General features: G+C 63.3%; 57 protein-coding genes (2 of these 57 cut by a window edge). 25 read left to right on the top strand and 32 right to left on the bottom strand.

Annotated features, from left to right (window positions below; all coding sequences use genetic code 11):
• Both FIU94_RS06395 and FIU94_RS06400 read right to left on the bottom strand, forming a co-directional pair.
• Positions 1-1,188 carry the 5' portion of a M17 family metallopeptidase gene (locus FIU94_RS06395; protein ID WP_152464990.1) on the bottom strand. Its footprint begins 195 nt before the window's first position, so 1,188 of the gene's 1,383 nt are visible here — the first part of the coding sequence; it begins with the start codon at positions 1,186-1,188; its stop codon lies off the left edge, out of view.
• A 66-nt stretch (positions 1,189-1,254) separates the two neighbouring features.
• Complete coding sequence (locus FIU94_RS06400; protein WP_254702628.1) at positions 1,255-1,632, bottom strand: hypothetical protein; 378 nt, start codon at positions 1,630-1,632, stop codon at positions 1,255-1,257.
• Between the two features lie 145 nt (positions 1,633-1,777).
• On the opposite strand from FIU94_RS06400, the gene FIU94_RS06405 reads away from it, so the two are divergent.
• The gene (locus tag FIU94_RS06405; RefSeq protein WP_152464991.1) at positions 1,778-2,428 is read left to right on the top strand and encodes a carbonic anhydrase; all 651 of its coding nucleotides are present in this window, start codon (positions 1,778-1,780) and stop codon (positions 2,426-2,428) included.
• A gap of 37 nt (positions 2,429-2,465) precedes the next feature.
• Here FIU94_RS06405 and FIU94_RS06410 read toward each other — a convergent pair whose 3' ends face one another.
• Positions 2,466-4,088, bottom strand: coding sequence for a DUF4139 domain-containing protein (locus FIU94_RS06410; RefSeq protein ID WP_152464992.1), 1,623 nt, complete (start codon positions 4,086-4,088; stop codon positions 2,466-2,468).
• Positions 4,089-4,190: 102 nt separating this feature from the next.
• Positions 4,191-5,213 (bottom strand): aspartate-semialdehyde dehydrogenase, encoded by a 1,023-nt coding sequence (locus FIU94_RS06415; RefSeq protein WP_152464993.1) that lies wholly within the window; start codon positions 5,211-5,213, stop codon positions 4,191-4,193.
• 139 nt (positions 5,214-5,352) lie between these two features.
• On the opposite strand from FIU94_RS06415, the gene FIU94_RS06420 reads away from it, so the two are divergent.
• Positions 5,353-6,501 carry a DUF3095 domain-containing protein gene (locus FIU94_RS06420; RefSeq protein ID WP_152464994.1) on the top strand — a complete coding sequence of 383 codons (1,149 nt, stop codon included), beginning with the start codon at positions 5,353-5,355 and terminating at the stop codon, positions 6,499-6,501.
• Here the strand turns inward: FIU94_RS06420 and FIU94_RS06425 are convergent.
• From FIU94_RS06425 to FIU94_RS06440, 4 genes are all read right to left on the bottom strand, one after another.
• The gene (locus FIU94_RS06425) at positions 6,493-7,668 is read right to left on the bottom strand and encodes an MFS transporter (RefSeq protein ID WP_152464995.1); all 1,176 of its coding nucleotides are present in this window, start codon (positions 7,666-7,668) and stop codon (positions 6,493-6,495) included. The genes FIU94_RS06420 and FIU94_RS06425 overlap by 9 nt on opposite strands.
• The gene (locus tag FIU94_RS06430; protein ID WP_152464996.1) at positions 7,665-8,441 is read right to left on the bottom strand and encodes an HpcH/HpaI aldolase/citrate lyase family protein; all 777 of its coding nucleotides are present in this window, start codon (positions 8,439-8,441) and stop codon (positions 7,665-7,667) included. The genes FIU94_RS06425 and FIU94_RS06430 overlap by 4 nt, the downstream gene beginning before the upstream one ends.
• Positions 8,442-8,512: 71 nt before the next feature.
• Complete coding sequence (locus FIU94_RS06435; RefSeq protein WP_152466967.1) at positions 8,513-9,187, bottom strand: hypothetical protein; 675 nt, start codon at positions 9,185-9,187, stop codon at positions 8,513-8,515.
• A 1-nt stretch (position 9,188) separates the two neighbouring features.
• Positions 9,189-9,479: a hypothetical protein gene (locus FIU94_RS06440; protein WP_152464997.1), complete on the bottom strand. Its 291-nt coding sequence runs from the start codon at positions 9,477-9,479 to the stop codon at positions 9,189-9,191.
• A gap of 166 nt (positions 9,480-9,645) precedes the next feature.
• Here FIU94_RS06440 and FIU94_RS06445 point away from each other — a divergent pair, with 166 nt between their 5' ends.
• The 3 genes from FIU94_RS06445 to FIU94_RS06455 all read left to right on the top strand — a co-directional run bounded on the left by FIU94_RS06445 (position 9,646) and on the right by FIU94_RS06455 (position 12,140).
• Positions 9,646-10,170, top strand: coding sequence for a hypothetical protein (locus FIU94_RS06445; protein WP_152464998.1), 525 nt, complete (start codon positions 9,646-9,648; stop codon positions 10,168-10,170).
• A gap of 150 nt (positions 10,171-10,320) precedes the next feature.
• Positions 10,321-10,926 (top strand): ribonuclease HII, encoded by a 606-nt coding sequence (locus FIU94_RS06450; RefSeq protein ID WP_152466968.1) that lies wholly within the window; start codon positions 10,321-10,323, stop codon positions 10,924-10,926.
• Positions 10,927-11,039: 113 nt separating this feature from the next.
• The gene (locus tag FIU94_RS06455) at positions 11,040-12,140 is read left to right on the top strand and encodes a site-specific DNA-methyltransferase (protein ID WP_152464999.1); all 1,101 of its coding nucleotides are present in this window, start codon (positions 11,040-11,042) and stop codon (positions 12,138-12,140) included.
• 378 nt (positions 12,141-12,518) lie between these two features.
• On the opposite strand, the gene FIU94_RS06460 is transcribed toward FIU94_RS06455, so the two are convergent.
• The 3 genes from FIU94_RS06460 to mutY form a co-directional block, all read right to left on the bottom strand.
• Positions 12,519-13,337 carry a DUF1194 domain-containing protein gene (locus FIU94_RS06460; RefSeq protein WP_152465000.1) on the bottom strand — a complete coding sequence of 273 codons (819 nt, stop codon included), beginning with the start codon at positions 13,335-13,337 and terminating at the stop codon, positions 12,519-12,521.
• Positions 13,338-13,424: 87 nt separating this feature from the next.
• Positions 13,425-14,570 carry an alkane 1-monooxygenase gene (locus FIU94_RS06465; RefSeq protein WP_152466969.1) on the bottom strand — a complete coding sequence of 382 codons (1,146 nt, stop codon included), beginning with the start codon at positions 14,568-14,570 and terminating at the stop codon, positions 13,425-13,427.
• A gap of 58 nt (positions 14,571-14,628) precedes the next feature.
• Positions 14,629-15,714 carry an A/G-specific adenine glycosylase gene (gene mutY / locus FIU94_RS06470; protein ID WP_152465001.1) on the bottom strand — a complete coding sequence of 362 codons (1,086 nt, stop codon included), beginning with the start codon at positions 15,712-15,714 and terminating at the stop codon, positions 14,629-14,631.
• Positions 15,715-15,798: 84 nt separating this feature from the next.
• Between mutY and FIU94_RS06475 the strand changes: the two genes are divergently transcribed.
• From FIU94_RS06475 to FIU94_RS06485, 3 genes are read left to right on the top strand one after another with little or no spacing between them, the layout of a single operon-like run.
• Positions 15,799-16,305 carry a DUF721 domain-containing protein gene (locus FIU94_RS06475; RefSeq protein ID WP_152465002.1) on the top strand — a complete coding sequence of 169 codons (507 nt, stop codon included), beginning with the start codon at positions 15,799-15,801 and terminating at the stop codon, positions 16,303-16,305.
• A gap of 21 nt (positions 16,306-16,326) precedes the next feature.
• The gene (locus FIU94_RS06480; protein WP_152465003.1) at positions 16,327-16,998 is read left to right on the top strand and encodes a DsbA family protein; all 672 of its coding nucleotides are present in this window, start codon (positions 16,327-16,329) and stop codon (positions 16,996-16,998) included.
• Positions 16,998-18,110, top strand: coding sequence for a CaiB/BaiF CoA-transferase family protein (locus FIU94_RS06485; protein WP_152465004.1), 1,113 nt, complete (start codon positions 16,998-17,000; stop codon positions 18,108-18,110). Before FIU94_RS06480 ends, FIU94_RS06485 begins: the two co-directional genes overlap by 1 nt.
• Positions 18,111-18,118: 8 nt before the next feature.
• Here FIU94_RS06485 and lpxK read toward each other — a convergent pair whose 3' ends face one another.
• The 6 genes from lpxK to FIU94_RS06515 all read right to left on the bottom strand — a co-directional run bounded on the left by lpxK (position 18,119) and on the right by FIU94_RS06515 (position 24,435).
• Positions 18,119-19,108: a tetraacyldisaccharide 4'-kinase gene (lpxK, locus tag FIU94_RS06490; RefSeq protein ID WP_172975859.1), complete on the bottom strand. Its 990-nt coding sequence runs from the start codon at positions 19,106-19,108 to the stop codon at positions 18,119-18,121.
• Positions 19,108-20,337 (bottom strand): 3-deoxy-D-manno-octulosonic acid transferase, encoded by a 1,230-nt coding sequence (locus FIU94_RS06495; RefSeq protein WP_152465005.1) that lies wholly within the window; start codon positions 20,335-20,337, stop codon positions 19,108-19,110. Before FIU94_RS06495 ends, lpxK begins: the two co-directional genes overlap by 1 nt.
• A 7-nt stretch (positions 20,338-20,344) precedes the next feature.
• Positions 20,345-20,587 carry a DUF4170 domain-containing protein gene (locus FIU94_RS06500; protein ID WP_152465006.1) on the bottom strand — a complete coding sequence of 81 codons (243 nt, stop codon included), beginning with the start codon at positions 20,585-20,587 and terminating at the stop codon, positions 20,345-20,347.
• 51 nt (positions 20,588-20,638) lie between these two features.
• The gene (locus tag FIU94_RS06505; protein ID WP_152465007.1) at positions 20,639-21,415 is read right to left on the bottom strand and encodes a 3'(2'),5'-bisphosphate nucleotidase CysQ; all 777 of its coding nucleotides are present in this window, start codon (positions 21,413-21,415) and stop codon (positions 20,639-20,641) included.
• Positions 21,402-22,748, bottom strand: a complete 1,347-nt coding sequence (locus FIU94_RS06510; RefSeq protein WP_152465008.1) for a TldD/PmbA family protein — start codon at positions 22,746-22,748, stop codon at positions 21,402-21,404. Before FIU94_RS06510 ends, FIU94_RS06505 begins: the two co-directional genes overlap by 14 nt.
• A 160-nt stretch (positions 22,749-22,908) precedes the next feature.
• Positions 22,909-24,435, bottom strand: coding sequence for a DUF2125 domain-containing protein (locus tag FIU94_RS06515; protein WP_152465009.1), 1,527 nt, complete (start codon positions 24,433-24,435; stop codon positions 22,909-22,911).
• A 147-nt stretch (positions 24,436-24,582) separates the two neighbouring features.
• On the opposite strand from FIU94_RS06515, the gene FIU94_RS06520 reads away from it, so the two are divergent.
• Positions 24,583-25,332 (top strand): SDR family oxidoreductase, encoded by a 750-nt coding sequence (locus FIU94_RS06520; RefSeq protein ID WP_152465010.1) that lies wholly within the window; start codon positions 24,583-24,585, stop codon positions 25,330-25,332.
• Positions 25,329-25,940 carry an enoyl-CoA hydratase/isomerase family protein gene (locus FIU94_RS06525; protein WP_152465011.1) on the top strand — a complete coding sequence of 204 codons (612 nt, stop codon included), beginning with the start codon at positions 25,329-25,331 and terminating at the stop codon, positions 25,938-25,940. The genes FIU94_RS06520 and FIU94_RS06525 overlap by 4 nt, the downstream gene beginning before the upstream one ends.
• Before the next feature lie 124 nt (positions 25,941-26,064).
• Here the strand turns inward: FIU94_RS06525 and FIU94_RS06530 are convergent, their stop codons facing one another.
• Positions 26,065-26,370, bottom strand: coding sequence for an HNH endonuclease (locus FIU94_RS06530; protein ID WP_152465012.1), 306 nt, complete (start codon positions 26,368-26,370; stop codon positions 26,065-26,067).
• Between the two features lie 122 nt (positions 26,371-26,492).
• Between FIU94_RS06530 and FIU94_RS06535 the strand changes: the two genes are divergently transcribed.
• Positions 26,493-27,671 (top strand): TIGR03862 family flavoprotein, encoded by a 1,179-nt coding sequence (locus FIU94_RS06535; RefSeq protein ID WP_152465013.1) that lies wholly within the window; start codon positions 26,493-26,495, stop codon positions 27,669-27,671.
• Positions 27,672-27,879: 208 nt separating this feature from the next.
• On the opposite strand, the gene FIU94_RS06540 is transcribed toward FIU94_RS06535, so the two are convergent.
• The 5 genes from FIU94_RS06540 to FIU94_RS06560 all read right to left on the bottom strand — a co-directional run bounded on the left by FIU94_RS06540 (position 27,880) and on the right by FIU94_RS06560 (position 33,073).
• On the bottom strand, positions 27,880-28,473 hold the full coding sequence (locus FIU94_RS06540) for a glutathione S-transferase family protein (protein ID WP_152465014.1): 594 nt from the start codon (positions 28,471-28,473) through the stop codon (positions 27,880-27,882).
• Positions 28,474-28,484: 11 nt separating this feature from the next.
• Complete coding sequence (holA, locus tag FIU94_RS06545) at positions 28,485-29,483, bottom strand: DNA polymerase III subunit delta (RefSeq protein ID WP_152465015.1); 999 nt, start codon at positions 29,481-29,483, stop codon at positions 28,485-28,487.
• Positions 29,480-29,962: an LPS assembly lipoprotein LptE gene (lptE, locus tag FIU94_RS06550; protein WP_152465016.1), complete on the bottom strand. Its 483-nt coding sequence runs from the start codon at positions 29,960-29,962 to the stop codon at positions 29,480-29,482. Before lptE ends, holA begins: the two co-directional genes overlap by 4 nt.
• A complete protein-coding gene (gene leuS / locus FIU94_RS06555; RefSeq protein ID WP_152465017.1) occupies positions 29,949-32,495 on the bottom strand; it encodes a leucine--tRNA ligase in 2,547 nt (848 codons plus the stop codon). The genes lptE and leuS overlap by 14 nt, the downstream gene beginning before the upstream one ends.
• Before the next feature lie 86 nt (positions 32,496-32,581).
• Complete coding sequence (locus FIU94_RS06560) at positions 32,582-33,073, bottom strand: DUF3576 domain-containing protein (protein WP_152465018.1); 492 nt, start codon at positions 33,071-33,073, stop codon at positions 32,582-32,584.
• Positions 33,074-33,362: 289 nt separating this feature from the next.
• Here FIU94_RS06560 and FIU94_RS06565 point away from each other — a divergent pair, with 289 nt between their 5' ends.
• On the top strand, positions 33,363-34,319 hold the full coding sequence (locus FIU94_RS06565) for a porin (protein ID WP_152465019.1): 957 nt from the start codon (positions 33,363-33,365) through the stop codon (positions 34,317-34,319).
• Positions 34,320-34,422: 103 nt separating this feature from the next.
• Positions 34,423-35,076 carry a YggS family pyridoxal phosphate-dependent enzyme gene (locus tag FIU94_RS06570; RefSeq protein ID WP_152465020.1) on the top strand — a complete coding sequence of 218 codons (654 nt, stop codon included), beginning with the start codon at positions 34,423-34,425 and terminating at the stop codon, positions 35,074-35,076.
• Between the two features lie 9 nt (positions 35,077-35,085).
• Here FIU94_RS06570 and FIU94_RS06575 read toward each other — a convergent pair whose 3' ends face one another.
• Genes FIU94_RS06575 through ribA form a run of 3 tightly spaced genes read right to left on the bottom strand, consistent with a single transcriptional unit; the run spans position 35,086 to position 37,085 of the window.
• The gene (locus FIU94_RS06575) at positions 35,086-35,580 is read right to left on the bottom strand and encodes a L,D-transpeptidase (protein ID WP_152465021.1); all 495 of its coding nucleotides are present in this window, start codon (positions 35,578-35,580) and stop codon (positions 35,086-35,088) included.
• On the bottom strand, positions 35,577-35,987 hold the full coding sequence (locus FIU94_RS06580) for a GFA family protein (RefSeq protein WP_152465022.1): 411 nt from the start codon (positions 35,985-35,987) through the stop codon (positions 35,577-35,579). The genes FIU94_RS06575 and FIU94_RS06580 overlap by 4 nt, the downstream gene beginning before the upstream one ends.
• Positions 35,988-35,996: 9 nt before the next feature.
• Complete coding sequence (ribA, locus tag FIU94_RS06585; protein WP_152465023.1) at positions 35,997-37,085, bottom strand: GTP cyclohydrolase II; 1,089 nt, start codon at positions 37,083-37,085, stop codon at positions 35,997-35,999.
• A gap of 164 nt (positions 37,086-37,249) precedes the next feature.
• Between ribA and FIU94_RS06590 the strand changes: the two genes are divergently transcribed.
• From FIU94_RS06590 to FIU94_RS06610, 5 genes are all read left to right on the top strand, one after another.
• Positions 37,250-37,936 carry a response regulator transcription factor gene (locus FIU94_RS06590; protein WP_152465024.1) on the top strand — a complete coding sequence of 229 codons (687 nt, stop codon included), beginning with the start codon at positions 37,250-37,252 and terminating at the stop codon, positions 37,934-37,936.
• 263 nt (positions 37,937-38,199) lie between these two features.
• Complete coding sequence (locus FIU94_RS06595) at positions 38,200-38,988, top strand: exodeoxyribonuclease III (RefSeq protein ID WP_152465025.1); 789 nt, start codon at positions 38,200-38,202, stop codon at positions 38,986-38,988.
• Between the two features lie 55 nt (positions 38,989-39,043).
• A complete protein-coding gene (locus FIU94_RS06600; RefSeq protein WP_152465026.1) occupies positions 39,044-39,958 on the top strand; it encodes a co-chaperone YbbN in 915 nt (304 codons plus the stop codon).
• 27 nt (positions 39,959-39,985) lie between these two features.
• Positions 39,986-40,630 carry an LON peptidase substrate-binding domain-containing protein gene (locus tag FIU94_RS06605; RefSeq protein ID WP_152465027.1) on the top strand — a complete coding sequence of 215 codons (645 nt, stop codon included), beginning with the start codon at positions 39,986-39,988 and terminating at the stop codon, positions 40,628-40,630.
• Positions 40,627-40,809, top strand: coding sequence for a Trm112 family protein (locus FIU94_RS06610; RefSeq protein WP_152465028.1), 183 nt, complete (start codon positions 40,627-40,629; stop codon positions 40,807-40,809). Before FIU94_RS06605 ends, FIU94_RS06610 begins: the two co-directional genes overlap by 4 nt.
• A gap of 94 nt (positions 40,810-40,903) precedes the next feature.
• Here the strand turns inward: FIU94_RS06610 and FIU94_RS06615 are convergent, their stop codons facing one another.
• Positions 40,904-42,130, bottom strand: coding sequence for a UbiH/UbiF/VisC/COQ6 family ubiquinone biosynthesis hydroxylase (locus FIU94_RS06615; protein WP_152465029.1), 1,227 nt, complete (start codon positions 42,128-42,130; stop codon positions 40,904-40,906).
• 79 nt (positions 42,131-42,209) lie between these two features.
• On the opposite strand from FIU94_RS06615, the gene FIU94_RS06620 reads away from it, so the two are divergent.
• From FIU94_RS06620 to FIU94_RS06640, 5 genes are all read left to right on the top strand, one after another.
• Positions 42,210-43,538, top strand: coding sequence for an amidase (locus FIU94_RS06620; protein WP_152465030.1), 1,329 nt, complete (start codon positions 42,210-42,212; stop codon positions 43,536-43,538).
• Between the two features lie 117 nt (positions 43,539-43,655).
• Positions 43,656-44,843, top strand: a complete 1,188-nt coding sequence (locus FIU94_RS06625) for an aminotransferase class I/II-fold pyridoxal phosphate-dependent enzyme (RefSeq protein ID WP_152465031.1) — start codon at positions 43,656-43,658, stop codon at positions 44,841-44,843.
• 17 nt (positions 44,844-44,860) lie between these two features.
• Positions 44,861-47,830 (top strand): DNA translocase FtsK, encoded by a 2,970-nt coding sequence (locus FIU94_RS06630; protein ID WP_152465032.1) that lies wholly within the window; start codon positions 44,861-44,863, stop codon positions 47,828-47,830.
• A gap of 130 nt (positions 47,831-47,960) precedes the next feature.
• The gene (locus tag FIU94_RS06635) at positions 47,961-48,545 is read left to right on the top strand and encodes an exopolysaccharide biosynthesis protein (RefSeq protein WP_152465033.1); all 585 of its coding nucleotides are present in this window, start codon (positions 47,961-47,963) and stop codon (positions 48,543-48,545) included.
• Positions 48,546-48,625: 80 nt separating this feature from the next.
• On the top strand, positions 48,626-49,225 hold the full coding sequence (locus FIU94_RS06640) for an outer membrane lipoprotein carrier protein LolA (protein WP_152465034.1): 600 nt from the start codon (positions 48,626-48,628) through the stop codon (positions 49,223-49,225).
• Positions 49,226-49,261: 36 nt separating this feature from the next.
• Here FIU94_RS06640 and FIU94_RS06645 read toward each other — a convergent pair whose 3' ends face one another.
• Both FIU94_RS06645 and FIU94_RS06650 read right to left on the bottom strand, forming a co-directional pair.
• Entirely contained in the window at positions 49,262-49,846 is a 585-nt protein-coding gene (locus tag FIU94_RS06645; protein WP_152465035.1) for a lytic transglycosylase, read from the bottom strand.
• 73 nt (positions 49,847-49,919) lie between these two features.
• Positions 49,920-50,801, bottom strand: coding sequence for an AEC family transporter (locus tag FIU94_RS06650; RefSeq protein ID WP_152465036.1), 882 nt, complete (start codon positions 50,799-50,801; stop codon positions 49,920-49,922).
• 85 nt (positions 50,802-50,886) lie between these two features.
• Here FIU94_RS06650 and hspQ point away from each other — a divergent pair, with 85 nt between their 5' ends.
• Positions 50,887-51,213, top strand: a complete 327-nt coding sequence (hspQ, locus tag FIU94_RS06655; RefSeq protein ID WP_152465037.1) for a heat shock protein HspQ — start codon at positions 50,887-50,889, stop codon at positions 51,211-51,213.
• Positions 51,214-51,467: 254 nt separating this feature from the next.
• On the opposite strand, the gene ggt is transcribed toward hspQ, so the two are convergent.
• The 3 genes from ggt to FIU94_RS06670 form a co-directional block, all read right to left on the bottom strand.
• Entirely contained in the window at positions 51,468-53,045 is a 1,578-nt protein-coding gene (gene ggt, locus FIU94_RS06660; protein ID WP_152465038.1) for a gamma-glutamyltransferase, read from the bottom strand.
• Positions 53,046-53,294: 249 nt separating this feature from the next.
• Positions 53,295-53,774, bottom strand: a complete 480-nt coding sequence (locus FIU94_RS06665) for an ATP-binding protein (RefSeq protein WP_152465039.1) — start codon at positions 53,772-53,774, stop codon at positions 53,295-53,297.
• Positions 53,775-53,811: 37 nt separating this feature from the next.
• On the bottom strand, positions 53,812-54,150 hold the full coding sequence (locus tag FIU94_RS06670; RefSeq protein WP_152465040.1) for an STAS domain-containing protein: 339 nt from the start codon (positions 54,148-54,150) through the stop codon (positions 53,812-53,814).
• Positions 54,151-54,239: 89 nt separating this feature from the next.
• On the opposite strand from FIU94_RS06670, the gene FIU94_RS06675 reads away from it, so the two are divergent.
• A protein-coding gene (locus tag FIU94_RS06675; RefSeq protein ID WP_152465041.1) for a thiolase family protein crosses the window boundary here: on the top strand, positions 54,240-54,817 show its beginning. It continues 595 nt past the right edge of the window; 578 of the gene's 1,173 nt are visible here — the first part of the coding sequence; its start codon is at positions 54,240-54,242; the stop codon falls past the right edge of the window.

A 54,817-nucleotide genomic window follows, 5' to 3' on the forward strand; every position in this document is an offset into this window, starting at 1 on the left:
GTCCAGGTCGGCGATGCCCGGTTCGATCATCGACTCATAGGGATCGTGAAACGGCATCCGCCAGACCGGATCGGCGGTGGCGGTTGCCGCAGCCTCCAGCGCCGAGACGAAGGCGGGATCGTCACTGAAGTAGGGGGCAAGGTCCGGGCCGACCGCGACCCGCGCCGCGCCGGTCAGCGTCGCCATCGAGATGATCTGGTCCGGCGCGTCCTCGTCCGCGTAGGCCAGCGCATCCGCCAACACCAGTCGGCCTTCGGCATCGGTGTTGTTGATCTCGACCGTCAGGCCCTTGCGCGAGGTCAGGATGTCCTGCGGACGAAACGCATTTCCGGAAACGGAATTCTCCACCGCCGGGATCAGCACGCGCAGTTGCACGTTCATCCCCGTGGCCATGATCATATGCGCCAGCCCCAGAACGGCGGCAGCGCCGCCCATGTCCTTTTTCATAAGGCCCATAGATGCGCCGGGTTTCAGGTTCAGCCCGCCGGTGTCGAAACATACGCCCTTGCCCACCAGGGTCAGCTTTGGCCCCGAGCTGCCCCAGCGCATGTCAACGAGGCGGGGGGCGCGGTCCGCGGCGCGGCCGACGGCGTGGATCATCGGAAAGTTCTGTGTCAGCAGGTCGTCGCCCACGATGACGTCAATCCGGGCGTCGAACTGTTTCGCCAATGCATGGGCTGAATCGGCCAGGTCCGGCGGTCCCATGTCCGAGGCCGGTGTGTTGATCAGATTGCGCGTCAGCACCTCGCCCGCGACAATGGCCTCGATCCGTTGAACATCCAATTGATCCGGCGCCACAAGGCGCGCGCGCAGCGGTGACTGGTCGCGGTAGCGGTCAAAGGCATAGCCAGCCAGCAGCCAGCCGATCGCCTCGATCTCGGTCGCGTTCGCGTCCAGACCGCTCGCGATTTCGTAACTCCCGGTTGGCAGCTGAGCGGCCGCCGTCGCCACATGGAACCGCCCCCGCTTCCGCGCTGTCGGGGTGCCGTAGCCGGCGAGCGCCATTTGGGGCTTTCCATCGGCATCGGCGATCACCAGCGACTGGCCCAGCGCGCCGGTAAAGGCATTCGCCCCGATCCAGTTTCGGATCGCCTCGGGCTGGTCGGCGCTCCAGTCGGCCAGACCGTCTTCGGACAGGATATGCAAAGGAATGGTGTCGTCTGTTCTTGGAACGAATGTGCAGGGCATTGAGGGCTTTCGGTATCGAAGTGGATCGCCGCTCAGCCTATCCTTTCCAGCGCCACCCGCAAGCCATCAGAGGGAGTTATCCCCGGCGTTCCAGACCGCGCACAACGACCGTTCTCCGACGCGCAGCAAACGCGACAGGGTGGCGGCCAGGGCAACGTCGTCGCGGCTGTCGATGCAGATGACTACGTCAGTTGCCACCCGGTTCATCGCCGACATGCCGATCTGGTCGCCCACCGCAATCAGGGTTCGTGTGTTCTTGCGCAAGTCCTCCAGGTTGCCTTGCTCGAACAGGGTGGCGCAATGTCGCAGCCGCAGGGCGACATCTTCCAGGGCGCGGCACAGGATGTCCTCGGCATTCGCCGAATCAAGTTGCGCATACAGTGCTTCCAGCCGCGTCGGGTCAATGCAGACCTGCTCCATCGGTTTGATTTGAAAAACCAACATCCCATAACCCCTTGATCGCCCCCACGGCTGAAACGGACCATGATCCACAAGTGTTTGAATAGGGTTGATGCGCCCTATGTTTTCACTCGAATTCGTTATTGTTCTGGGGTATCTGTCCCGGACCGACGTCAGAAGGATCTGCGCGATGCACAGGGCAAAACCACTACCGGGCTACCTGGTACAGAGATATCATGGCTGGAAGGCGACAAGCTACGCGGACAATGCGTCCTGGTATCGCCGCCTGGCGACCGAAGGACAGCGCCCGCGCGCGATGGTGATCTCGTGCTGCGACAGCCGCGTACATGTGACCTCGATCTTCGGTGCCGATCAGGGTGAATTCTTCATCCACCGCAATATTGCGAACCTGGTTCCCCCGTACGAGCCGGATGGCGATCACCACGGCACCTCGGCGGCGGTGGAATACGCGGTGCGTGTGCTGAAGGTCGCGCATCTGATCGTCCTCGGCCATTCCAACTGCGGTGGCGTGAAAGGGTGCATCGACATGTGCCAGGGCAAGGCACCGGACCTGGAGGCCAAGGACAGTTTCGTCGGCCGCTGGATGGACATCCTGCGCCCCCGTTACGATGACGTGGCCAAACTGCCCGAAGGTGTCGACCAGGAACGCCAGCTTGAAAAGCTTGCGGTCATGACTTCGCTCGACAATCTGATGACATTTCCCTTCGTGGCGGAACTGGTGCAGAATGGTCAGCTGACCATGCACGGCCTATGGACCGATATCGCCGAGGGCGGGCTGGAGTGCTACAGCGCCGAAACCGGACAGTTCCAGCCCGTTTGACCGGGCTGGCGGGCTATCTCATCTTCCGGGGCGCGTGTCAGCGCAGGACCATGCCATCAGGCCAGTTGAGTTCCTGCTGAATCTCGATTTCCTCGGTCTCGCCTGCCGCCACATCCACGTTCCACTGCAGCACGCCGCGCAGGTCTTCGACGTTCCGCTCATCCGGCGGGGGCGTTGCGGTCCATTGGATATCCAGATCGTCCTGCACGGTATAGGGGACGGCGGTCTGCACCTCGACCGTCCAGTCGCGGGTGCCGAGGTTTTCAATATCCATGCGGATCTGCTGGCGCTGGGCGTTGGTACGGTTGATGATCCCGCGGTCGCCTTCGGACTGATCCAGGATCGTGTAGGAAAGCTGCAGATCTTCGATCGGGCCAAAAGGCACGTCCCCCTCCGCTCCGGCGGGAACTTGCGGGAAGGGGCTGCGCCCCACCAGCGTATTGTCGATGTAGAGCGCCGCTTCGTTCGCCGCCAGCAGCGGCTCCTGCGTGGCGTTGGTGAATTCCGCCATCAGGTAGGCCGTCTGATCGAACGCGGGCGATGCGTGGGCAAACTGCCGCGCCTCGAAACTGAGCCGGTCCAGGTTCACGCGGGATGCATCCACACCGCTGGCCAGGTCGAGCGGCTGCGCAACGGAATATGTGACCCCCGGTCCGTCAAAGGAGGTTGCAACGGCATTGTCGGCCATCACCGGCGCTTCCATGACCGGTTCGGCGGCGGCCAGCCCCTCGGCATCCTTGCGCATCGACGCCATCGGTCGCGGCGGCTGGGGTTCCTCGATCCGCCGCAGCTGTGGCCGGACCGTGGTCGGGCTGATCTGCGACGCAGGTTCCAGCGTTGACAGGGTGACAGCGACATCCTCCCAGTTCTCGCCGCTGTACTGTGCGATCATCGCCCCCCGCACGATCTCCAGCGTCGCGGGGTCCTCGCCCCTAAGGTAAAGATCGTAGACAGGACGCCATCCCGCGTCGACGGGATAGCTGAGTGACAGGGTCAGTTCTGTCTCTTCCTCGGCGGTGACAGACAGTGTCAGCTGTGAAACCTCCTTTGCCGCGGGTGTCAGAGCGGCCAGCGCAGCCTTGGCGTCTTCAAGTTCACGCACCAGTTCCTTGCGGCCCTCTTCGATGTCGCGGGCGCGCTGCCGCGCAGCCAGCGCGGCCTGCTCGGCGGCGAGGGTTTCGGTTTCGACCAGACGGGCGATGTCGGCCAGGGTTGCAACGTCGCCGGGAAGCCCCTCGTTGGTGCCAAGCGCCGCGAGGAAACGGACCTTCGCCTCTGCCGCGGCTGCGGCCAGACGCGCCTCCGCGATCCGGTCGTCCAGCGCGGTCAGCGCGCGCTCCGCCGCCTCGATCCGATCCTTCGCGGCGGCGACTTCGGCACTCTCGTTCTCGGGCTGAGGCGGCACGGCGGAAGACCGGAACTGCGTCGCACCGAGGCGCGCGCCATCCAGACTGACGCGCAGCATGTCGCCGCGCAGCCACGCAGGCAGGTCGGGCAGAACGACATCGTGCTGGCCCGCCGGAACCTTGAATACAACCTCGCGCGACACCTGCGCCCCATAGCCATAGACGATGGCGGAAGTAGGGGCGCTGGACAGGGTAAAGGTTTCGGCCTGTGCCGCAGCGGGCAGGCACAGCAGGCAGACGGCGACAAGACGCATGGGGGCACTTCCTGTGATTGAATACTGATCACAGTGTGCAAGTCGGCACCGCAAAAGAAAAGGGGCCCGAAGGCCCCGATCCTGAGCGCAGCGGAAGGCCGCTCAGCCCTTCTTGAGAACCTCACGGCCCAGCAGTTCGGCGATCTGGACCGCGTTCAGGGCGGCACCCTTGCGCAGGTTGTCACTGACGCACCACAAGTTCAGACCGTTGTCGATCGTGCTGTCCTGGCGGATGCGGCTGATGAAGGTGGCGAAATCACCAACGCATTCGATCGGCGTGACGTAGCCGCCGTCCTCGCGCTTGTCGATGACCATGATACCGGGCGCCTCGCGCAGGATGTCGCGGGCCTCGTCTTCGTCCAGGGCATCCTCGAACTCGATGTTGATCGCCTCGGCATGGCCGACAAAGACCGGCACGCGCACGCAGGTCGCCGTGATCTTGATCGCCGCATCCACGATTTTCTTGGTCTCGGCGACCATTTTCCATTCTTCCTTGGTCGACCCGTCCTCCATGAAGACGTCGATGTGCGGAATCACGTTGAAAGCAATCTGCTTGGTGAATTTCTTGGCCGGTTTGTCATCAACCGGGTTATAGATGGACTTGGTCTGGTCCCACAGCTCGTCGATGCCTTCCTTGCCGGCGCCGGATACGGACTGGTAAGTGCTGACCACCACGCGCTTGATCTTGGCCCGGTCATGCAATGGCTTCAGCGCGACGACCATCTGCGCGGTCGAACAGTTCGGGTTGGCAATGATGTTGCGCTTGGCATAGTCGTGAACCGCCTCGGGGTTCACTTCGGGCACGATCAGCGGCACATCCGAATCGTAGCGGTAGAGCGACGAGTTGTCGATCACGACGCAACCGGCCTTGGCGGCGCCCGGCGCGTATTTCTTCGTCGCTTCCGACCCAACGGCGAACAGAGCCATATCCCAGCCTGTGAAGTCGAACGTGTCGAGATCTTTGCATTTGAGCGTCTTGTCCCCAAAGCTGACCTCCGTGCCCATGGATCTGCGGCTGGCCAGGGCCACGACCTCATCCACAGGGAACTGGCGCTCGGCCAGGATGTTCAGCATTTCGCGGCCCACATTGCCAGTGGCGCCCACGACGGCGACGCGATAACCCATCTGAATTCTCCGATATAAAAAAGGGGCAGTGGGCGGCACATACACTGCTTGCCGCGTGGGGGAAAGGCCCCCGCGTGTCTTGGCTGGTCTGTGTGATATCGCGCGTGCTAGTGTCGGACAAAGCCGCAGGAAAACGCATATGACCGACCGGGGTACCTTTTATGATCAGCTTCCGCGTGTCAGCGTTTTCGATAAGCTGACCGAGGGCGACAGGTTTACGCCGCTGCCGCAGGACTGGTGGCTCGGGACAGCCGATATTGTCAATTCGACCGGGTTGATCGCCGAGGGTCGGTACAAGACCGTGAACATGGTCGGCGCTGCCGTGATCTCGGCGGTGATGAACGCGCTTGAAGGGGCGGCGTTTCCCTTCGTATTTGGTGGGGACGGTGCCGGATTTGCCGTCCCGCCACAGGACGAAGCAGCGGCGCGGGAGGCATTGGCGCGGTGCGCGCGCTGGGCACAGGAGGAATTCGCCATCGAGATGCGGGTGGCGCTGGTGCCCGTCGCGGATGTCCGCGATGCCGGCAGCGATGTTCGGGTGGCAAGGTTCGAGGTGTCGCAGGGCGTCGATTACGCGATGTTCGACGGCGGCGGCCTGAACTGGGCAGAAACGCGCATGAAGGCGGGCGACTACGCCGTCGAACCCGCTGCCAGAGGGGCCTTGCCCGATCTGACCGGCCTGTCGTGCCGCTGGTCGAATATGACCGCGCGCAACGGCACCATCCTGTCGATCCTCGTGGTGCCCGAACCGGACGCCGATCCCGATGCGGTTGCCCAGGTCTACGACCGCGTCGTCAGCCTGACCGAAAGCCTTGATCGTGGCGGCCACCCCGCACCGGCCAGCGGTCCGGGCTCGGACTGGCCGCCGGAGGGCGCCGCGCTAGAGGCGCACGCGACCCGTGGAACCGGTTCATTGGGCGCGGCGCGGCGCAAGGTATTGTTCGAATCCTTCGTGGCTTGGCTGCTGATCCGCACGGGGATCAAGCTGGGTGGTTTCGATGCCCGCCGCTATGCCCGCGTCGTGGGGGAGAACGCGGATTTCCGCAAACGCGATGACGGGCTGAAGATGACCTTGGATTGCGATCCCGCGACACGGGAGCAGATCGAAAGCGTCCTGAGCAAGGCCAGGGCCGACGGGCTGATCCAGTATGGTACAGCCGAACAGGATCAGGCGATGATGACCTGCATCGTGCCGTCGATCACGACCGACGATCACGTGCATTTCATCGACGGTGCCGCAGGCGGCTACACCCTTGCCGCGGCCAGGATGAAAGGCCGCTCAGTCTGACTGGTCCCGGCTGAAAAGATACAGAAACAAACCCGAGATCAGGCAGCAGCCCAGCAACACGAACACCATGACATAGGGCAGCACCGTGTCGCCCGTACCGGCATAGCCGTGGTACACCCGGCCAGAGGCGAATTGCAGGACGCCGACGCCGCCGATGCTGAAGAGGTTGAGCATTGTCACCCCTCGACCGATCAGCTGCGGTGGCAGAAAGCTGCGGCCATGCGCCATGATGACCGCGTAGCCTCCGCCGAAGAACCCTATGACGCAGATCAGGGCGACCGACAGCACCAGCGACTGCGCAGGCAGCGCGATCATGGTGAAGGTCGCCATGCTGGTTATCGTGGCCCCACCGGCAAGCATCCACTTGCGCGACGGGAAGAACCGGTCGGCAAAGCCATAGGCCAGCACCCCCGAGATCATCGCGATGCCCATCAGGAGGGTGGCAAGGCCAACTGCCCCCGTTCCTGCGCCGAAGACATCCGTCAGGTAGGGACCGATCCAAAGCCCACGGATCGCCCCCGGCAGGGCATAGTTCACCCCCATCAGGGGAAAGATGAACCACAGCGCCTTCAACCTGAAGAGCTGCGCCAGCGACCCCTTGGCCTCGCCCTCGACCTTGGCCGGGTCCCGGACCCAGACCAGCATGGACAATGCCACCAGCGCCGACAGCGCGCCCAGCCCCCATAGCGAGGTCCGCCAGCCAAGCAGTTCAGCCGACAGTGCCATCGGATAGGAGGCCACGAGATTGCCCAGGCTGCCGACCCCCACCATGACAGAGGCGAGCACGGCGAATTGTGCGGGCGGGTGTTCACGGGCGAAGATGTAGTATGAGGCCATGAGAACCGGCGCGCAGCCGATGCCGATCAGGGCCATTGCGATGGCGATATGCAGCGGTCCCGTTGCCATCGCGAAAACGGCAGACCCACCGCCGCAGCCCAGCAGCATCAGCCAGCCTGCGGTCCGGCGGGGCCCGAGGCCATCAAGCGCCGCGCCGATGGGAATCTGGGCCACCGCGAAGGCGATGAACCATAGCCCCGAAGCAAAGGCGAGGTCATCGGGTGTGGTCCCGATGTCCTGTTCGAGAATTTTCGCGAGCACCGCGAGGAAGGCACGAAAGAACTGGCTGAGCACATAGGCCAGCGCCAGCAGGACAAGACCGGTATTCATCTGCCGTGGCTTTTCCACTTTTGCGCCAGTGCCAGCGCCGCGTTGTTCAACAGCAGCACGTCCGCGCCGACGGCCACGAACTGTGCCCCTGCCTCCAGCGCGTCCTTTGTCATCTCATCCCGCGTGGACAGGATGCCCGGTGCCTTGCCGGCCGCGCGGATACGGCGCAGCGCATCCATGATGGCGGCCTGCACGTCGGGGTGTTGCGCGTTGCCCATGTGGCCCATGTCTGCGGCGAGATCGGCAGGGCCGATGAACACACCGTCCACACCTTCGACCGCGAGAATGTCATCCAGCGCCGCCAGACCCTTGCGGTTCTCCACCTGGATCAGAAGGCAGGTCTGCGCATCGGCGGTCGTGCCATAGTCCGCTGTTCGCGAGAAATGTGCCGCCCGGGTGAGGGCATAGCCCACCCCACGGTCCCCGTGCGGGGGATAGGTCACGTCGCGCACCAGCTTGCGGGCCTGCTCCGCGCTTTCGACCATCGGCACCAGAACGGTCTGCGCGCCCGCGTCCAGCACCTGCTTGATCATGTAGGTTTCGCCGATTGGCACCCGGACGATCGCATGGCTGGGTGACGCTGCCAGCACCTGTAGCTGCGCGAGGATGGACCGCAGGTCGTTGGGCGCGTGCTCACCGTCGATCAGCAACCAGCCGAACCCCACGCCTCCCATCAGTTCGGCGCTGAACGTATCGGCAAGGCCAAGCCAGCAGCCAAAAACGGTTTCGCCCGCGCTGAGGGCCTTCTTGAACGGGTTGACGGGTGCGGGCATGGATCGGTCCTTGCAGTTTCTGCCGGACCCTACGCCGCTGCGGAAGCCTTGACCAGACCGCACGACCCGCCTCAGATCACCTTGATCACGTCCTTGTCGATGGCCAGCATGTAGCCGCGTCGCGCGATGTTCTTGACCAGCAGTTCCGACACGATCTGATTGCCCAGCGTGTCCCGCAGGCGCTTGATCCGGGTGGCGCCCGCAGCCTCGTCGCAATCGACCGCTGCGCGACCCGATATGACCCCCTCGAGCTCGGAACCTGACAGCACGTCGTCGTCCATCCGCGCCTCCGCCAGGACGCTCATGGTCTCCATCGCGGCATCGGTCAGTTTGAACCCGAGGTTATTGAGGTAGACGGTGTTTTCCTCCCGGCTGATCAGGAGCGAATTCACCTGAATCCCGGCGCGCTCGATCTGCGCCATGCGGCGGTTGAACCCGACCAGCATGATGAGAAACACCAGCGCGGCCACCAGCATCGCGCTGGCAAAGACCAGCAGGACGAATATTACCATGCGGTAGCTGGTGAGCGTTTCCGAAAAGGCGGTGCCGGACTGTGCGAGAATCTCCAGCAGCTTGATCTCGGCCCCCGATGTCAGGTCGTCATTCTCGATGAAGATGCGGGTGACTTCGGCATTGAACGCATTCGCGTCGGGAAGCGACCAGAACAGCAGGCCCGCCGCGATCAGCAGCGCGGCGACAATGGCGGCGATGCCGATGCCCACGATGCGCCCGCCAAAGCGGCGCATGTCAGAAGCGGAGGTAATTTGATCCTGCACTGTCTTTCCTCTGTGCCAGCCCGTCCTCGCCGAAGACCGACATGATGTTGAGCAGGGTCCATCCCTGGGCCGCAAGCCGGGCGGAAAGCTCCGTCTTTGCGTTGCCAGGGTCGCATGGTCCGTTGACCTGCGCCACGCCATAATGCAAGCGCAGCGGGTTGTCCTGTTTGGCCTTGTAATCGGCGTAACAGCCTGCCGCCGAGGCGGGCAGGGCGGCACCGATCAGGACCGCGGACAGAAGGGGAAGGATGACGTTTCTCATGCATCATCTGTGCGCTTTTGTCCGCTGATATTCAATATCCAAAGGGGTTTAGGGCGACCGTTATCCGATAACACCCCCCTGTTATTGCCTGTCTGGCGCCCCCGACCCCAAGTTGGTCCCATCAGCAGGCGGGTCCCGTCTGCACCAACAGGAAAGGACCAGACCCATGTACCGCCGCTTCATCGCAACCATCGCCGCCGCGTCCATCGCGATCACCGCCATCGGCGCTGTCCCCGCCCATGCCGGGGATCGCGACACCGTCCGCGCGCTGGCCGCCATTCTGGGCGTCGCCGTCGTCGGCAAGATCATCCACGACAACAACAAAAAGAAAAAGCAGCGGGTTCACCGCCAGCCCGCGCCGGTCTACGCACCGCCCTACTCCACGCCGCCGCGGCACCGCCCGCCGCAGATTCACCAGCCGCGCCACAACCCGCCGCGTTACAATCCCCAGCCGCGCCCCTTGCCGCAACATGTGAACAGAAAGCTGTTGCCCAAGCAGTGCTTCCAGAGCTTCGATACCCGGCGCGGCAAGGTTCGCATGTTCGGTGAACACTGTCTTCAACGCAATTTTCGTCATGTGAATTCCCTACCGCGAAACTGCCAGTACAAATTCGGAACCCCCAACGGCCTGCGCACAGGTTACGAGGCGCGCTGTCTGCGGGATGCGGGATACAGATTGGCCCGCGGCTGACGCCGCAGGTCAATCCTGCGGAACAGATATCTGATCCGCGGGATGTGGGGGAGGTGTTCGGGCGCCTCCCCCACTTTTTTGAACAGACGGAACATGGTTTCAGGCGGTCTGGGCCTTGCGGCGCGGGCCATCTTGGGCTTTGGAACCGGCATGATACCCGACTATTCATTCGAAACCGCCGCCCGCCTGCGTGGCCACCGCCGCATTGCGGGCGTGGACGAAGTGGGCCGCGGCCCCCTCGCGGGCCCCGTGACTGCCGCAGCGGTCGTGCTGGACCCCGCCCGCATTCCCGGCGGGCTGAACGATTCCAAGAAGCTGACCAAACAGGCCCGCGAACGATTGTATGAAGAGATCATGCAGGTCGCCGATGTCAGCATCGCCCACGCCAGTGTCGAGGAAATCGACAGCCTCAACATTCTGCGCGCCAGTCACCTTGCCATGACGCGGGCCCTGTCGGGGCTGAAAGTACCGGCGGATTACGCCCTGATAGACGGCAATATCCTGCCCCGAGACATGACGATCCCGGCAGAGACGATCATCAAGGGCGATGCCCGGTCGCAAAGCATCTCGGCGGCCTCAATCATGGCCAAAATATGTCGGGATTGTGTCATGTTGTCCCTTGCGCAACAGCATCCCGGATATGGCTGGGAGACCAACATGGGATATGGATCAAAAAGCCACATCGCCGCGCTTCAAAATCTTGGTGTGACCCCTCACCATAGACGTTCCTTCAAACCAGTACACAATATGTTGTAGCAAGATATTTTGTTAAGCGACTGATTCAAAAAAGAAATTGACCGCGAATCCCCTTTGACTCATCCTGTCTCTCAACCAATGAGTGCAAACGCACCGGGGACAGAGGCAGACATATGAAGACGATGACAAAGGGTGCGGTGGCACTTCCCTTGAACGAAATCCTTGCCGGGGATTGTATCGACGCGATGAACGCGTTGCCGGCCAACAGCATTGATCTGATCTTTGCCGACCCGCCCTACAATCTTCAGTTGCGCGGCGACCTTGTGCGCCCGGACAATTCCAAGGTGGACGCGGTCGATGACGAATGGGACCAGTTTGCCAGCTTCAAGGTGTATGACGAGTTTACCCGCGCCTGGCTCAAGGCCGCGCGCCGCCTGCTGAAACCCAATGGCGCGATTTGGGTCATTGGCAGCTACCACAACATCTTCCGTGTCGGTGCCGCCCTGCAGGACGAGGGGTTCTGGATCCTCAACGATGTGATCTGGCGCAAGTCCAATCCAATGCCGAACTTCCGTGGCAAGCGGTTCACCAATGCTCATGAGACAATGATCTGGGCGGGCAAGGGCGAAAACGCCAAGTATACCTTCAACTATGAGGCGCTGAAGGCCCTGAACGAGGGCATCCAGATGCGCAGCGACTGGGTTCTGCCGATCTGCAACGGCCACGAGCGGCTCAAGGACGACGCAGGCGACAAGGCGCATCCGACGCAGAAGCCCGAGAGCCTGCTGCACCGTATCCTGGTCGGTTCCACCAATCCGGGCGACGTGGTGCTCGACCCGTTCTTCGGCACCGGGACTACGGGTGCCGTGGCCAAGATGCTGGGCCGCGACTTCATCGGGATCGAACGGGAGGAAGCCTACCGCAAGGTCGCCGCCAAGCGCATCGCGAATGTTCGCCGTTTCGATCGCGACGCGCTGCAGACAACGGTCTCAAAGCGCGCCGAACCCCGTATTCCCTTTGGCCAGCTTGTCGAACGGGGCATGCTGCGACCGGGCGAGAATCTCTATTCCATGAACAACCGTCACAAGGCCAAGGTGCGCGCCGATGGCACCCTGATCGGTGACGATGTGAAAGGGTCGATCCACCAGGTCGGCGCGGCCCTCGAAGGCGCGCCAAGCTGCAATGGCTGGACATATTGGTGCTTTTCCCGCGATGGAAAGAAAATCCCCATCGACCTTTTGCGCCAGCAAATCAGGGCCGAACTGGCCAACTGAACCGAATTTCCTTTTTGAACACCGCCGGTGCCCGCGGCCTTCCTCATGAAGGTCCGCCTTCAAGGGCACTCACCTTGGCCCCGCCCACGTGGCGGGGTCTTTTTCTTTTCGCGCCCTAGGCTCAGGACCCCTTAATTCTATACGCTTAGTTTGACAGATTTGTCCGCAGAAAAGAAGCATCTGCGCAGGAATAGTGGTTCTATTTCAAACAGATGCGCCGCAGGCTGTGGGAAAATCCGTCAAACCCGAAGGGCGGCGATTTCACTTCCACGTCTTGGGTCGCTTGCAAATAGAACCACTATTTGCTGCGCGCCCCAAACCATTGAAATTTCGTGAAATCGCCGCTGAGCATATAGAATTAAGGGGTCCAGAGCCTAATCAGGGCAGGAAGTTGCGGCTGCCGAAGAAATCTTCCCATATCTTTTCACCCACCCTGCAGTCGCGCGGATCGCGGGCCTGCGCAGGGATGACCTGCGCCTCTGGCCTATGTCCCGCGATCTCCAACACCAGCTTGCGCTTCACCGCATCGCCGAAATCGCTCCATTGGACGACAGGAATGACAAAAGCGCCGGGCCCCCCGATGACGCAGCTCTGGTAGTAGATATCGAGATTGGGCAGGTTGAACTGGGAATAGGCCCCGTCGTCCGTCATCAGGGGCAGCCCGTTGATCGTGATGCCCCGCGCCAGCACGTCGTCCCGCGCAAAGGTCACGCCGGGGCCAAAGTTGTTCGGCCCGTCGCCCGAGATGTCGATCACCCGTCGCAGACCGGCGAACTGGTTCGTCTCGATCAGCTCTGCCCCGAAAGCCAGCGCCCCCGAGATCGAGGTGCGGCGCAGGGCGGGATCCTGCCTTGCGGTCAGTTGCCGCGCAAAATCGCGCAGGTCGTCGCGTGTCGTGACCACGCGCCAGTCGACAATCACCTGCTGCGAACCCGCCCATTCCACATAGGTCAACGCCACGTTCTGCAACAGCCCGGACTGTACGGCGGCAAAGACTTCGGAGGACCCCAGTGCCTCGGCATAGCCGCGGCGCTGCAGCTCCAGTTCCGCCTGTGACATCGAGCGCGACACATCGACCATCAGCACCAGCTCAAGGTCGACTTCGACCGTCTGCGCCGCGGCACGAGAAAGGAGTCCTGGAAACAGGGCAACGAACAGGGCCAGAAGACCCTGGATCAGGCGCAGTCGGTTTACCATGTGAAAACGCTAGGGCGTCGTCGGCATCCTGTAAATCGTCACACGACACCGATCACGATCAGTTCAACCGGCACCTGCTGCCCGGTTTCAGCGGGGCAGGGGTGTGGTGTGTTTGTTATAGGGCGCCCAATCGGTGATTTCGGGATAATACATCGCGCGCCATTTACGCACGCGGGGATTCATGATGCGCCGCCAGACGGGCGGGACCATCGCGGCCATCGTCATCACCGGATAGCCGTACGGCAGCTGCGGGGCCGTATCAGCACCGTAGGTCTGCAGCACCGGAAAGCGGCGGTCCGGCTTGTAGTGGTGGTCGGAATGCCGTTGCAGGTTGATCAGCAGCCAGTTCGACGCCTTGTGCGCCGCGTTCCAGGAATGACGCGGCTGTACATGCTCGTACTTGCCGTCGCCCAGGTGCTTGCGGGTCAGCCCGTAGTGTTCGATGTAGTTCACCAGCTCCAGCTGCCAGATCGCGACACCCGCCTGCACCAGGAACAAAAGCAGCCCGGACCATCCCCCCAGCAGCAGCGCCAGCAGCAGGCAGAACAATTGCAGCCCCCAGTATTTGAAGAACGGGTTCGACAGGTCGGTCCAGGGCAGATCCTTGCGTGCCAGCATCGCCTTTTCAGCGTGGAACGCGGAGACCAGAGAGTCGCGCAGGACCCGCGGGTAGAAACGGTGAAAGCCCTCGTTGTACCGTGCGGTCACGGTGTCGCGGGGCGTGCCGACATAGCGGTGATGCACCAGCAGGTGTTCCGACCGGAAGTGCGAATAAAGCACCATCGCCAGCAGGGCATCGGCGAGGAACCTCTCCAGCCGGTTTTTCTGATGCATCAACTCGTGTGAATAGTTGATGCCCACGGTGCCGGTGATCACGCCAACGCCGAAGAACACCATGAACCGCTCGAACCCGTTCAGGTGCTCGGCCTGCGGCACGTACCAGACCAGACCGAACAGCGTCAGGAACTGCGCCGGAACCCAGATCAGCGTGACCAGCCGGTACCAGAACAGATCGCTCTCCGTTGCCGACAGGTCCGCGTTGTCCAGGTTCAGCCCCACGACCGCGTCCAGCAGCGTAAAAAGATACCAGGTGATCAGAGGCAGCAGGATCACGGTCCAGCCGCCGTAGAATGCCGTGACCCAGGCCAGCGGAATCAAGCCAAGCGACAGCCAGAAGGGCAGCGCCCGCGTCGCACGGGCCAGTTCCTTGGGCGGGAGGATGGTGCCTTGCATCGTCATGCGCGGACCTCTTTGTCTCGTCAGCCATTCCTTACCGCAGCTTGCTGCACGATCATAGGCTCTGAAGGGCGGCGGCCTGCGACAAATCGAACGCCTTGCGCATCACCGTGGGCAGGTCGGAGGGGCGGAAATCGCTCCGCGTTACGAAACGCCCCCGCTCAGCCGCGGCATCCATGCCGACCGTCGCAGTCCTGATGGACAGGATCAGATGGAAATGGGTGAATGTATGGCGCACCTCGCCATTCAGATCCCGCCATTCGGCATCGACCGGCGGGGTGCCCTCGGGGCGATCCGTGTCGATGTCGTGCCAGTCCGATCCGGGCCACCCCAGCATTCCACCCAGCAGCCCCTTTTCCGGCCGCGTCTCCAGCAGCCAGGCGCCGTCGGTCCGCTGCGCCAGGTACAGGGTGCCATGCCGCACGGGTTTGGGCTTTTTCGGGGTTTTCATTGGCAGCAGGGGGGCCGTTCCCTCGGCTCTGGCCGCGCAGGGCGTCCGCCAGGGGCAGATGCCGCAGGCGGGTGATTTCGGCGTGCAGATCGTCGCGCCAAGGTCCATCACCGCCTGGGCGTAATCGCCGGGCCGGTCGCGCGGTGTCAGCTCTGCTGCGCGCGCCATGAGCGCCGGTTTGGCGGCGGGCAGCGGCGTATGGATATCGTGCAGCCGTGCCATGACCCGTTCCACATTGCCGTCAAGCACCGTGTAAGGCAGGTCGAACGCGATGGAGGCGACAGCGGCGGCGGTATAGGGCCCAATCCCCGGCAGGGCCAGCAGCGCGTCGTGATCGGCGGGAAAGGCGCCGCCGTGCCGGTCCACCACCGCCCGCGCGCATTTCAGCAGATTGCGTGCCCGCGCGTAGTACCCCAGACCGGCCCATTCGCCCATCACGTCGGCATCCTCGGCGGCGGCCAGGTCCGCCACGGTGGGCCAGCGCGCGACAAAGCGTGCAAAGTAGTCGCGCACGGTCGCGACCGTCGTCTGCTGCAGCATGATCTCACTCAACCAGACGCGATAGGGATCGGGCAGGACACCGGCCTTGCGCTCCGCCGGTCCGGTGCGCCAGGGCATGCTGCGGGCATGAACGTCGTACCAGTCCAGCAGGATACGCGGCAAGTCGCCGGGTGGAGATGTTTCACGCAATGTTGACGGGTCCTCGGGCGGTGTTGGGGTGGTGTTGATGTGTCAGACCGTTATGGTATGCGCCAGGATCGGAGATACAAGCCCATGCCCCCCCGTCGCACCGGAACCTACGGTTTCAAACGCACTGACAGCCTGCTGTCCGGCCAGATCCGGAAGGCCTCCGAATCGCGGGGGTTCGCGCAGTCGCGGCTGCTGACCCAATGGGTGGAAATCGTGGGGCAGGACATCGCCGCGATCAGCCAGCCGGTCGAGGTCAGCTATGGCCGTGGTGGGTTCGGCGCGACGCTGACCCTGCTGACCACCGGTGCCAATGCGCCGATGCTGGAGATGCAGAAGGAACAGCTGCGCGCCAAGGTGAATGCGGTCTATGGCTACAACGCCATCGCGCGGGTGCGCATTACCCAGACAGCTGCGACCGGTTTCCAGGAGGGTCAGGTGGCGTTCGGCCACCGCAAGCCCGCCACCAAGGCCGAGCCCGATCCCGCCCTGCGCGAGAAGGCGGCGGCCACCGCCGGGCAGGTGGCGGACACCGGATTGCGCGATGCCCTTGCACGTCTGGGCGAGAACATATTGAACAGGAACAACCGCTGAAAAGCACTAAAGGAAGACCACATGAAACGTAGAAATCTGATTCTGGGCGGTGTCGCCGTTGCGGGCCTGGGCGGCTGGGCTCTCACAAGCAATCTGTCGCAGCCTGGCTCGACGGCCATCGTCGGTGCGGCAAACGCGCAATCGACCGAAGCCGATGTCGATACCTCCAGCATCCGCGAAATGGCCATTGGCGATGCCGATGCGCCGGTGACGATCATCGAATACGCGTCTTTCACCTGTCCGCATTGCGCCGCTTTCCATCAGGGGCCGTTCAAGCAGCTGAAGTCCGAGTATATCGACACCGGAAAAGTGCGGATGATCTACCGCGAAGTCTATTTCGACCGCCCCGGTCTCTGGGCGTCGATGGTCGCCCGCTGCGGCGGCGAAGAGAAGTTCTTCGGTATCGCCGATCTGATCTACAAGGGGCAGTCCGACTGGGCCCGCGCGGGCGAACCGACCGCAATCGTAGACGGTCTGCGCAAGATCGGACGTCTGGCAGGCATGGACAATGAGACCCTGAACGCTTGCCTGCAGGACGCGGAAAAGGCGCAGACCCTGGTCGCCTGGGAAACCCAGAACCGTGAGGGCGATGACATCACCTCGACCCCCAGCTTCCTCATCAACGGCACCAAGCAGTCGAACATGTCCTATGCAGACTTCAAGGCGCTGATCGACGCGGAACTCGACGGCTGATGGAAGCGCCCCTTGCTGGTCTGAAGGTCGTTGAACTGGCCCGGATTCTTGCCGGACCATGGGCGGGGCAAACCCTGTCCGATCTTGGCTGCGACGTGGTCAAGGTGGAAAGCCCGGCGGGTGACGATACCCGCCAGTGGGGCCCGCCCTTCATCACACGCGACGAGGATCAGTCGGCCAGTTACTTTCACTCGACCAACCGCGGCAAGGAGTCGATTACCGTCGATTTCCGCACCGACGCAGGCGTTGCCCGGGTCAAGGCGTTGCTGGCCGACGCTGATATCCTGATCGAGAACTTCAAAACCGGCGGGTTGGCCAAGTATGGTTTGGACTATGACAGCCTGCGTGAAGAGTTTCCGCATCTGATCTACTGTTCGATCACCGGCTTCGGGCATACCGGGCCCTATGCTCACCGCGCAGGCTACGATTTCATCATTCAGGGCATGTCGGGGCTGATGTCCGTGACCGGAGAGCCGGACCGCCAGCCGCAGAAGTCGGGCATGGCGATCACCGACATTTTCACCGGGATCTACGCGACGACGGCGATCCTTGCCGCCGTTCACCAGCGCAGTCGTACCGGCAGGGGGCAGCATATCGACATGGCGCTCCTGGATTGTGCCGTCTCGATCATGGGCAATCAGGCGATGAACTATCTGACCACGGGCAAGGCGCCAAACCGCATGGGCAACGCCCATCCGAACCTGACGCCATACGAGGTTTTCGAATGTTCGGACGGACATATCATCATCGCGACCGGAAACGACGGCCAGTACCAGCGCCTCTGCCGTTTGCTGGGTCTCGACGACATGGCGCAATCGCCCGACTATACCAAGAATGCCGACCGGGTCGCGAACCGTCCCGAGATGATCCGCCGCTTGAATGCTGCGACGTGCCTGCGCAGCCGTGACGATCTGCTCGCCGCCTGCGAACAGAACAACGTGCCGGCCGGGCCGATCAACGACCTGTCCGACGTGATGGCGGACCCGCAGGTGGTCGCGCGGGGTATGCAGATCGAACTGGACGGCGTGCCGGGCCTGCGCTCGCCGTTCAGCTTTTCGGACGCGAAGCTGGCACTGCATCGCCCTGCCCCGAAACTGGGTGAGGACAACTGAACCGGGCGTCAGTCCGGCCTTGGCAGCGCGTCCAGCGCCGCAAACAGGGGGTTGTCTTCTGCCAGTTGCAGCCGCACGGGCAGCGTGATCACCTTGCTCCGGAATGAGGCGGGCAGCCTGACCGCATCCTTCTCTGTGGTGACAAGCTGCGCGCCCCGTGCGGCGGCATCCGCCTCCAGCCGGGTCATCAGTGCGGACGTCAGCGGCTGATGATCGTCCAATGCCTCGGCATGCACGAGTGTCGCGCCCAGACCTCTGAGCGTGGAAAAGAACTTTTCCGGATGACCGATTCCGGCAAAGGCAAGTGCGGTGGTGTCGTCCCAGCTCATTCCCGTCTGGAGGGGCGCGAGGGTGGCGCGCGCATGCGGCAGGTGCGCCGGCAGGTCAGGTGCGGTGAATTTTTCCTGGGCGGCGGCGTCGCCGATCGACAGCAGCAGATCGGCGCGCTGCAGCCCGGTCGCCACCGGTTCGCGCAGCGGACCGGCAGGCAGGCACAGCCCGTTGCCAAACCCCTTCTCCGCGTCGACCACCACGATGGCGAGATCATGATGCAGGGCCGGGTTCTGAAAGCCATCGTCAAGGATGACCACGCTTGCCCCGTCTGCCTGTGCGGCCCGCGCCCCGGCGGCGCGGTCACGCGCGACCCAGACCTCGGCGAAAGCGGCCAGCAGCAGCGGCTCATCCCCGACCTGGGCCGCCGTATGGCGCGCAGGGTCCACCCGGACCGGTCCCTCCAGCGTGCCGCCGTACCCGCGCGAGACGATGTGCGGCGTATGAAAAAGACCGCGCAGGTGTTCGACCACGGCCATGACCGTGGGGGTCTTGCCGGTACCGCCCGCGTTGATGTTCCCGACGCAGACCACCGGCACGGCGAGCTTTTCGCGCCGTCCCTGCGCCAGCCTGCGCGCGGTGGCCTGCGCGTAAACTGCGCCCAGGGGCTGTAGCAGGCGCGCGCGCCAGTCGGGCTGCGCCTTGTGCCAGAAACCAGGTGCCCGCATCAGCCCTCCCTCACCTTGTCGTCCAGCGCGTCCTGCACCAGATCGGTGACGCGGTCCATCAGGGCAGCGCCCTGGCTGATCACGTCCCATCCTGCATGGGCCATGGTCGCCGCCTGGTCAGGGGCGATCAGGCGCGATACCGCAGTGCCGAGCGCATCCGCGTCATTTACGATGCGCGCCGCCCCCGCTGCCGCGAGCCGGGTATAGGACCCCATGAAATGCCGCACCTTCGGGCCATAGAGTACGGCGGACCCAAGTGCTGCGGCATCAAAGGGGTCACAGCCGCTTTCACCCTGCACCAGCGAGGACCCGAGAAAGGACACCGGTGCGAGCCGGAAGAACAATCCCCGGTCGCCTGGGTCGTCGGTGATTACCACCTGGGTCGTCTCGTCGGGAAAGGTGCCATCGCTCCAGTTCACGGTGGCAAAGCCGCGCGACTGGGAAAGCGCCACGGCTTCCGCGCTTGTTCCCTGATCCGCGGGCTGGAGCACCAGAAGCAGCCGGTGCGACAGGCGCATGGCCTGCCGGTGCGCCGAGAGCACCGTGGGAAACTCCTTGAGCTGCAACTGGGTCGCGAACCAGACAGGCCGGCCCGCGATGACGGCAGAGAGATCGGCAAGATCGGAGTCGGCACAGGGCAGGGCCTGCCCGCCCGCCATGAGGGGAGACGTCACCGCGACGGCGCGCCGCGGCAAGCCCAGGTGCAGCAATCGCTTCAAACCCGCCTCTGAGCGGGCCAGAACGAAATCGAACTCCGACAGCAGCCGGTAGGTCAGGTCGGACAGCCACCGGTCCCGACGCCCGTCGAAGCCGCGGCTGTCCGCGTCGATCAGGAACAGGGTGCAGCCCCGCGCAGCGGTCTCCAGCACCAGATTGGGGCGCAGCGCGCCCCAGACCCAGATGCAGCAATCGGGTTGCCAATGCGCATGGAAAGCCTGGACAGCCGCGGTGTGTTCGCCGGGCACGGGCTGGACGATGATCTGGCCACCTGCCTTGGGCAGCGCGGCTGCGGTGTCCTCGTCCTCTGGCAGGGTGATCAGCACGTTCAGATCGGCCCGTACAGCACATAGCCGCATGGCAAGGTCATGAACCGCCAGCAGGTTGCGGCTCTCGGCGGCGTGTATCCAGACCAGTTCGCCCTCCGGACGCGGCAGGTCCGGCGGCACCACGTCGCCACCGCCACGCCGGACCATGGCGCGGTACGCCGCAAGCCCCAGCGATCGGCTCATGTCGGGATCAGCCCAGCTCTTCGGTCGGGGATGCGGGGGCTTCTTCGTCCCGAAGCCGATGCAGGTGGGCGATGAAATAGCGCATGTGCGCGTTATCCACCGTCCGCTGGGCCTCGGTCTTCCAGGCGTCGTAGGCGCTGGCGTAGTTCGGATAGATGCCGACGATGTGGATGTCATCCACGTTCTTGAACGCGGTTTCCGTGGGTTTCACCAGTTCACCGCCGAATACGAGGTGCAAACGCTGTGTCATTGGATGTCCTTTGTCACGTGGGAGTGTTCCTGTCGTACCAGATGGCGCGGTTCAGGCAAGGGCGGCGATCAGCGCCGCCTGCGTCGGGGCGCCGCCCGCAACAACGCCGTCCAAACGAGGGTCCGCATTGTTGAATACCAGCGGTTGACCCCTTTGGTCGGAACAGGTGCCGCCTGCCTCGGTCACGATAAGTGCGCCCGCGGCGATGTCCCATTCCCAACTCCGGCGAAGCGTGATCATCGCATCGAAACGGCCCTCCCCCACCAGCGCGAGCCGGTATGCCAGCGAAGGCCGGTAACTGCGCTTGAAGGTCGGGGCGTTGCCCGAGTGCCAGAAGTGGTCCATCAGCGCAGGCTTCGCAGCCAGAACGGTCGTCCGCGACAGGTCGGGCTGCTGCCCCGCGCAAAGCGTCGCGCCGTTCAGCGTTGCCCCCAGACCCTTGGCGGCGGCATATAGCTTGTCACGCAGCGGCAGGTAGACAACCGCCGCCGTGATCGTTCCCGCCTCGGCGACCGCCAGCGAATGCGCCCAGGTGTTGGAGCCTTCGACGAAACTGCGGGTGCCGTCTATGGGGTCGATGATAAAGACCCGGTCCTTTCCCAGCCTTTCCGTAGTGTCCTCAGTCTCTTCCGACAGCCAGCCGTAATCGGGCCGGGCAAGCCGCAGTGTAGTCTGAAGGACATCGTTCACCGCCAGGTCGGCCTCTGTCACGGGACCCGCGTCGCCGGGTTTGTCCCAGCGGCGCGCGGTCTTGCCGGCAAATCCGGTAGCGACCCGCCCGGCGATGCGTGCGGCGTCGATCAGCAGAGGAAGATCATGCGCCGGCAAGGGTCATTCCCGGCACAAGCAGCGAGGGCACCACACGGCTCAGATGGGTCCGGGCATCGTTTGCGGGCACAATGGCACGCAGCATATCGCGCAGATTGCCCGCGATGGTGCATTCATTGATCGCATGGGTGATTTCACCATTCTCGACCCAAAGGCCGCTGGCACCGCGCGAGTAATCCCCGGTATTCGGATTTATGGTAGACCCGATCATCGAGGTAACGATCAGCCCGGTTCCCATATCGCGGATCAGGTCGTCCCGGCTGGCCTCGCCCTGGGTCAGCGAGACGTTGAAGACGGTGGGCGACGGCCCGGATGAGGTGCCACGCCCCGCGTTTCCGGTGGGCGGCATCCCAAGTTTCCGCGCAGAGGCAAGGTCCAGCGTCCAGCCCTTGAGCACGCCGTTCTCCACGATCATGCGCCGCCGGGTCGGCAGCCCCTCTCCGTCGAAGGGGCGCGAGCCGCCGACGCGCGGCCTGTGCGGGTCTTCGGTCAGCGAAAGATGATCGGGAAGCACGGCCTCTCCCATGGCGTGGCGCAGGAAGGACGCGCCGCGCGCGACGGCATTGCCGTTCACCGCACCCAGAAGGTGCCCGATCAGCGAAGAGGCGACCCGTTCGTCAAAGAGCACGGGGAATGTGCCGGTGGGTGGCTTGCGCGCGCCAAGCCGGGCCAAAGCACGCTCTGCGGCGGTGCGGCCAATTGCATCGGCTTGCCGCAGATCGGACTGAAAGAGGCGGTTGTCGCCGTCGTAATCCCGCTCCATGCCCGTGCCGCTGCCCGCGATGGCGACGCAGGACAATCCCCGGTTGGTCCGGCCGAAGCCGCCCTCGAAACCGTTGCTGGTGGCGAGGAAAATCTGTTGCGCGCTGTAGCCCGCGCTGGCGGATTGCAGCTGGCTTACGCCCTTCACGGCAAGCGCGGCGGCCTCGGTCGCGGCAGCATCCTCCTGCAGCGCCTCGGGCGACGGCTCCGATGTGGGATCGACCAGTTGCAGCGCCTCGGTATCCCAGTCTTTGGCAAGCTGATCGGGCTCTGCCAGCCCGACATGGGGATCTTCCGGGGCCTCGCGCGCCATGGCGACAGCCCGTTCGGCCATCTCTGCAATGGTGCGGTCCGATGTGTCCGAAGCCGAGACCGTGGCGCACCGCTTGCCGACAAAGACCCGCAGACCGATATCCGTGCCTTCGGCCCGTTCCGCCTGTTCCAGCTTCCCGCCGCGTACGTCAACGGAAACCGATCTGGCCCGGACGGCCTTGGTATCCGCAGCGTCGGCACCGGCTTTTTCCGCGGCAAGCAATAGCGATTTGGTCAGCACTTCGAGGGGCTGTGGCATGTGGCAGGCTCCATTCGGGGTCCGCGCAGAGGTAATCCCCCACGCGCGTCAGGGCAAGAGCGGTCCCTTGCGGAGGAACCTCGTGCGCCGCAGCCGGGTGGCGGCAATGCGAAAGGGGCGCCGCCAGTGCCGCGCCCCCGTCAGGTCAAAAATGACCGTGTTACTTGATGCGCTGACCATTCGCGAGGATCTGGCCGTCCTCGGTGAATTCGATCTTGGAGGTCAGCGTGTCGGGCTCCCCGCCCGGCACCGCGAAAAGACCCATCATCATCCGGGCACCCATCGCCTGGTCCTGGGGCAGCAGGCCCATCGCCACCAGCTTGTCCAGCAGGCCGTTGCCGCCTGCAAGCGACAGATCGACTGCACCGACCGGTTTGGGCATGCCCGGAACGGTGGTCATATCCGAATTGTCGAACGTCACATCGCCCTTGCCCTCAAGTCGCGCCCCGGCGGCATCCACCACCAGCGTGTTCACGCTGAGGGCTTCGACTTCGCCCGGAGGGCCGGCAAGCTGCGCCGCGGCCTCGGGATCCATGTAGTCCACCAGCAGCTTTGCCTGGCCGCTGAGATCCAGTTCGACGGTCGCGGGATCGCGCGGCAACTGGCCCGTGGGGTCGAAGATTCCCCAGATCATGTCCGACATGACGAAATCGCCCAGCGTGAGACCAAGCGCGAAATCCTGCGCCTCGTCCGATTTTACCACCGGCGCCTCCAGCTTGAAGCCCGCACGCGCCATGCTGATGTCGATGGGGAACGGCAGGTCGGCCACCTTGACGTTCATCTTGGTATCTTTCTGGGAGCCTGAATAGGCAATGCCGTCGGGTCCCATCGAAACGCTCAGCTCGCCGCCCTGCGAAGACGTGGCGCTGGCGAAGTCGCCTTCTTCCTCATCCTGGAAATTGATGCCGGTGTTGCCCGACCCGTACGAGATGATACCCGACATATCGAAGCCTGCGGCGATCATCGCAGACATATCCGCCGCGCTGACGGTATTCAGCGGGATGGTTCCGGTGCCCTCAAGCGTCAGGTCCGACATGCTGCCCTGCATGGCAAGCTGGCCGGTCTGCTCGGGGTTATGCACGAAAAGGTCGTAGGTGACATCGCCGATCTGGCCGGTCTGCTCGTAGCTGCGGGTGTCGCCGATGGTCATTGTGGTGCGGCTGGTAAAATCGCTGGCGGTCACGTCGATCTTGGCATTCTCTTCGCCATAGCTCTTGCCGTCGACGATCAGCTCGGTCAGCTTCAGCCCGACAGTGCCGGCGTCATAGGCATACGTCATGTTTTCCGGGGTGCCGCTGACGATGATGCTGTGATCGGTTTGCAGGTAGTCCAGGTTAAGCGTGAAGCCGGGGTCAGTCGCGGTCCCGGTGGCGGACATCGACAGCGGCAGCCGGTCGGGCATGACGATGGCGACGGACCCGTCGCCGTTGCCGGTGAATTCGAGCGTGCCGATGATCATCGAGACTTCGCCGCCGTCCTCCGGCATGGGCATGTCCATCTTCAGATCGCTGACCGTCAATGTCCCGCCAGCCGCGTTTTCCGACGCGGTGATTTCATAGCCCATGCCTTCCATGTACTGGCGCCAGTCGCCCCAGACCTGTTCGGGCGTCAGGTCGGCCCAGGCTGCGGTAGACAATAGCATCGCCGGAAGACCGACGCCGAGCGGGGCTGAGTTCAGATGGAACATGAGAATATCCTTATCGCAAATCTTGGCGAAGCCTCTGACAACGGGCGCGCGGGGTCAAGGGTGGTCTGGGCTGGACCATCCCATTTCACGGCTTTACCACAGGGCACGGACGCTATGCAAAACTTCCCCGAACCAAGGAGCACTTTCATGGACATGACCGGCAAGACAGTGATGATTACGGGTGCCAGCCGCGGCATCGGGGCGGAAACCGCGCGTGTCTTCGCCAAGGCGGGGGCGAATGTGGCGCTGCTGGCGCGGTCGCAAGACGCGCTGGCCGATCTGGTTGGGGAAATCGGTGACAAGGCCATCGCAATCCCTTGCAACGTGGCCCGCTACGGCGAGGTATCTTCTGCCGTGGCCACGACACTGAGCGCATTTGGCGGGCTCGATGTGCTGATCAACAATGCCGGTGTGATCGAACCGATCTCGCATCTGGCGGACGCCGATCCAGACGACTGGGGCCAGGTGATCGACATCAACCTCAAGGGTGTCTTCAATTGCATTCACGCGGTTCTGCCGGCACTGCGCGAGGCGGGTGGTGGATCGGTTCTGACGATCTCGTCGGGTGCTGCGCACAACGCGATCGAGGGCTGGAGCCATTATTGCGCCTCCAAGGCGGCGGTGAACATGCTGAACCGCAGTCTCGACGCCGAGGAGGCCCAGCACGGCATCCGTGCCATCGGCCTGTCACCCGGCACGGTCGCGACCCAGATGCAGCGAGAGATCAAGGCATCCGGCATCAACCCTGTCAGCAAACTGGCCTGGGAAGACCACATTCCCCCGGAATGGCCCGCGAAATGCCTTTTGTGGATGTGCGGTGCCGAGGCTGACAGGTTCAAGGGAAAAGAGATCTCGCTCAGGGACGAGGACATCCGCCGCGCGGTGGGTCTTGCATGATTTCATGCGACCGCAGCGGGGACATCTGGACCGTCACCATCGACCGCCCCGACAAGGCCAATTCACTGACCCACGCCATGCTGACCGAACTGGCCGAGGTGATGGAGGCGGCGCAGGTTGCCCGGGCTGTAATTCTGACGGGAAAGGGCCGTGTGTTCAGCGCCGGTGCCGATCTGGAGGCTGCGCGCGCGGGGCTCGCGACGTCCGATGTCTGGGAGCGTTTGTCAGGCGCCATCGCGGCGCTTCCGGGACTTAGCATCGCGGCGCTGAACGGGACATTGGCGGGTGGCGCGATGGGGATGGCACTGGCCTGCGACATCCGCATCGCCGTGCCGCACGCCAAGTTCTTTTACCCGGTGATGAAGCTCGGGTTTCTGCCGCAGCCCTCCGACCCTGCGCGCATGGCGGCGCTGATCGGCCCCGCGCGGACCAAACTGATCCTGATGGGTGGCCAGAAAATCACTGCGGACGAGGCTCTGACTTTTGGCCTGATCGACAGGATCGTCGAGCCGGATGCGCTGTGCGACCACGCCCGGACGCTCGCCGCCGACACGGTGGCCGCCAAGCCGGAGATCGCAACCGGGATCAAGCGGATGTGCGGCGCCTAGATCAGCGGCACAAACGGCACGTCGCAGGACGCCAGCATGAGGGCAGCCGCCAGGATAAGAACCGTTCGCATTTTGCTCTCCTTTGGTTGCGTCGGACCCTGAAGCCTGCGCGCAGCCGCGTCAACTACCGCTTGCGCATGCCGCCCGGCACTTTGGAGCGGAAGCCGGGGGGCCGCTTTGCCACCCAGGCGGCGAACTTCGCCAGCCTCGGATGCGCGCGCAGAGCCTCGGGCGTGTTGTAGCTGCGCGCCAGTTCGGTTTCGCTCAGCGTCGCGTGAACCTCGCGGTGGCAGATATGGTGCATCAGCACCGTTGGCCCGCCCTTGCCGCCACGGAGTTTCGGTACAAGGTGATGCAGCGACTGCGGCACATCGGGCGGAATTTCGCGGCCGCAAAGGGGGCATGTGGGGTGCGGCGCGGTCTTGATCATCTCAAATTCCTTGATACTCCGGGGCCGTGCAGGCATGAGGATGGCGTGTTTGCCGCAAGAAACAAGGTTCTGGTGATGGATATTGGCCTTTCTGCCCCGCTTCTTTTCCTGCGGGCGCCGGGATGAGCCATGCGGTGGTGATCGGGGCCGGCCCCGCGGGACTGATGGCGGCCGAGATGCTTGCATCAGCGGGCTGCAAGGTCACTCTGTGCGAGGCCAAACCTTCCGTGGGGCGCAAGTTCCTGATGGCCGGGAAATCCGGGCTGAACCTGACCAAGGACGAACCGGCACCTGAATTTCTGCAAGCCTACGCCGAGGCACGGGGTGCGCTGGAGCCGATGACTGCGGCGTTTGACGCAAGCGCCGTGCAGCAATGGGCGCGGGCGCTGGGGCAGGAGGTGTTTACCGGTTCGACAGGCCGCGTTTTTCCTGTCGCCATGAAGGCATCCCCGCTGCTGCGGGCCTGGATGGGTCGATTGGACGACTTGGGCGTGACGGTCCTGACCCGCCACGACTGGCAGGGTTGGCAGGATGGCGCGCTGGTATTTCGGACGCCGGAGGGTGCACTGACGTTGTGGCCGGATGTGACCGTGCTGGCGCTGGGCGGGGCGAGCTGGCAACGCCTGGGGGCGACCGGCAATTGGGCGAGGATCCTGAAGGACCGGGGCGTTGATTCGGCGCCCTTCGCACCGGCAAACGCGGGTGTGGCGATTGACTGGTCCGACCATATGACTCGGCACTTTGGCGCACCGATCAAGGGCGGCGCATGGTCTGCCGGTCCTTTTTCTTCGCGCGGTGAGGCGAGCCTTTCGGCCCGTGGGTTGGAGGGTGGCGGTATCTATTCGGTCTCGCGTGGGGTGCGCGAGGGGCATGCCCTGACCGTCGATCTGTTGCCTGACCTGACGGTGCCGGAGATCACGGCGCGGTTGTCCAGGCCGCGCGGGAAGGCGAGCCTGTCAAATCATCTGCGCAAGGTGCTGAACCTCACGCCCGCGCAGATTGCCCTGGTGCAGGAAATGGCCCGCCCGCTCCCGGATGGGCTGCGCGCCACCGCGCGTGTGCTGAAGGCGCTGCCGATCCGAAATACCGGCTTGCGTCCCATGGACGAGGCGATATCGACCGCTGGAGGCGTACCTTTCAGTGCGCTGGACGAGAACCTGATGCTGCGCGACCTGCCGGGGATCTTCGTGGCGGGTGAGATGCTGGACTGGGAGGCGCCGACCGGTGGATACCTGATCTCAGCCTGCCTCGCGACCGGGCGCTGGGCAGGGCAGAGGGCGGCAGCCTGGGCAAGAGCCTGACCAACTAGAATTCCTTCAGGCTGCGACATCCGGAAGGGGCGGTCACATCCTCGCCTGAAGACATGTCATATTTGACATGTCTTCTTAAGCGGATGCTGCAGAGCTTGGCGTAGGCGGCACAGCTTAGCGTAGGCCGCACGGCCACCGCTTTGAAGCGTCCGGTTCTGTATGAACGGACTTGCTGTGCGCTTCGCGCGTGAAACTGTCGCTATCCCGCGACCTTTTCCTGCGCCGCCTTGAATGCCGGGCGGTCCCGCATGGTTGCCGCCCAAGCCCCCAGTTTGTCGTTGATGCGCGGAAATTTAGCCCCGATGGACCAGTTCACGCAATGACAGGCGAGGATGTCGGCGTGGCTCATGTGCTCGCCCATCAGAAACGGCCCCTCCAGCCGGTCCGCCAACAGGTCGGCAGAGCGCAGGAACTCGGTTTTCAGGCTGTCCTTGATCTCGGGCACCCGGCGGTCTTCGGGAAAGACGAAGCTGTGCTTGGCCGCGGCCCACAGGATCGCGTCGAATTCGTCGATCAGCCAGAAGGTCATCGCGTCCTGCCGAGCCCGGTCGATGGTACCGGCGGGGGCGGTCAGCTTGCCGTGCTTGTCGCCCAGGTAGGTCATGATCGCCACCGAATCGGTCAGCACCGCGTCGCCGTCCACCAGCGCCGGGATCTTACCCAGCGGATTGTACTTCATCGCCTCTTCGGACCGCGGTCCGGCGTCCACCTGCTGATAAGCCTCGCCCAGTTCCTCCAGCATCCACATCACCCGGAAAGCCCGGGATTTCGTTGCACCGATCACTTTGTACATTGTCGTTCCTTTCAGCGTTGCGCTGCCAGCATGGCAAGGCGGATAAATGCGCGTTCTACCAGTGCCAGGGCCGGGGCTGTCTGCGCGGCGGAGCGCAGGGTCAGATCCGTCTCAGTCAGGACGGTCAGTGCGGTTTCCAGCTTTGCCGCGCCCCAGGCCTTGGCCTGTCTGATGGCGCGGTCGCGGTCGCGGACCCCATAGACGGGCGCGCCCGGCGAAGCGGCAATCCGGTAGAGCGTGCGGAAATGGCGGATCGCCATGATTGTCAGGGTCACGGGGTTCACCCCCTGACCCTGAAGCTTGTTCATCACTGGCCCGATTTCGCCCGCGCGGGCCTCGGCAATCACATGCAGGATGTCATCGACCTCTGCCTCGGTCGAGGTGGGCGCGCAGGCGGTCACGTCATCGCCGGTCAGCGGACCGGCATCGTTCAGCTTGTAGAGCGCCAGCTTCTCGACGGTCTGCCGGAAGTCGCCGGGGTCCAGCGTGCGGGCCAGTTCGCTCAGCGCGCCCATGGCGTCCGGCTCCGGGCGTAATCCGGCCTCCGCCAGCAGGCGCTCGATCTCGGCCCGGTCGGGCGGGTTGTCATAGATCGCGACCGCATAGGCGTTGGGATGGCTTTCGAAAGCCTTGCGGACCTTGGAAGTCTTTTTCAGATCGCCCCCCGACACGACGATCTGCGCGTCGCCCGGCTGCCACTCGGCCAATGCATCCAAGAGCGGCTTGGCGACATTGTCGTTCGCTTCTTCCACAAAGGCCGCGCGTGGGCCGGGAAAGAAACCGACCGCCTTGATCGCATCCATCAGCATCGCGGGATCCCGGCGCAGGTCTGCCGCCTGGATGCGGGTCAGGCGCATTTCCTCTTCCGCGTCAGGACCGAGCAGGGCCTTCAGGAATTCCTGCCGTTTCAGGGCGACACGCATCGCATCGCTGCCAAAGATCAGCAGCCCGGTCCTGCCCGCGTCAGGCTTGGCAAAATAACCGTTGGCCTCGCGCGGGGAAAGCTTCATGCCGGTATCCGGGCGGCGTAAAGTCTGGCGATGATCTGTTCCGCCAGGATGCGCATCAGCCGCTCTTGCGCGTCCTGCGCGCTGGCCAATGTGGCGACGGTGGTGCCAGTGGCGGAATAGCCGGTGAAGTTTTCCACCCGGCCCGAGGTCACGATCTGGCCGTTGTCCAGGTCGCGCAAGGCGAAATCCACCGCTCCTAGGAGATTGAAACGGGTGGTGTTGCCCGCCGGGTCGATCGCCAGACCCTCTTCGGTGGTGGCGATGGTCACCGCCAAGCCGAACCGCGCCGCGCCCGGACGGCCCAGCCGTTCTTCGATCTCACGGGTCAGCAGATAGCCGTTACGATCATCCGGCTCATCCACCAGCACCCGGTTGCGCAGCGCGCTGCCGCTGCCGCCGGGACCATACACAGGTTCGAACCCGCAGGCGGCAAGTGCCAGCGGGGCCAGCAACAGGCTCCGGCGGTCAAGCAACGACATTCACGATCCGTCCCGGCACGACGATGACCTTCTTCGGGGCGGCCCCGTCCAGGGTCCTGATGACAGCTTCGTGGGCCAGCGCGATCTTTTCAACCTCTTCTTTGGGAAGGTCCGCGGCAACCTTGATCTCGGCCCGGCGCTTGCCATTGATCTGGATCGGCATGGTGATCGTGTCATCCACGAGCATGGTGTCATCCGCCACGGGCCAGGGCGCCTTGACGATCAGCCCTTCGCCACCCTGGTGCGCCCAGATGTCCTCGCTGAGGTGAGGGGTCATGGGGGACATGAGCTGTGCCAGCGTCATGATCGCCTCGCGCTGGGCGGCATGTCCGGCCTTGGATTTCTGGAGGGCTGCGGTGAAGGCATAGAGTTTGGCGATGGCGGCGTTGAAGCCGAAGGATTCCACGCCCATCGTCACGTCGTGGATGGTCTTGTGCATCTGGCGAAGAAGTTCTTCATCCCCTTCGCCTGCGGCTTCGGAACTCATCGCCTTGATGCGGTCGCTGATGTTCCAGACGCGGGACAGGTGTTTGAAGGCGGCTTCGGCGCCGGAGGCGGTCCATTCGACGTCGCGCTCGGGCGGCGAATCGCTCAGCACGAACCAGCGCGCGGTATCCGCCCCGTAGTTTGAAATGATGTGTAGCGGGTCGACCACGTTCTTCTTGGACTTCGACATCTTGGCGGAGGGGATGACCTCCACTTCGGTGCCGTCCGCGAGTTTGCCATCGGTGACATCCTCGGGCAGGTGATAGACGGGCCGGCCATTCGCATCGCGGGTCTGATAGATCTCATGCGTCACCATGCCTTGCGTGAACAACGCATCAAAAGGCTCGATCGCGCTTTCGGGCAGATGACCTGTCACGTGCATCGCACGGGCGAAGAACCGCGAATACAGCAGGTGCAGGATCGCGTGTTCGATGCCGCCGATATACTGGTCCACGTTCATCCAGTATTCGGCGTCTTCCATGTTTGTCGGCGTTTCGGCGCGGGGTGCGGTGAACCGGGCAAAGTACCATGACGAATCGACAAAGGTGTCCATGGTGTCGGTTTCGCGCTTCGCCGCAGCACCACAGGACGGGCAAACACAGTCTCGCCAGGTCGGGTGCCGGTCGAGCGGGTTGCCCGGCACGTCGAAGCTGACGTCATAGGGCAGTTCGACGGGCAGGTTCTCCTTCTTCTCCGGCACCACGCCGCAGGCGTCGCAATGCACCACCGGGATCGGGCAGCCCCAGTAGCGCTGGCGCGAAAGGCCCCAGTCGCGCAGGCGGTACTTGGTCACGCCCTGGCCGACGCCGTTTTCCTCGCAAAAGCGAATCGCGGCGTCGATGGCTTCGTTTCCGGTTTGCCATTGCTCGCCGGCGAACCCCCTGTTGTAGAACACCTTGTCGGTCTTTGCCGGAACAAAGGGGGCTTTCAGCACCTCCGGCGCGTCCTCGGACGGCAGGAAGGTCGAAATGATCGGCAGGCCGTACTTGGTCGCGAATTCGAAATCACGCGGGTCATGCGCCGGGCAGCCGAAGATCGCGCCGGTGCCGTAATCCATCAGAATGAAGTTCGCGATGTAGACCGGCATCTCGTAGGCCGTGTCGAAAGGGTGACGGACCGTGATCCCGGTGTCATATCCCAGCTTCTCGGCTGTCTCGATGGCTTCTTCCGTCGTGCCGCCCTTGCGGCATTCGGCGCAGAATGCGGCGATCTCGGGGTTTTCCCGCTCCAGCACCTTGGCCAGCGGGTGATCCGGTGAAATGCCCACGAAAGATGCGCCCATCAGGGTGTCGGGGCGGGTGGTGTAGACATCTATCCGGTCGTGTCCTTCCGGTGCGCCGACCGTGGAAAAGGCGAATTGCAGACCCCGCGACTTGCCGATCCAGTTGGCCTGCATCAGCTTTACCTTGGCGGGCCAGTTGTCCAAGGAATCGAGTGCGTCCAGCAGTTCTTCGGAATGGTCGGAAATCTTGAAGAACCATTGGGTCAACTCGCGCCGCTCGACCAGCGCGCCGGATCGCCAGCCGCGGCCGTTTTCCACCTGCTCGTTGGCAAGCACGGTCATGTCAACCGGGTCCCAGTTGACCACCGCGTTCTTGCGGTAGACCAGCCCGGCATCGAGGAAGTCGAGGAACAGCGCCTGCTGCTGGCCGTAATACTCCGGATCGCAGGTGGCGAATTCGCGGGACCAGTCGATGGACAGGCCCAGCGGCTTCATCTGGCCGCGCATGTCGTCGATGTTGCCGTAGGTCCAGTCCTTGGGGTGGCCCCCGATGGCCATGGCCGCGTTCTCTGCCGGCATCCCGAAGGCGTCCCACCCCATCGGGTGCAGCACGTTGTGGCCCGTCGCGATCTTGTAGCGCGCGATCACGTCGCCCATCGTGTAGTTGCGCACATGTCCCATGTGGATGCGGCCCGAGGGGTAGGGAAACATCTCCAGCACATAATACTTTGGCTTGTCGGCAGAGCGCACAGCCTTGAAGATGCCGTCCTTTTCCCAGGCGTCCTGCCAGCGGGCTTCGATTTCAGCGGGGGTATAGCGTGTCATGGCGTGTGCCTTCGTTCAAACGGATCGCGCCGGGCTGTTGATGTCACAGGGCCCGGCGCGGGAAAGGTCGTGGGGGATGGTCGGGATCAGAACCTGTTGTCGGAAATTCGCATCTCGCGCGCGCGGGACAGGATCGCATCCTCGACCGCGCGGGTGGTCGCCGTGTTCACGGTCCGACCGTTGCGGGTCTGCAGCGCCAGGTTCAGCGACCGCGCGTCCAGCGCAGGATCGTCGATCAGCACCGTTGCGCGATACGCCGACCCGCCGCCGGGCGGTGTGCCGTAGCCGGTGATGATCACCCCCGTGAAGGGGTCGATGGATTGCACCGGCAGGAAATCCAGCACCTCAAGCGACGCCGACCACAGGTACTTGTTTACGGATACAGTAGTGTCGCCGCTCTTTCGGCTGAAGATCGACCAGATCGTGTTGTCCGGGTTGGTCTCGATGTTGTTGGGGTTGTTGGGGTTGGTATAGGTGTCGGGCCGGGCCGTCGCTTCGCGGCCCAGGCTGCCACAAGAGCCGAGGCTCGCGATAATGAGAAGTGCCACGGCACTTTTGCAAACGGTCCTGTACGCCATCTCAGCTTTCCTTTGCCTGTTTGCACAATGGTCTATCCAAGTGCTGCACCCACGGCAAGGCATATGTAGTACCGTGATTCCCCTGTCGAATATGGGTTTTGCGGCTCCGGTCTCCCCCGAAAAGGGTGGGTCGGCGACAAAACTGTGGCAAAGCTGCACCATTGACCGCGACATTGCCTCCGAGAGTTTCAGGCTTCTTGCCAGGACGGGGGGGTTGGGTGCAAACACCCTTCATACCCTTTCCGGATTCCCCGGTCTGGGCGTATGAATTCAAACCGAGGGAAAACTCATGAAAAAAGTTCTCTTCGCTACAACAGCCCTGGTCGCGACCGCCGGCGTTGCAGCAGCAGACGTTACTTTCGGCGGCTATGGTCGCTTTGGTATCCTGTACTCCGACAACGGCGTCACAGACACAACAAACATCACCAGCCGTTTCCGTCTGCAGATCGACGCAACTGCTGAGTCCGATGCCGGTGTGGTCTTCGGTGCCCGCGCACGCATCCAGCAAGACAACGACGACGCGGCTTCGCTCGACTCCGTTGGTACAGACGGTGACGGCGACGGCGACATCGACTACCGCGGCGACCGCACAGGCACCGGCATCAACGGTGTTCGCTTCTTCGCTCGCTCCGGCGGCCTGGAAGTCGGCGTTGGCAACATCTTCGGCGCGCTGGAATTCATGCCCGGCATGTACCCCATCGACCTGGGTCTGACCGGTCACTCGTATGACTACACCGCGTACAACTTCCGCGGTGACGCATACGACTCCGACGAAGAAGGCGCAGCTGGCCTGAACGGTGTCGAAGTCATGTACTCCGCTGGCGACCTGTCCGTGCACGTGTCGGCTTCCGACTTCAACGACCGCATCGCGGCCCACGTTGCTTACACATGGAACGGCTGGACATTCGCTCTGGGTGCTCAGGACTCCGACTCTGCACTCGACACCGAGTTCGCAGCATCCGTCGGCGGTTCCTTCGGCCCTGCCGATGTGACCCTGGCCTATGCCAAGAACGGTGACGACTCCCTCGTCGGCGGTGGCGACCACTGGGTTCTGGCTGGCCGCTTTGACGTTGGCGCAGCAACCGACGTTGAAGTCTATGTCGCAGACGCAGACTACTTCGCCGAAACTTCCTACGGTGTTGACTTCAACCACGATCTGGGCGGCGGTACCTCGCTGCGCGGCGGTATCTCCTCCACCGGTGCCGACGTGACCCTGGTTGACTTCGGTGTGCGCTTCAACTTCTAAGTTGAACTCATACTCGTGAGTTTGGGGCAGGCCTTCGGGTCTGCCCCTTTTCATTTGTGCCGTGCTGTTGTTCTGTGCACCCGACGACGGCAAGGGGAAGATCATGGGTTTGAACGACATCACCACCAGATTGGCCAAGGCCGAAGCAGACGCCGGGCGCGCTGCCGGATCGGTCACGTTGATCGCGGTCAGCAAGGTCCAGCCGGACGAAAGGGTGCGCAACGTGCTGGAACAAGGCCACCGCTGCTTTGGCGAGAACAAGGTCCAGGAAGCGGCAGGCAAATGGCCAGGGTTTCGCGAGGATTTCGCGGATGTTGAGCTACATCTCCTCGGGCCTCTCCAGACCAACAAGGCGCGTCAGGCCGTCACGCTCTTTGATGCGATCCATTCCGTGGACCGTCCCAAACTGGCCCGCACCCTCGCGCGGCTGGCGCAGGAGGAGGGCAGGTGTCCCGACCTCTTCATCCAGATCAACACCGGCGAAGAAGAGCAGAAAGCGGGCGTCATGCCGGCTGAGGCCGATGCCTTTGTCAGGGAATGCCAGGATCTCGACCTGCCTGTACGGGGCCTGATGTGCATCCCGCCGATTGATGAAGAACCTTCACTGCATTTTGCGCTGTTGGCCAAGATCGCCGACCGCAACGGGCTTGACGGTCTCTCCATGGGCATGAGCGCGGACTTCGAACGCGCCGTCGCCTTGGGCGCGACCCACGTCCGGGTCGGTTCGGCCATCTTCGGAGAGCGGGTACCGGGCTGAAGCCCGGCCTTATGGCACGATCAGCCGCATGTGGGGCCGGAGATTTCGGGCTATGGCGTGCAGGTCGGTCCGGCGCAGGCCGATGCAGCCTTCGGTCGGGTAGCCGGGCCGCCGCCATTGATGGATGAAGATGGCAGAGCCGCGCCCCGGCACGGCACTGGGCCAGTTCCAGTCCGTCAGGATGACGAGGTCATAGAGAGGATCGGCCCGCCGCAGCGCCTCGTGACTGAACGGATATGGCGCCCGGACCATGGAGTTATAATCCTTTGCCGCCGGGTCGTCCGACCACAGGTCGCCGGGTCTGATCGGGACAGCCCAGCCGGTGGGTCGGATCATCCTGTCAGGTCGATAAAGCATCCCGACGATCCGGTGCGTTCCGCGCGGCGTCGCGCCATCGCCCTCGCGCTTGGCCTTGCTAAGGCCACCGCGCCCGATGGTGCAGGGATAAAGTCTGTTCCGGAACCGCACCCCCAGCGGCGTCAGAACCATGTCGTCGGATGTCATTTGGGCGGCGGCAGATCGTTGAAACATGGTTTGCCTTCGGCGACAACGTGAAAGGGCTGCGCATCCTTCATGAAGATCGCAAAATCCGCATCGCCGTAATCACCGGCAGGATCGTCCAGCGTACCGGCTTTCAGGACGAGATAATCCCGGCCCGGCAGGCGCGTCGTCAGATGGGTTCCACAGGTGCCGCAGAATTGCCGGGTACGCGCACCTTCCAGGTCGTCGCGCGTGAACTCCGCCGGTGTTCCCTTGGTAAAGGCAAACCCATCCAATGGTATGGCCATCGCGAAATTTGGCCCCCCGCCAGAGATATACTGACACTCCCTGCAATGACACTGCAGTTTGAACACAGGAGCACCTGTCACCTCGAAGTGCAGCGCCCCGCAATAGCATCGCCCTTTCATCATCTGCCCTCCCTAGAAAAGATGCCCGGACTTTGCGGCCTTTGTCGCGAGATAGCCAGCGTTATGGCGGTTCTCTCCAACGGCCAGAGGCACCCTTTCCGTCACCGCGACGCCTGAGGTTTCCATCATTTCAACCTTGCGGGGATTGTTGGTCAGAAGCCGGACGGCGGAGAATCCCATGGATTTGAGGATATCCGCGCCAAGCCGGAAATCCCGTTCGTCGTCCTCGAACCCCAGGCGGTGGTTTGCCTCTACCGTGTCGAACCCCTGATCCTGAAGCGAATAGGCCCGCATCTTGTTCGCAAGGCCGATGCCGCGCCCCTCCTGGTTGAGATAGAGCAGCACGCCGTTCCCTTCGGCGCCCATCTGCGCCAGTGCGGCGCGCAGCTGTGGCCCGCAGTCGCACTTGAGGCTGCCCATGAGATCCCCGGTGAAACAGGCGGAATGCAGTCGTGCCAGCACGGGTTCGCCCCGGTCCGGGCGCCCGATCTCGATCGCGTAATGTTCCTCGCCGCCATCGTCGGGGCGGAAAATGTGCAGGCGGCCTGTCTCCGAGACCTCCATCGGCAATCGCGCGTTCACCACTGGGTGCAGCGGGCTTCGTGCCGCCAGCGCGGGAGCCGCCGCCGCCAGGGCGATGCTGGTCAGCCCATTCCGCGCGGCGATATCCGCGGCATTCGGCAGGGACAGCACAAGTGCGGCGGGCAGCAGCCGCGCGGACTTGACCAGCTGAAGCGCCGTGCGATGCGCCGCAGTGTCGCCGCCCCGCGCGCTTTTCAGCGGCCCCTTGAGCGGTGCGCGCAGGTCGTCGGCCGGATCCGCCACACTCTGTATCCATGCCGGGGTCGCGGCAGGTGGCAGAACGATCCGCGCAAGATCACCGTCATAGGGATGCGCCTTGAGTGTCCCGGCCCGGCGCGCAGTGATCGCCAGCACCGGTTCCCCGCCCAGGGCCAGCACATCCGCCAACCGCTGTGGGCCAAGCGTTTCGGCGGCGAGAACGAGCACCGGCGCGTCACCTGTCAGGACGATGGGTATGCCCATGCGCAAATCGGAACGGGCGCGGGCCAGTTGTTCGACAATGTCAGGTGCCAAAGCCATATCGTGTTACAACTCCAAGAGTGGCTGAAACGTGTCTATGCCAGACTGCCGGAAATTGAAACATTGCGGTGTTCTGTCACACGAGCGCGTGAAACGCGGTCGGCAAGACTTGCCGAATAGGGGTTCAAGACACACTTCTTGACGAAACCGTGTGGAGGAAAGAGATGGCGCAGCTCAAGAAAATCCTGCTTGTCGACGATGACGAAGACCTGCGCGAAGCGTTGAGCGAGCAGTTGATCATGACCGAAGATTTCGACGTCTTCGAGGCGGGTAACGGGGCCGACGCAATGGCGCGCGCCAAAGAGGCAATCTATGATCTGGTGATCCTGGACGTGGGGCTGCCCGATACCGATGGCCGCGAACTTTGCCGTCGGATGCGCAAGCAAGGCGTCAAAAGCCCGATCATGATGTTGACGGGGCACGACGGCGACGCCGACACGATCCTGGGGCTTGATGCCGGGGCCAACGATTACGTCTCCAAGCCCTTCAAGTTTCCTGTGCTGCTGGCGCGTATCCGCGCGCAGCTGCGCCAGCACGAGCAATCCGAGGACGCCGTGTTTCAGCTTGGTCCCTACACCTTCAAGCCATCCATGAAGCTTCTGGTGACAGAGGACGACAAGAAGGTCCGCCTGACGGAAAAGGAAACCAACATTCTCAAGTTCCTCTACCGCTCGAACGATGGCGTCGTGCCGCGCGACGTGTTGCTGCACGAGGTCTGGGGGTACAATGCGGGCGTCACAACCCATACGCTTGAAACGCACATTTATCGCCTGCGCCAGAAAATAGAACCGGATCCGTCAAACGCGCGCCTTCTTGTTACGGAATCTGGAGGTTACAGATTAATGAGCTGATCGGCGGAACCAAACCGCAATTCTGCCGTTACCCTTTCGAGAGGCGGGGTTTTCATGACCCGCACCTCGGTTTGAACCCGAAGATTGCGCCCGGGCTCTGGCGCATACCTCCCTGTTGGACTCGGCCGGGCTTCTTGCCCGGCCTTTTTTTCCGCTATCACCCTTACCTCGTCCGGTGGATTGTCCGGCAGGGAGGCTCTGATCCGGTGGCGCTTGCCCGGATCACCGGTTAACCTGTCCTCCGGTCCAATTCGGAGAAACCCATGCCCTTTACCCTTGCAACCTGGAACATCAATTCAGTCCGTCTGCGCGAAGGTCTCGTGCTGCGGATGCTGGCTGAACACGGGCCTGACATTCTCTGTCTTCAGGAGTGCAAGAGCCCGGTGGACAAGATCCCGGTCGAAGCCTTCAAGGCGGCGGGGTATACCCATATGGCTGCGCGGGGCCAAAAGGGCTACAACGGTGTCGCGATCCTGTCAAAGCTGCCGCTGGAAGATGCGGGCGACAAGGATTTTGCCACTTTGGGTCATGCCCGCCACGTGGCCGCACGGCTCGAAAACGGCACCATCATCCATAATTTCTACGTTCCCGCCGGCGGCGACAAGCCTGACCGCACCATCAACGAGAAATTCGGTCAGAAGCTTGATTACCTTTCCGAGATGCGGGACTGGTTCCATGCTGAAACGCCCCGCAACGCCATTCTCGTCGGTGATCTGAACATCGCCCCGCGCGAGGATGACGTCTGGGACCACAAGAAACTGCTGAAGGTGGTCAGCCACACACCGGTCGAGGTCGAAGCCCTGGGCGCGGCGCAGGACGCAGGCAACTGGGTCGACGTCACCCGCAAGGACATTCCGCAGGGCAATCTCTACAGTTGGTGGTCCTACCGGTCCCCCGACTGGGACGCCGCCGACAAGGGGCGGCGCCTGGATCACATCTGGGCCACGCCGGACATTGCCAACGCAAGCCATTCCAGCCATATCCAGCGCGCCGTGCGGGGCTGGGAGCAGCCCAGCGACCACGCACCGGTTTTTGCCACCTTTGACCTTTGATTCGGGCGCCCGAACGCTCATATAAAGCCAAACGCCGACAAGCGAGGAAGAGACCATGGAACTGAACCTGACCGCCAACGCCCCCGACGCCGACTTGATCAAGGATGTGTCCGAAGCGACTTTCATGGCCGACGTGGTCGAGGCATCTCAGACCGTGCCCGTCATCGTCGACTTCTGGGCGCCCTGGTGCGGCCCTTGCAAGACGCTGGGTCCTCAGCTCGAAGCCGCTGTTACCGCCGCAAAAGGCGCGGTGAAAATGGCCAAGGTCAATGTGGACGAGGCACAGGCGATCGCGGGTCAGCTCCAGATCCAGTCGATCCCGACGGTCTATGCCTTTCACAAGGGCCAGCCGATCGACGGTTTCCAGGGTGCGCTGCCCGAGTCCGAGGTGCGTGCCTTTGTCGACCGGGTGATCAAGGCCGCAGGGGGCGAGGCGCCCGGTGACGGCTTGGCGGAGGCTGTTGCGGCCGCCGAAGAGATGCTGACCGACGGCGCCGCCGAGGATGCCGCCCAGACCTTTGCCGCCATTCTGGGCGAGGACCCGCAGCACGCGGGCGCCTACGGTGGCATGGTCCGTGCCCATATCGCCATGGGTGCACTTGACCAGGCCGAGGCGCTGCTGAACGGCGCACCGATCGAGATTTCCAAGGCACCGGAACTCGAAGCCGCCCACGCGCAGCTCGAACTCGCCCGCCAGGCCGAAAACGCAGGACCGGTGGCCGAGCTGACCGCCACCGTCGAGGCCGAGCCGGACAACCATCAGGCACGGTTTGACCTTGCCCGCGCGCTCTATGCCAAGGGTGACGCCCAAGGTGCCGTGGATCACCTGCTCGAACTCTTCCGCCGCGACCGCGAATGGAACGAAGGCGCTGCAAAGACACAGCTTTTCACCATCTTCGATGCGCTCAAACCTGCGGACCCCGTGGTCCTGAACGGACGTCGGAAATTGAGTTCGATGATATTTGCCTGATCATTCCCGCGCGCTAGGTGCAGGAGCATGATAAAGCAAACCGAACTGCCAGATACGATCCCGATCTTTCCCCTGGCTGGAGCCTTGCTTCTTCCCCGTTCCCGGCTGCCCCTGCACATCTTCGAACCGCGGTATCTTCAAATGACTGCCGACGCGCTCAAGACGGACGGTCGGCTGATCGGGATGATCCAGCCAAATCCGGTGCCCGGTCGGGAGGGGCCGGGTCTGCACAGCATTGGCTGCGCCGGTCGGATCACCCAGTTCTCCGAAACCGAAGACGGTCGCTACATGATCACCCTCGGCGGCGTGTCCCGGTTTCGCATCCTGCGCGAGATCGAGGGATTCAGCCCCTACCGCAAGTGCGAGGTCAGCTGGGACGGGTTCGAACGCGACCTCGGTGTGGCTGAGCAGGACGCGACGTTTACCCGCAAGCCACTGATGGAGCTTTTGGGCAGGTACTTCGAAACGCGCGGCCTCTCAGCGGACTGGAGCACCCTGAAAGAGGCCGAGGACGAACTGCTGATCAATTCGCTTTCCATGATGCTCGACTTCGACGCCGAGGAAAAACAGGCTCTGCTCGAAGCCCCCTCGTTGCAGACCCGGCGCGAGACACTGGTTACACTGATCGAATACGCCATGCGCGGGGGCCAGGACGAAGGATTGTTGCAATGACCGACCTGCAGGCATTCGACCGCCGTATGCTCGAAGCACTGATTTGCCCGCGCAGCCAGACGACACTGGAATACGACCCGGAGCGCCAGGAGCTTGTATCGAAAGCTGCCGGTCTGGCCTACCCGATCCGAAACGGCATTCCCGTCATGTTGATGGACGAGGCACGCAGCCTGGAGTGAGCTTCGGTTCTTTATGCCTGAAATACTCGGGGGTCTGGGGGCAAAGCCCCCAGAATATAATATAGTGAGAGTCACTGAACTTCAGGTCCAGAGCCTACAGCGGCTTGCCCTGCATCAGCCGCGGAAGGTCGCCGGTCAGACCGGCAGCCTCGCGGATAAACCCGCGGCGCACTCCAGGCAGGGCATTCACCGCCGCCATGCCGATGTCCCGCGCCAGGCGGATTGCAGGGTTGTCGTTTGAAAACAACCGGTTGAAGCTATCCGTCGCCAGCGCCAGACTGGCGTTGTCGAACCGCCGCCATTCCTGGTAGCGCGCCAGCGCCGCGTCGGACCCTGGGTCTTCGCCGCGCCGACGGGCCTCCGCGATGACCTCTGCCAGCGCTGCAACGTCACGCAGCCCCGCGTTCAGCCCCTGGCCCGCGACGGGATGCACCCCATGCGCGGCGTCCCCCACCAGCGCCACGCGCGGTGCCACCATGTCCATCGCCAGCGACAGGCTCAGCGGATAGCTGAAGCGCGCACCCGCGAGGCCGATCCGGCCCATGAATGCACCGACCCTCGGGCGCAATATGTCCAGATAAGCAGCATCCGGAAGCGCGTCGATCCGGCGCGCTGCGGTGTCGCTCTCACTCCACACGATGGAGGACCGGTTGCCGGTCAGCGGCAGGATCGCCAGCGGGCCGGGGGGCATGAACAACTGGTGGGCCACGCCATTATGCAGTGCTTCGTGCTCGATCGCACAGACCAGTGCGGTCTGGCCGTAGCTCCATTCAACACGCCTGATACCTGCACGTCGCCCCGTGCCGGTATCGCGCCCGTCGGCGCCGATGGCCAACCGCGCCCGCAGCACGCCGCCGCTGGCCAGCGTCAGTGTGATACCGGTGCCGTCGGTGCTCTGCGCGGTCACTGTTTCGCCATTCAGTTGCGTGATCCGGTCCGCTGCCTTCACCGCGTCCAGCAGTTGCCGCCGCAGGTGCCGGTCCTCGACCATGTAGCCCATTGGCCCTTCTTCGATCTCGGCGTGGTTGAAATGCATGAAAAGGGGGGAGGGACCTTCGCCCGCGCGCCCGTCTGTCACCTTGATGTCCAGCATCGGCTGGGCCTTGTCCGCGACGCCCTGCCACAGGCCCAACTGCTCCAGCATCCGCACCGAGGACAACGCAAGCGCATAAGAGCGCCCGTCGAAGGCCGCATTGCGCCGCACTTTCACATCCAGCCGGTCGATCAGGCTGACCCGCAGGCCCGCGCCCGCCAGCGCGAGGGCCAGAACCGGACCGTTAAGGCCGCCGCCGACGATGGCGATATCGGTATCGAAATCCATGCGCCTAGATATGCGGCATGCTCGGGGATTGTCCATGCGCGCTGTCGTCGCTACCGTCTGCCTGAAAAGGGGACAACACATGCAAGAATGGCGGAAAATGAGCGCGGCGGATCTCGGTCGCGGGATAGACAAGGGGGAGATCGACCCCGTCACCCTCTGCCAGACCTATCTGGACGCAATCGAGGCTCATCCGCTGCGCGATCGCATCTATGCCCGCGTCACGGCAGACCGCGCTTTGTCAGAAGCCCGCGCCGCCGCTGTCCGCGCCAAGGCGGGGCAGCGCCTGTCCCCACTGGACGGCGTACCGATCTCCTGGAAGGATCTCTTTGACAGCGCCGGGACCGCGACGGAGGCGGGATCGAAACTTCTGGAAGGGCGGGTGCCGGATCGCGATGCGGTGGTGTTGACCAACGCCACCGCTGCCGGGCTTGTCTGCCTGGGCAAGACCCACATGAGCGAGCTCGCCTTCTCCGGCCTCGGCCACAACCCCAGCACCGCGACGCCGCCCTGCGTGAATGACGAGAATGCAGTGTCGGGCGGTTCTTCATCGGGGGCTGCAGCCTCTGTCGCCTTCGGCCTTGCCGCTGCCGCCATCGGTTCCGACACCGGGGGGTCGGTCCGGGTGCCCGCCGCCTGGAACGACCTTGTTGGGCTCAAGACCACCTCCGGTCGTCTCAGCCTTGAAGGGGTCGTGCCCCTGGCGCTGAAGTTCGACACCGTCGGTCCGCTCTGCCGCTCTGTCGAGGACGCGGCGCTGTTGCTTGCCGCGCTTGAGGGGGGCAAAGCTGCCGATCTGCGCCACAGCGATCTTGAAGGTCGCCGTCTTGCCGTGCTGCGGACGGTTGCCTTGGACGACCTGCGGGACGCGCCCGCCGCCGCCTTCGAAGCTGCCATTTCCAAGCTGGCAGAAGCCGGGGCCGAGATCGTCGAAATCGATTTGCCCGAGGTGGCCGAGGCCATGCCGCTGAGCGGTTGCCTCTACACGACAGAAGCGTACGGCCTCTGGCGCGACGTCATCGAGGCGAACCCCGATGCGATGTTCCGTGAAATTCTAGAACGGTTTCGTCTGGGCAAGGAGTTCTCCGGCCCTGACTACGTGGCGGCTTGGGCAAGGCTCGACGCGCTGCGCGCAGGCTACGACGCGGCGGTCGCGGGCTTCGATGCCGTGCTGCTGCCAACGGCGGCGTTGTTGCCGCCCGCGCTTGAAAGGCTGCAACAGGACCATGATTTCTACGTTGCGGAAAACCTGCTGACCCTGCGCAACACCCGCATCGGAAATCTGATGGGCGTGCCCGCCCTTACCGTGCCGACCCCCACACCTTCTTGTGGTCTGATGCTGATGTGCCCCCCAAATATGGAAGAGGCAGTCTTGCGTATCGGTGCGGCGGTACAGGACGTCCTGATCTGACTTTGGCCTAAATACCACAACAGCCTTTGCTTGCGCCGGTTTTTCTGGACGACAGGAGGGAGCTTGGGTACTTTGAACCAAACGGGGCGCTAACGATCCCGATCCGAGGCAGTTGTAATGTTTTACCCAGAGCGGTTTTCGAACCTTCCGGCCCATGCGTGGCCGCGCCTGCGCGCCCTGTTGGACGTGCACGAGGGCGGTGGTCCGCTGATTCAGATGACCATCGGTGAACCGAAACATGCCTTCCCGGCCTGGATCACCGACAGGATCGTCGAAGCAGCCGAGGGCTTTAACAGTTACCCGCCGAACGATGGATCACCGCAACTGCGCGGGGCGATCGCGGGCTGGATAAAGCGCCGCTACGGCGTGGACATGGACGCCGACACCGAGGTGATGGCGCTGAACGGCACCCGCGAGGGGCTTTACAATGCCGTCATGGCGCTCTGCCCCGAGACAAAGAACGGTGAACGCCCCGCAGTCCTGATGCCGAACCCGTTCTACCAGGTCTATATGATCGGCGCGATTTCGGGCGCGTCGGACCCGATCATGGTCAACGCAACAGAAGAAACAGGGCACCTGCCCGATTTTCACGCTGTTGACCCCGCGGTCCTGGACCGGACCACCGCCTGTTATTTCTGTTCGCCCGCAAATCCACAGGGCGCTGTCGCCTCGCGCGACTATTGGGCGAGGCTGATCGAGCTGGCGGAGAAACACGATTTCAAAATCTTCGCCGACGAATGCTATTCCGAAATCTACCGGGATACGCCGCCGGTCGGTGCTATGCAGGTGGTCGAAGAGACAGGGGCCGACCGCAATCGCGTGGCGATTTTTCATTCGCTTTCCAAGCGGTCGAACCTGCCGGGACTACGCTCTGGCTTTGTGGCTTCGGGGCCGGAGACCATCCGCGAGATCAAGCAGCTTCGTAATTATGCCGGTGCACCTCTGCCGTTGCCGCTTCAGGCCGCTGCAGCGGCGGTCTGGGACGATGAGGACCACGTGGCCGAAAACCGCGCCCTGTACCTCGAAAAATACCATATCGCAGACCGCATCCTGGGCAACGTGCCGGGGTATCACAGCCCCGAGGCGGGCTTCTTTCTCTGGCTGCCGGTCGAGGATGACGAAGAGGCGGCGTTGAAACTGTGGAAGGACGTTGGCGTCAAGGTATTGCCCGGAGGCTACCTGGCGCAGGACGTGAAAGGGGTGGAAAACCCTGGCAAGAAATACATCCGGGTCGCCCTAGTGGCGCCCAAGGATGAAATGGCACGCGGGTTGGAGCTGATCCGCGACTGCCTCTATCCGACTTGAGAACGAGGAAACGAGCAATGGCATATCAGACCCGTGGGCGTGACCCCCTGCTGGACAGCAACATGACCGAGGCGCTGGAGAAGCGCGGCAAGGAACTGTTGGGTCTGGCGCTGATCATGCTCGGTGTGATGGCCGCGATGATGATCGGCAGCTATACGCCCGATGATCCCAACTGGATGGTATCCACCGATGCGCCCGTACAGAACTGGATGGGGCGGATCGGGGCTTCTGTCGCCGCACCGCTGTTCATGATCGTCGGTTGGGGTGCCTGGGGTATTGCCGTGATCCTGCTGGCCTGGGGCATGCGGTTCGCGTTGCATTCGGGACAGGACCGGGCTCTGGGTCGCCTGATCTTCGCTCCCATCGCCATTGCGCTCGGGTCGATCTATGCCGCGACGCTGGCACCGGGGTCGGAATGGCTTCAGACCCACAGCTTCGGTTTGGGCGGGCTGTTCGGGGATACTGTCATGGGTGCGATTCTGACGATCCTGCCCATCGGCTCTACCTTCACCGTCAAATTCATGTCGCTCGTGATGGGCCTCGGCATACTGGCGCTGGGGGCCTTCGTCCTCGGCTTTAACCGGGTTGAGCTGAACCGGATCGCCCGCTTCCTGCTGGTCGGTACAATCATGGCATATGCCACCATGATGAGTCTTCTCGGGCGCGGCGCGACCGGCGCCATGCAAGCCGCGCAGAACCTGCAGGCCCGCCAGTCCGAGCGGCGCGAGCGTCTGCGCATCGAGGCCGAAGAAAACGCCGCCTTCGCCGCACAACAGGAGGCCGCCGCCAATGTGGTTCAGCGCGACATGCCCCGCGCCGAACCGGTCGTTCAGGCCGAGTCCGCCAAGGCCGGACTGCTGGGCCGTGTGCCCGGCCTGATCAAGCGGCCTGAGCAGTTGCCGGAACCGGAACTGGTGGAAACCTGGTCCGACGCCTTGGTCGAAGAGGAAGAGCCGGGCAGCGACAGGATCAAAACCAAGATCGCGGATGTGATCAAGAACCGGGTACGCAGCACCAAGGCGGTACATACGCCGGTCACAGCGCCGCTGACCCGTGGCCGGGGCAGGGGGCCCGACCCCCTGGTCCTGAACACCACGCCTACTGGTCAACTGCCGCCCGAACCCCCCTTGACCGGCGCAGCCAAACGCACCGAACCGCCGCTGACCGATGCGGCCCGCTCCGCTGCGCCGGCTTTCGCGCCAGCGGCCGCTCCGGCCCCCGTCGCCGAGGCCCCTATGGCACAGGACGACGACATGTTGGATGCGGCGGATTACGACAGCTACGACACAGGCGACCATGAAACCGTTTCCGATGTACTGCCCCTGCAACAGGCCGCGCCGGAAACCCCGAGCATTCCCGTGGCCGAACCGCGTCGCGTGGTTCAGCAACCGGTGCGCAAGCCTGTCCAGCCATCCAGAAAGGCCCAGGCCGAAGCGCAGCCGACCCTGACGTTCGACGACACCCACCCGGGTTTTGAATTGCCGCCCCTCAGCCTGTTGGAAAGCCCCGAAACCGTCGAGCGGCTGCACCTCAGCGACGAGGCGCTGGAAGAGAATGCCCGGATGCTGGAAACCGTGCTCGACGATTACGGCGTCAAGGGAGAGATTGTCGCGGTCCGTCCCGGCCCGGTCGTCACCATGTACGAACTGGAGCCGGCACCGGGCCTCAAGGCCAGCCGGGTGATCGGACTGGCCGACGACATCGCGCGGTCCATGGCGGCACTCTCTGCCCGTGTGTCCACCGTGCCGGGGCGCAGCGTGATCGGGATCGAACTGCCAAACGAGAACCGCGAAAAGGTGATCCTGCGCGAAATCCTGTCGTCGCGCGACTTTGGCGACGGCAACCAACGCCTGCCGCTGGCGCTGGGCAAGGACATCGGCGGCGACCCCATCGTCGCCAACCTGGCCAAAATGCCCCACCTGCTGATCGCCGGGACCACCGGTTCGGGTAAATCCGTGGCCATCAACACGATGATCCTGTCGCTGCTCTACAAGCTGACGCCGCAGGAGTGTCGCCTGATCATGATCGACCCCAAGATGCTGGAATTGTCGGTCTATGACGGTATTCCGCATCTGCTGTCCCCTGTTGTCACGGACCCGAAAAAGGCCGTTGTGGCGCTGAAATGGACCGTGGGCGAGATGGAAGAACGCTATCGCAAGATGTCCAAGATGGGCGTGCGCAACATCGAAGGCTACAACGGCCGCGTGCGCGATGCGCTGGCCAAGGGCGAACTCTTCAGCCGCACCGTGCAGACCGGGTTTGACGAGGACACCGGCGAGCCGATTTTCGAAACCGAGGAAACAACGCCCGAGGCGCTACCCTATATCGTCGTCATCGTCGACGAGATGGCCGACCTGATGATGGTCGCGGGCAAGGAGATCGAAGCCTGCATCCAGCGTCTGGCGCAGATGGCGCGGGCATCTGGTATCCACCTTATCATGGCCACGCAGCGCCCCTCGGTCGACGTCATCACCGGCACGATCAAGGCGAACTTCCCCACACGGATCTCGTTTCAGGTGACGTCGAAGATCGACAGTCGCACGATTCTGGGCGAAATGGGCGCGGAACAGCTGCTTGGCATGGGCGACATGCTCTATATGGCGGGCGGGGCCAAGATCACCCGTTGCCACGGGCCGTTCGTGTCCGATGAGGAAGTCGAGGAAATCGTCAACCACCTCAAGCAGTTCGGTGAACCCGATTACGTCTCTGGCGTGGTGCAGGGCCCGGCGGAGGACAAGGAAAGCGACATCGACGCCGTTCTGGGCCTGAACACCGGCGGCAACACCGACGGCGAAGATGCGCTTTACGATACCGCCGTGCAGGTTGTCATCAAGGACCGGAAATGTTCGACTTCCTATATCCAGCGGAAGCTGGCCATCGGCTATAACAAGGCCGCCCGACTGGTTGAGCAGATGGAGGAGGAAGGCCTCGTCTCCCCTGCCAACCACGTGGGCAAACGCGAAATACTGGTGCCGGAACAGGGCTAAGGCTTACCTCCTCAGGAGCCCTTTTCGCTGATGCGCCCCAAGCCGCCGGAGTTTTCCCGGCGGCTTTTTTCTTTGGCCGGGGGAACGTTCGCAACCTCAAACCCGTTGAGGACCGGTAAAGGCAGGCACGATGAGCAACCACAAGACTTCGGTTTCAGACATCCTCGACACGCTGGACGACCTTGCGGACCACGACGACGCCGTAACCATCGGCGACGTGGCGGAGGCGCTGGGCGGTCGCGGGTTCGGGCCGTTGATACTGCTCCCCGCGCTGATCGTTATTTCGCCGCTGGGCGGCATCCCGCTTCTGCCTACGCTGATGGCGATCGTGATCGCGCTTTTTGCTGTGCAGGTGGTGCTCCAGCGCGAGCATCTGTGGCTGCCGGACATGCTCCGGTCGCGTGCGGTGGCGGACGACCGGATGAAAAAGGCGGTTGCCCGAATGAGACCGGTTGCCGGGTGGATGGATCAACACATGGGGAGCCGGCTGACCATCCTCGCAGGGCCGCCGATGGAAACGGTCGGGGCGTTGGTCATCATCCTGCTCTGCGCCGTGGTGCCCCCGTCCGAGCTGGTGCCCTTTGCAGCTCTGCTGCCCATGTCTGCCATCGGGGCGCTGGGGCTGGGGCTTAGCCTCAAGGACGGTGTCGTCATGGCGCTGGGCCTTGTGGCCTCGATCCTCGCGCTGTGGGGTATCTACACTTGGGTGCTGTGAGCAGAAAACCGCGGGCTGATATCGCATATCACCGGGTTTCGCCCTATCTCTGGTTCGACGTAAAACACAGGAAGATCAAAATGCGACTGATGACATCCATCGCTCTGGCGCTTGCGCTGCTCAGCCCGGTTGCGGCTGCGGCACAAAAGCTGCCGCTCAACAACATTTCGGCTTACCTGAACGGGATGCAGACCGCGAAGGGAGAATTCACCCAGATCAACGACGATGGGTCGATCAGCACCGGCACCATCTACATCAAACGGCCGGGCAAGGTGCGGTTCGAATACAACCCGCCGGATTCCGGCCTGGTCGTGGCCGGGGCCAATACCGTGGTGATCTACGACAAGAAGTCGAACCAGCCGGCGGAAAGCTATCCGCTGTCGCGCACGCCGTTGTCTATCATCCTCGCGCCACAGGTGGACCTGGGCCGTGCGAACATGGTCACGGGGCATACCTACGACGGCACCGCGACCGTGGTGACGGCACAGGATCCGGCGAACCCGCAATACGGCAACATCCAGCTGAAGTTTACCGGGAACCCGGTGGAGCTGCGCCAGTGGATCATCAACGACGGCAATGGCACGGCCACAACCGTGGTGCTCGGCGATCTGCAGACCGGTGGGTCGTTGCCCAACAGCCTGTTCGATACCGGTAGCCCCGGCAACGCGCCCAGGCGGTAACGGACTGGCCCCGGATGTTGTCCGGGGCCTTTTTCGCTAGCGCAGCCGACAGGCGGAGATCTGCTGCTGATACATCAGCGACCGCGCCTCGACCTTGCCGGCCACCGCCACCAGCCAGGACTTCTGGTTGTAGCTCGCCCTTGCAAATCCCGTGTGGCCCTCGTGATAGGCCAGGTACTGGTTGCGCGCGTCGTGCAGGTCGATGCCGTTCCGGTCACGGGTCTGGTTCATGTACCAGCCCATGAAATCGGTGGCGTCGTTGATCCTGTCGCGTTTGGCCGAACGGCGGTTCTGCGCGTTGCGATATTCGTCCCAGGTCGCATCCAGTGCCTGAGAATACCCAAAGGCGCTGGACTGCCGCCCCATCGGGATCACGCCCAGCACGTATTTGAACGGCGTGCGCGCGTCCGACACGAACTTGCTTTCCTGGTGGATGGTGGCCATCTGCACATGCACCGGCACACCCCATTTGCGTTCCACATTGCGGAACGCTTTGTAATATTCTGGGCGCTCTTTGAGTATCGTACAGGCGTTGTCCAGGTCCCGCGGCGCAGGCGATTGCCCGCCCCCGCAGGAGGCGACCATCAGTACGATTATCATAGCGCGAAGAGTTTTGCTCATCTGCCTCTCTCGCTCGGTCGTTTTTTGTTTTGTGGTAGTATACGGTATTTTTGCGGCGGTTCACATCAGAAATTTACAGCAGAACAGCCAGCAAAAGCGGCAATGCGCCGACCGACATGAGCGTTGAGACGACCACGAGGCCCGCCACCGATTGCGAATCGGCCCCGTATTTTTCCGCCAGCAGATACGAGGTCACAGCCACCGGCGTTGCCACCTGCAGAACCAGGACGCCAAAGGCGACGCGGTCCAGGTCAAAGGCCATCGCGGCGGCCCAGGCAATGCCCACGCAGAGCACAAGTTTCACGAGCGACAGCAAGACCGCCCGCATCACCCGGCCGGGGCTGAGCCTTGCGACAGCGACCCCCAGCGTGATCAGCATCATCGGAATCGCCATCTGCCCGATCAGGCGCAGCGTATTCGTCAGGAACACCGGCGTCTGCCAGTCCTGCCAAAGGAACAGCCCGCCCAGCACAGTCCCCCAGACCAGCGGTTCACGCAGCACCTTGCCCAGGGAGCCCGCGCCTGCGACCAGCCAGATGCCAAAGGTGAAAGACCAGATCGCCATGATCGCAAAGACGACAACCGCATAGCCCAGCCCAGTCTCGCCGAACGCAAACAGCGCCAGCGGCAGCCCCAGGTTTCCCGTATTGCCGAAAATCAGCGGCGCCATATAGGTACGCCGGTCGAGCCGCGCCAGGCTTACCAGTACACCCGCCGCCAGGCTGACAGCGCCATAGGCCGCCGCGGTCGCCAAGGACAGCGCGGTCAGCGCCGCCGGGTCAATCTCGGTCTGCATGAGCGAGACGAAGATCAGGCAGGGCACCGACAACGTCATCGCAATCTGCGTGACGAACTGGATTCTGTATTCAAACCCCAGTTTGACCCATGCAAATCCGATCCCCGCCAGCAGAAACACCGGCGCGACGATTTCAAGGACCATCAGGGCTAGGGACAACAGTCTGTTTCCTTTGGTGTTTCAGGCGTGATTGGACAAATGCCCCTTGAACCGATTACTAACGAAAGGTAGGGGCTGCAATGTTATGCTACGCACACGCGCGAAATATCATCTGGGACAGGTCGTCCGTCACAAGAAGCACCCGTTTCGCGGGGTGATCTTTGACGTGGATCCCGAATTTGCCAACACCGACGAATGGTACGAATCCATCCCCAAGGAAAGCCGCCCGATCAAGGAGCAGCCGTTCTACCACCTGTTGGCGGAAAATGATCAAAGCTACTACGTGGCTTACGTGTCCGAACAGAACCTCGTCGCGGACTATTCCGGCGAACCGGTGGATCATCCGGACATCCCCGATCTCTTCGGACCCTTCACCGATGGCGCCTATCCACTGCATTTCCAGCTGAACTGAGCCTGCGCGCGCGGCGCCTCAACCGGATAGTATTCAGACTTAACATTAGGTTGCGTTGCCCATAGCTAACCGCGACCGAACCCTCGTGCACCCCGTACCGCCGAGAGCCCCCCGGGGGCCAGACCGGGGGACGAAGCGCGAGACGCCACCCCGGAAGGATCGCCGCCTGCGGCGGTCCGGTCAGGTACCCCAGGGCTTCGCCCGTTCTGCCCTCGATCCTTCCACCGGAAGGATCGCCGCCTGTGGCGGTCCGGTCAGAACCCCAGTGCGCAGCCGTCCTTGCGGGGATCGCTGGCGCCTTCAAGTATGCCATCGTCCCGCAGCAGGATTGCCTGTGCGCCGCCGATGGCCACCTCTGGTATTGCGACGGTATGGCCCATCTCGCTCAGCTCCGCGCGCACGGCGTCGGGGTATCCCCTTTCGACGTTCAGTGTTCCCTGGTCGGAAAACGCCCGCGGCGCGTCGATGGCGCTTTGCGGGTCCATGCCAAAGTCCTGAAGGTTCGAAACGAACCGCGCGTGACCACAGGGCTGATAGGCTCCGCCCATCACGCCGAAGGGCATGATCACCTTGCCGTTCTTGCGGATCATACCCGGAATGATCGTGTGCATCGGCCGTTTGCCACCCGCCAGTTCATTCACGTGGCCCTCTTCCAGGGTAAACCCGGCGCCCCGGTTCTGCATCAGGATGCCGAATTTCGGGGAAGCAATCCCCGATCCGAAGCCGTGGAAAATGGAATAGATCAGCGAAACAGCCATGCCGTCCCTGTCGACCACGGTGATGTAGATGGTATCCTTGTGGACTTGCTCCGACAGGGCGGCGGGGGAGGGCATCGCGCGTTTGGGGTCGATCAGCGCCGCCAGTTTCTGCGCCGTTTCCACGGACAGCATATGGTCCAGCCGCGCAGTATGGTCGGGGTCCGCGAGGAAGCGGTTGCGCGCGTCATAGGCCAGCTTCGCCGCCTCGGCCTCGATATGCACCCGTTCGGCCCCGAAGGGATCCATCGACGCGATGTCGAACTGTTCGAGAATATTCAGCATCAGCAGCGCAGTCGCCCCTTGCCCGTTGGGCGGATGCTCCACCAGATCGACCCCCTTGTAGGGGCCCGCAATGGGGGTGGTCGGCGTTGCTGCGGTGGCGGCGAAGTCTTCGGGCGTGTGCAGGCCGCCCATGTCATTCAGCGCATGCAACATGTCTTGCGCGATCTCCTCGGTATAGAACGCGTCCCGTCCGTTCTTTGCGACCCGGCGCAGCACTTCGGCCTGACCCGGCGCGCGAAACACCTGACCGGCGACCGGGGCTTTCCCGTCCAGCAGGAAATGTTCGCGCGCCGCCCCCTTCAGCTTCTCGGTCTCCCGCGCCCAGTCGAAGGCGACACGTGGCGCAACCGGTACACCGGCCTCGGCGTAGTGGATCGCCGGGGCGAGCACCGTCTCTAGGCCCGCCTTGCCCACGGTGTCGGACAAGTGGCAAAAGGCGTCTATCGCGCCCGGCACCGTCACTGCCTCGACCCCGTGTACGGGCACCGCCGTCAGGCCCCGATCCCGCAGTTGTGCCGCGTCAGCGGTGGCAGGCGACCGGCCTGATCCATTCAGCGCATGTACCTCGTCACTGCCGGGCAGGGTATACAGGACAAAGCAGTCCCCGCCGATACCCGTCATTTGCGGCTCGCAGATGCCCAGCAACACCCCGCCTGCAATCGCCGCATCCATCGCGTTTCCGCCGCGCTCCAAGATGTCGATGGCGGTCTTCGCGGCCAACGGATGCGACGTGGCGCACATGCCGTTCGCCGCGATGACGGGGGATCGTCCGGGGAGGTGAAAGTCGCGCATAAGGTATCCCAACATAGATTGTTCGCGCGCACACTAGCGCGTCGTGACAGGGGTGCCAATCTGTTCGGACTGTGGGGAAAGTACCTCGACGCCGCGCACTGGGTGGGGGCTGTTAAACGCGACGCCGAGGGAAGCCATATGCAGCTACAAGCCGGAAGATGCATTGAAAGGGTGACGTGAATGTGGTCGCAATGGGGCGATTTGCGGTAGAGACAGAAATAGATGCTGGTGCGCTTGACAGCCTGCGTTTCAGCCGTGCGGAGGCGCCTTTGTCGCTGGCAGTTGATGGTTCTGCACCGCGATGGCGAGCCGCAGGTCCAATTGGTTTTCACCGCCCACCCGGCGATAGCGGACGTCCCGCGCCAGGTCCCGGATCAGGAACCAGCCAAAGCCGCCCTCGGGGATGCTGGTCGCCTTGGGGGGCTCGGCGATGTGCCTGCCCAGCGGCGGCAGCCCGGCCGGCATTGCCCGCCCGCGGTCGCTGATCCGGAAATGCAGACCGTCTGCCCGGTGCTCGGCTCGAATGTCGATCGTGTCGCCGGGGCGCTGCTGTGGATAGGCATGTTCCACAATGTTGTTCAGCACCTCGGCCAGGACCAGTTCCACGGTCTGCAATTCCTCGACGTGCAGCGCCAGCGGTTCCAGGGCGCGGCACAGGTCGTTGAGCGCATTGCGCACCGCCAGTTCGCTGCTGGGAAGGCTGATGCCGACGCGAAATGGCGCCCGCATGGTCGGTGAAACCGATGGCAAAGACATGATCATCACGTCATGCGCGCTGAAACGTCAGCGCATCGTCGAGTGTGGAAAAGATGGAGAAAACCGAATCCATCCGCGTCAGTCGAAACACTTTGTCTACCGGCGGTGTCAGACCCGCCAGGATCAGTGTGCGGTCGGGGGCCAGAAACTTCATCGTTGCCACAATCGCGCCCAATCCGCTGGAATCGACGAAGGTCACGACACCCAGGTCCAGGATGACCCGTGCCGGTCCACCTTCAGTTGCGCGGCGCATGGTTTCCTTGAAATCCAGGGCCACAGCCGCGTCGATCCGGGCCTCGTGCAGCGTGACGACGCAGAAGCCATCTTCTGTTTTCGTGGAAACTTCCATAGACAGATCTCCAGAACCTCAAGCTGATGCCGAACCCTAGGGTTCAAAGATTAGCATCGGGTAACTGTTTGGACGAAAAGGAGAGGGCGATGCGGCAGGTCATGATAACGGGTGCGCGGCGGACCCCGATGGGCGCTTTCCAGGGCGCTTTCGCGGGGCTGACCGCGGCCGAGCTTGGCGGTCACGCGATCAGGGCGGCGCTTGCCGATGCCGGTCCCGCCACGGTGCAGGAGGTGCTGATGGGCTGCGTGCTCCCGGCGGGTCAGGGTCAGGCGCCCGCGCGGCAGGCCGGTTTTGCCGCCGGTCTGGCCGAAGACGTGCCCGCCACGACCCTGAACAAGATGTGCGGATCGGGCATGAAGGCGGCGATGACGGGCTTCGACCAGATCGCACTGGGTCATAGTGAAGTGATGGTGACGGGCGGCATGGAAAGCATGACCAACGCGCCTTATGTGCTGCCCAAGATGCGCGGCGGCGCGCGGCTGGGCCACGCGCAGGTGATCGACCATATGTTTCTCGATGGTCTCGAAGACGCCTATGACAAGGGTCGGTTGATGGGCACCTTCGCCGAGGACTGCGCCGAGACCTACCAGTTTACCCGCGAACGACAGGACGAATACGCGCTGGCCTCGTTGTCCCGCGCCATCGCGGCACAGGAAGGCGGTGC

This window comes from Sulfitobacter sp. THAF37 (assembly GCF_009363555.1).
GTDB lineage: Bacteria > Pseudomonadota > Alphaproteobacteria > Rhodobacterales > Rhodobacteraceae > Sulfitobacter.

Bases quoted from the DNA above. Each gene is read 5' to 3' on its own strand.
- FIU94_RS06450 (WP_152466968.1), top strand. From the start codon at position 10,321: ATGATACCCGACTATTCATTCGAAACCGCCGCCCGCCTGCGTGGCCAC.
- FIU94_RS06635 (WP_152465033.1), top strand. From the start codon at position 47,961: ATGAGCAACCACAAGACTTCGGTTTCAGACATCCTCGACACGCTGGAC.
- FIU94_RS06625 (WP_152465031.1), top strand. From the start codon at position 43,656: ATGTTTTACCCAGAGCGGTTTTCGAACCTTCCGGCCCATGCGTGGCCG.
- FIU94_RS06460 (WP_152465000.1), bottom strand. From the start codon at position 13,337: ATGGTAAACCGACTGCGCCTGATCCAGGGTCTTCTGGCCCTGTTCGTT.
- FIU94_RS06440 (WP_152464997.1), bottom strand. From the start codon at position 9,479: ATGAGAAACGTCATCCTTCCCCTTCTGTCCGCGGTCCTGATCGGTGCC.
- FIU94_RS06520 (WP_152465010.1), top strand. From the start codon at position 24,583: ATGGACATGACCGGCAAGACAGTGATGATTACGGGTGCCAGCCGCGGC.
- FIU94_RS06495 (WP_152465005.1), bottom strand. From the start codon at position 20,337: ATGAGCCGATCGCTGGGGCTTGCGGCGTACCGCGCCATGGTCCGGCGT.
- FIU94_RS06475 (WP_152465002.1), top strand. From the start codon at position 15,799: ATGCCCCCCCGTCGCACCGGAACCTACGGTTTCAAACGCACTGACAGC.
- FIU94_RS06600 (WP_152465026.1), top strand. From the start codon at position 39,044: ATGGAACTGAACCTGACCGCCAACGCCCCCGACGCCGACTTGATCAAG.
- FIU94_RS06445 (WP_152464998.1), top strand. From the start codon at position 9,646: ATGTACCGCCGCTTCATCGCAACCATCGCCGCCGCGTCCATCGCGATC.
- FIU94_RS06665 (WP_152465039.1), bottom strand. From the start codon at position 53,774: ATGCGGGCGCCATTTCGCGTCGGCATCAGCCTTCCCAGCAGCGAACTG.
- FIU94_RS06540 (WP_152465014.1), bottom strand. From the start codon at position 28,473: ATGTACAAAGTGATCGGTGCAACGAAATCCCGGGCTTTCCGGGTGATG.
- FIU94_RS06525 (WP_152465011.1), top strand. From the start codon at position 25,329: ATGATTTCATGCGACCGCAGCGGGGACATCTGGACCGTCACCATCGAC.
- FIU94_RS06535 (WP_152465013.1), top strand. From the start codon at position 26,493: ATGAGCCATGCGGTGGTGATCGGGGCCGGCCCCGCGGGACTGATGGCG.
- FIU94_RS06620 (WP_152465030.1), top strand. From the start codon at position 42,210: ATGCAAGAATGGCGGAAAATGAGCGCGGCGGATCTCGGTCGCGGGATA.
- FIU94_RS06570 (WP_152465020.1), top strand. From the start codon at position 34,423: ATGGGTTTGAACGACATCACCACCAGATTGGCCAAGGCCGAAGCAGAC.
- FIU94_RS06435 (WP_152466967.1), bottom strand. From the start codon at position 9,187: ATGCGCCGCTTTGGCGGGCGCATCGTGGGCATCGGCATCGCCGCCATT.
- FIU94_RS06595 (WP_152465025.1), top strand. From the start codon at position 38,200: ATGCCCTTTACCCTTGCAACCTGGAACATCAATTCAGTCCGTCTGCGC.
- FIU94_RS06410 (WP_152464992.1), bottom strand. From the start codon at position 4,088: ATGCGTCTTGTCGCCGTCTGCCTGCTGTGCCTGCCCGCTGCGGCACAG.
- FIU94_RS06645 (WP_152465035.1), bottom strand. From the start codon at position 49,846: ATGAGCAAAACTCTTCGCGCTATGATAATCGTACTGATGGTCGCCTCC.
- lptE (WP_152465016.1), bottom strand. From the start codon at position 29,962: ATGTCGTTGCTTGACCGCCGGAGCCTGTTGCTGGCCCCGCTGGCACTT.
- holA (WP_152465015.1), bottom strand. From the start codon at position 29,483: ATGAAGCTTTCCCCGCGCGAGGCCAACGGTTATTTTGCCAAGCCTGAC.
- FIU94_RS06575 (WP_152465021.1), bottom strand. From the start codon at position 35,580: ATGACATCCGACGACATGGTTCTGACGCCGCTGGGGGTGCGGTTCCGG.
- FIU94_RS06670 (WP_152465040.1), bottom strand. From the start codon at position 54,150: ATGGAAGTTTCCACGAAAACAGAAGATGGCTTCTGCGTCGTCACGCTG.
- hspQ (WP_152465037.1), top strand. From the start codon at position 50,887: ATGCTACGCACACGCGCGAAATATCATCTGGGACAGGTCGTCCGTCAC.
- FIU94_RS06590 (WP_152465024.1), top strand. From the start codon at position 37,250: ATGGCGCAGCTCAAGAAAATCCTGCTTGTCGACGATGACGAAGACCTG.
- FIU94_RS06615 (WP_152465029.1), bottom strand. From the start codon at position 42,130: ATGGATTTCGATACCGATATCGCCATCGTCGGCGGCGGCCTTAACGGT.
- FIU94_RS06630 (WP_152465032.1), top strand. From the start codon at position 44,861: ATGGCATATCAGACCCGTGGGCGTGACCCCCTGCTGGACAGCAACATG.
- FIU94_RS06465 (WP_152466969.1), bottom strand. From the start codon at position 14,570: ATGCAAGGCACCATCCTCCCGCCCAAGGAACTGGCCCGTGCGACGCGG.
- FIU94_RS06610 (WP_152465028.1), top strand. From the start codon at position 40,627: ATGACCGACCTGCAGGCATTCGACCGCCGTATGCTCGAAGCACTGATT.
- FIU94_RS06415 (WP_152464993.1), bottom strand. From the start codon at position 5,213: ATGGGTTATCGCGTCGCCGTCGTGGGCGCCACTGGCAATGTGGGCCGC.
- FIU94_RS06420 (WP_152464994.1), top strand. From the start codon at position 5,353: ATGACCGACCGGGGTACCTTTTATGATCAGCTTCCGCGTGTCAGCGTT.
- leuS (WP_152465017.1), bottom strand. From the start codon at position 32,495: ATGACACGCTATACCCCCGCTGAAATCGAAGCCCGCTGGCAGGACGCC.
- FIU94_RS06530 (WP_152465012.1), bottom strand. From the start codon at position 26,370: ATGATCAAGACCGCGCCGCACCCCACATGCCCCCTTTGCGGCCGCGAA.
- FIU94_RS06425 (WP_152464995.1), bottom strand. From the start codon at position 7,668: ATGAATACCGGTCTTGTCCTGCTGGCGCTGGCCTATGTGCTCAGCCAG.
- FIU94_RS06430 (WP_152464996.1), bottom strand. From the start codon at position 8,441: ATGCCCGCACCCGTCAACCCGTTCAAGAAGGCCCTCAGCGCGGGCGAA.
- FIU94_RS06405 (WP_152464991.1), top strand. From the start codon at position 1,778: ATGCACAGGGCAAAACCACTACCGGGCTACCTGGTACAGAGATATCAT.
- FIU94_RS06580 (WP_152465022.1), bottom strand. From the start codon at position 35,987: ATGATGAAAGGGCGATGCTATTGCGGGGCGCTGCACTTCGAGGTGACA.
- FIU94_RS06605 (WP_152465027.1), top strand. From the start codon at position 39,986: ATGATAAAGCAAACCGAACTGCCAGATACGATCCCGATCTTTCCCCTG.
- FIU94_RS06480 (WP_152465003.1), top strand. From the start codon at position 16,327: ATGAAACGTAGAAATCTGATTCTGGGCGGTGTCGCCGTTGCGGGCCTG.
- ribA (WP_152465023.1), bottom strand. From the start codon at position 37,085: ATGGCTTTGGCACCTGACATTGTCGAACAACTGGCCCGCGCCCGTTCC.
- FIU94_RS06560 (WP_152465018.1), bottom strand. From the start codon at position 33,073: ATGGCGTACAGGACCGTTTGCAAAAGTGCCGTGGCACTTCTCATTATC.
- FIU94_RS06485 (WP_152465004.1), top strand. From the start codon at position 16,998: ATGGAAGCGCCCCTTGCTGGTCTGAAGGTCGTTGAACTGGCCCGGATT.
- FIU94_RS06500 (WP_152465006.1), bottom strand. From the start codon at position 20,587: ATGACACAGCGTTTGCACCTCGTATTCGGCGGTGAACTGGTGAAACCC.
- FIU94_RS06515 (WP_152465009.1), bottom strand. From the start codon at position 24,435: ATGTTCCATCTGAACTCAGCCCCGCTCGGCGTCGGTCTTCCGGCGATG.
- FIU94_RS06400 (WP_254702628.1), bottom strand. From the start codon at position 1,632: ATGTTGGTTTTTCAAATCAAACCGATGGAGCAGGTCTGCATTGACCCG.
- FIU94_RS06565 (WP_152465019.1), top strand. From the start codon at position 33,363: ATGAAAAAAGTTCTCTTCGCTACAACAGCCCTGGTCGCGACCGCCGGC.
- FIU94_RS06510 (WP_152465008.1), bottom strand. From the start codon at position 22,748: ATGCCACAGCCCCTCGAAGTGCTGACCAAATCGCTATTGCTTGCCGCG.
- FIU94_RS06455 (WP_152464999.1), top strand. From the start codon at position 11,040: ATGAAGACGATGACAAAGGGTGCGGTGGCACTTCCCTTGAACGAAATC.
- FIU94_RS06640 (WP_152465034.1), top strand. From the start codon at position 48,626: ATGCGACTGATGACATCCATCGCTCTGGCGCTTGCGCTGCTCAGCCCG.
- lpxK (WP_172975859.1), bottom strand. From the start codon at position 19,108: ATGCGGGCACCTGGTTTCTGGCACAAGGCGCAGCCCGACTGGCGCGCG.
- ggt (WP_152465038.1), bottom strand. From the start codon at position 53,045: ATGCGCGACTTTCACCTCCCCGGACGATCCCCCGTCATCGCGGCGAAC.